The following is a 57,671-nucleotide window of genomic DNA, read 5'->3' on the forward strand; positions in this document are numbered from 1 at the left end:
AGTAATTTTTCGTGTTACAAGCATTTACCATCAGCAAATATAACTAACTTACCAGTAGCAAATATAGTCGCTCAACAAACTTTATCACTACCTTTGTATGGGGAATTAACGATTAGCGACATTGAAAAAATTTGCGATATTTTACTTGAAATTAGAGATATGTAGATTATGTCAGGAGTTACAGTTAACATTCCATCATATAATCATGAGCAAGAGGAAAAGATATGGAAAAATCTCAAGAATTGGTAGAACTAAATTACTTAAATGAGCAGTATATTACATCAGCTTATGAAGAAATTGCGTCTTGGCAAATTCTGCCAAAATTTTCAGTAATTACACCTGTATATAATAATGTAGAGGGACAATGGTTAGAGAAAGCTATTGAATCAGTTATTAATCAAATCTATTCAATTTGGGAACTATGTATTGCTGGCGATGCATCTACAGAACCGCAAATCCGCTCTATTTTGAATAACTATAGTCAACATGATTCACGTATTAAAGTTGTATTCCGCCCTGAAAATGGCAATATATCTGCTACTAATAACTCTGCTATAGAATTAGCTACTGGCGACTATATAGCTGTTCTTGATTATGATGATGAGTTAGCGATTGATGCTTTATTTGAAAACGCTAAACTAATTAACCAGTACCCAAACGCCGACTTTATTTATAGTGACGAAGATTTCATAGATACTGAAGGGAAGCGCCATAGTCCATTATTCAAACCTGATTGGTCCCCAGAGTATTTCTATTCCTATATGTATACCAGTCATTTGGGAGTTTATCGTACTAGCCTAATCCGTGAAATAGGTGGTTTTCGCAGTGAGTTTGATGGCTCCCAGGATTATGACTTGGTATTGCGAGTCATAGAAAAAACTAAAAATATTTACCATATTCCCAAAATTCTCTATCATAGCCGCAGCCAACTCTCCTCCGTTGCCTCTAACTCACAAGCAAATTATCGGGCAGATATTGCTGCTAGAAAAGCTCTTCAAGAAATGATAGATCGTAGTCCATATCCAGGACGTGTAGAACAAACATCAAGTCCAAATTATTATAGAGTCCGGCGTGATATCATTGGGCAACCGCTAGTTAGCATTATCATTCCCAGCGCAGGGAAAAAGATTGTTACTCCTACCGGGGAACAATGTTTATTAGAAAATTGTATCCGCAGTATTAAGCAACGGAGTACATATCCAAACTATGAGATTATATTGGTTGATGGATACGATATTCCAGAGTCAACTTTAAAAGCGATCGCCTCTCCTAATTTGCAACTAGTGCAATCCAGCGAACCGTTTAACTACTCGATGCGCATCAACATTGGTGTAGCTAAAGCCAGAGGGGAAATTCTGCTGCAACTCAATGATGATATACTGGTGCTGACTCCAAACTGGATGGAATCAATGCTAGAACTTGCACAACAGAAAGAAATCGGTGCAGTAGGTGCAAGACTATTATATCCAGATGGAAAAATACAGCATGTGGGAGTAATAATAACTGACGGTTGTCCTAATCATGCATTATGCGGTTTGGACATGAAACAACCTGATTATATTACTTCAAGTGTTGCCATCAAAAACTACTTAGCCGTGACTGGTGCTTGCTTAATGATGCGACACGAAGTGTTTGAACAGTTAGGAAGGCTTGACGAGGAGTTTCCTTTGAACTACAACGATGTGGATTTATGCTTAAAAGCCCATCAAGCAGGATATCGCAATGTCATAACACCATTTGCTCAACTCATTCACTTTGAATCAGCCACTCGCCAGAAAGTAGTAAAACCGGAAGAAATATTAAACTTTACTCAAAAGTGGAATAACTATTTGAGAACTTTGGGAGGAGAACCTTACTTTAAAGTCGTTAAAGTTCCCGCAAAAGTGAAATAACTATATCTGGTTTCTATGATACTAAGAGAAAATTATGCAAGGAACTAATAACTTACCAGATGGACCTAAAATACCTCCAATTCTGGGACGGATAAAATTTATACTTCAGCCACTGGAATACGTGGAAGGATTTGCCAAAGTTTACGGCGATTGCTTCACCGTGTGGCCGAGAAAAGATACTCCTCTTGTATACTTCAGTCAACCTCAAGCACTGCAGCAAATTTTTGCCGCTGATGTCCAGCATTTAGATGCAGGAAAGGAAAATTTTAAATTTTTGCTAGGACTCAACTCTCTGTTTGTGCTAAACGGAGAACCACACCAGCGTCAACGCCAACTCTTAACTCCTCCGTTTTATGGCGCAAATCTGCGGGCTTACAGTGAGACTATCCGTGAAATCACCCATCAGATCATTGAGACTTGGAAAATGGATCAGCCTTTGATGATCCGAACATCGATGAAAGAGATTTCTCTGCGCGTGATTATACGGGTTATTTTTGGTCTGGACGAAGGTCCTTCTTTACAAAAATTTCGCCAATTGCTGATTTCCCTGATGGAATTCGTCACTTCTCCTTTCATAGATGCCGTCAGATTTTTTGGCTTAAACAAAGATTTCGGACCTTGGAGTCCCTGGGGTTGGGTTTTGCGGCAAATACAAAAAATAGACGAGTTGATTTATGCTTTGATTCAAGAACGAAGAACCCAATCTAATTCAAGTCGGCAAGATATTCTGAGTTTGATGATGTCAGCGCGTGATGAAAATGGCGTTCCAATGACCGATCAAGAGTTACGTGATGAGTTAATGACGATGCTGGTTGCCGCACATGAAACTACAGCTTCAGCATTGGTATGGGCGTTGTATTCGCTAGACCTTTTTCCACAGGTACGCAACAAATTGCTTAGAGAATTGGAGCTTTTTGGTGACAACCCAGATCCAATGGCGATCACCAAACTACCCTATTTAACAGCTGTCTGCCAAGAAACCCTGCGGATTCATCCGATTGCGTTCAGTGCTTTGCCTCGCCGTGTGCTTACGCCTGTGGAAATTGTCGGGTATCAGCTACCAGTGGGAACAATTATAATGCCCAGTATCTACTTAGCTCACAATAGGGAAGAAGTTTACCCACAACCAAAACAATTCAGACCAGAACGCTTTTTAGCAAGGCAATTTTCCCCATACGAGTATTTACCTTTTGGTGGTGGAAATCGTCGTTGTATTGGGATGGCATTTGCCCTAAATGAAATGAAACTGGTATTAGCAACTATTCTTTCACGCTTTCAAGTAACTCTAGTCAACAAACTTCCCATGCGTCCCAAGCGCAGTTTTGTGACTTTTGTAGCACCAGGAGGAATGCAAATGATTGCATCCCCTTATGTAAAGCTGACAATCAATACTTAAATGTCCATCCTACCTTTGTACGGTGAATTAACAATTAGTTATGTAGAAAAAATTTGTAATATCTTACTTGAAATGTGTGAGGTTTAGATATGCCGAAAGTTACGGTTATGGTTCCATCTTACAATCATGAAAAATTTGTGGGTGAGGCAATTCAAAGTGTTTTAAATCAAACCTATCATGATTTTGAAATAGTTATTACAGATGACGGTTCTACGGATCAAAGCGTGAGCGTTATTAAAAGCTTTACAGATCCGAGAATTAAGCTGTTTTGTTTTGAGAAAAATCAAGGAGCTTGTGTTGCTGGACTCAAGTGTCGTAGCGAAGCCAAAGGTGAATTTATAGCATTGCTAAACTCAGATGATGTTTTTGCTCCTGACAAGCTGGAAAAGCAAGTTAGGTTTTTAGAGCAAAATCCAGAAATTGGTGCTGTTTTTAGTTATGCACAAATTATCGACGAAGAAGGTAGTGATTTCAATAATAAAAAACACTTGTATAAGCATATTTTTATCCAACCCAATAGAACAAGATTTGAGTGGCTCAATCATTTTTTTTTCAAGGGTAACTGTTTATGTGCTCCCACTTGTTTAATTCGTAAAGAATGTTACGACAAAATTGGTTCTTTTGATAGACGCTATGCTCAGTTACCGGATTATGACTACTGGATAAGACTTTGCATGAAGTACGAAATTCACGTCATACCAGAGAATTTGATTAAGTTTCGTATTCGTAATAATGAAGCAAATGCCAGTGGACAAAGACCAGAAGTGAAAGTTCGCGATCAGTTTGAGAAGACTCAAATTTTGAAAAATTACCTGAGGAGTGAGATTTGTGATGATTTACCAAAAATATTTCCTTTTAAATTCATGAGAAATAATAGAGAAATAGAATTCAAAAAGGAATATGTGCCTTTTCTGCTCGGTATGCTTGCACTTGCAGTTGAATCATCTCCTGCACACCAATACTTTGGTCTTAGTACAATCCATGAGACGCTTGGAGATACAAAGCTTGCTCAAAATATTAGAGATGAATTTTCTTTTGATTATAAAAAGTTTTTTGAATTAACAGGAAAAATCGATATTTTTAAGATTCTTTTGGCAGAAAAAGCCAATCACATGATTCAACAAGAAGCTCAGGTAAAATGAGAAAGGCACGAAAATAAATGACTCAAACTTTCCGGCATTTAAATAAGTATAATATTCCTGGTCTTCGCACTTTCGAGTACACTAAAATAGTAGGGATAGAAAACATTGAATTTGGTACAAATATCATCATTGATGATTTCGTATTTATCTATGCTAAAAAGAAGATCAAGATAGGCAGCTATGTTCATATTGCATCCTTCACTTCAATCACAGGAGGTGAAAGTTTCACTATCGGGGACTTCTCAGGTCTTTCTTCTGGAGTGAGAATTTTCACTGGCTCAGATGATTTTACAGGATGTCATCTTGGCAATCCAACAGTTGATGAAAAGTACAGAAATGTTCATCGAGCACCCGTACATATAGGTCGATATTGTGGCATCGGGGCAAATAGTGTTATTTTACCAGGTGTGACAGTGGGGGAAGGAGCCGTAGTCGCTGCTGGCTCAGTTGTTACCAAAAACTTAGAGCCGTGGGGAATATATGTTGGGAATCGTAAAATAGGAGAAAAAGATAAGGTAGCGATTCTCAATAACATTGAAAATTTTTTGTTAGAAACAGGCAAAAATTTAGAGAAATCTAACAATAAATAATCAAGAATAAACCTTTTGCTTAACCAATTTATGTGACTATTGCACCACCAGGAGGAATGCAAATGATTGCATCCCCTTGTGTGAAGCAGGCAATGAATATTTAAAATTCAACTGCCTGCTCTAGTATTTGACGGTATAAATTAACTAAATGCTCAATGGTTTTGGCATCAAACAATCTGTTTGTGTAACTTAGCCTCCCGTGTACTCTATCTTCTTCATCAAATATCGTCAATCTCAAGTCTTGCTCGGTTACCGTTGCACCACCACCAAAGTTGACAAGCTTAGTTTTCTCAATCGGAGGATACTTAACATTTCTTGGTATTGGTATGAAGTTGAAAAACACTTGAGCGTGGTCAATTGTCGGTATACCACTCTGAATGCCGGGTAAGTTTTGGTAATCATAGCTCTCAAAGTACATATCACCTACCCGGACTAATAACTCCCTAAACGAGGGATTCCCGGAAAGATTAGTCCGCAGTAACAATCTGTTAGCAAACACGCCAATCAAAAATTTAGTTTCATATGGGTTTCGATTCGCATTGAGAACAGCCACAACAATATCATCTTTACCTGTATAGGTGTGAAGTAATAGTTTAAAAGCCGTTAACATGATCGTGAAAAGGCTAACATTCTCCTTGCGCCCCATTTTTCTCAGAGAGTTGATGAGATTTGTAGGTAGCTCTATTGGATGAGCGATCGCAGGTAATAATTTCCCCAATTCTCTACTAGGTTCAAAAATTGGTTGAGCCGAAGCTAACTTTTTCTTCCAATAGGAATCATAGCTTTGCCTCACTTCACCAGACATATACTGTTGTTGCCAGTGTACAAAGTCCGCATACTGAAACGGTAATTCGGCAAGCCCAGAGGGTAGACCTTTGTCAAAGGTATTATAAAGTACTGACAACTCTCCCATAAATACACCCAAGGAAAAGCCATCAAAAATAATGTGGTTAATAAAGAAGTTGAGCAGATACTCCTGTTGACCTACTTGCAGCAATTGAGTTCTAATCAGGGAACCACAGTTTAGATCAAAAGGACGCAAACTTTCCTCTTCAAATAACTGAGCACACTTATGCGCTTTTTGTGTTCCCGAAAGCTCCCGTAGGTCAATAACTTGCACTGTTAATGTCAGCATCGAAGCAATAACTTGAACTGGTTTGCCATCCACAATTGGAAAATTTGTTCGTAAAATGTCGTGTCGCCGCACAATTTCATTCAGGCTTTGTTCTAGTGCAGCGACGTTAAGAAAACCTACAATGTAATAAGTGAATTTAATTGTTGTGGTGTAGGGGTGGTCGTTAAACCACGACCATTGCTGATTTGCTGAAAGCGGAAGATTCTCTGGCTGATAGTTCTTTCGTTGAAGCCCAGATATCTTTGCTCTAGTCTTTAATGGCTGCTGGGAATTGGCTAGAACCTCAATTGCTTGAGCTAAAAGGGCGATCGTCTGCTTCTCAAACAGCAACTTTAGCGGAATCTCTACACCTATGGCAAGGCTTGCTTGAGAAATCAATTGCATTCCTAAAAGTGAATGCCCTCCCAATTCAAAGAAATTGTCATGGATACCAATCTTTTCAACACCCAAAACTTGCGCCCAGATAGCAGCTAAGACCTCTTCAGTGGGGTTGCGGGGTTCGGTTAAACTGGAGGAGCGACAAACACTGGATGTATCCGGTGCGGGCAAAGCGCGACTGTCTACCTTGCCATTGGGTGTTAATGGTATGGTATCCATGAAGACAAAGGCTACAGGTATCATGTACTCAGGTAACTTCTGCTGCAAAAAGCTGCGCAGTTCACTCAAATTGGGGGGATTTTGCTTTGTCACCACTATATAAGCCACTAGCTGCTTGTCACCAATAACGTCTTCACGCGCTACAACCACAGTCTGGAGTACATCTGGATGTTGACTCAGTACAGCCTCTATCTCTCCCAACTCAATGCGGAAACCCCGCACCTTCACTTGGTGGTCGATACGACCAACAAACTCAATCTGTCCGTTACTCAGGTAACGGGCTAAATCCCCAGTTTTGTAAAGCCTTGCATCCGCTTCCTGACTATAGGGATGGGGAATAAATTTCTCGGCAGTCAGTTCGGGACGGTTGAGATAGCCCCAAGCCAAGCCAGCTCCACCAATGTATAGTTCCCCCACCACGCCAAAAGGAACAGGTTGAAGATGTTTATCCAAGATATAGGTTTGGACATTAGGAATTGCACAACCAATTGGTACTTCTCCCCAGACTGGTTCCGATAAGTCACACTTGGTTGCAACGATAGTAGTTTCCGTCGGACCATAAGTATTTACCAGTCGCACGCGAGGAGGTACATATTTGTGCCATGTTTCCAGTGGCATCTTGAGCGCTTTTTCTCCGCCAATTATCACTAAACGCAGTTGCTTTGGTAGTACGCAATTTTCCCTAGCTAAGGCAGAAGTGATTTGATGCCAGAATGCTGTGGGTAAGTTTAACACAGTTAGTTTAAGTTCGCAACATTTTTCTAAAAATGCGTGTATTGAACTTAACATGGCATCAGTACGCAGTACCAAGGTTCCACCTCGTACTAGACAGGGAAATATCTCTTCTGCTGCTGCATCGAAACTAATCGAGGCAAACTGTAATAGGCGATCGCTTGTGTTCAAGTTATATTCCGCCGCCGCCGCTTGAGTGTAGTTTGTCAAAGCACCGTGGGGAATCATCACCCCCTTAGGAACACCAGTAGATCCTGAGGTGTAAATTACATAAGCCAAGTTTTTGGCTGTCACATTAATGATAGGATTTTCCTGATTTTCTTGAGAGATTACCTCCCAGTCTGCATCTAGACAAACTATATTTGCCTTTTGGTTGGGAAGTCCAACCACCAAATTCTTTTGAGTTAACAGCACTGGCACTTGAGCATCTGACAACATGAAGCCTAAGCGCTCTTTAGGATAAGCTGGGTCTAATGGCACGTAAGCTCCACCCGCTTTCAAAATGCCCAATATTGCTACCACCATTTCCCAGGAGCGCTCCATGTAAATGCCAACCAGAACATCAGATGTTACGCCCTGTTTTTGTAAGTAATGCGCTAGACAATTCGCTCGTTGGTTCAGCTCCAGGTAGGTAAGCTGTTCATCTTGAAACACAACCGCAATCAAATCAGGTGTCCGCTCCGCCTGAGCCTCAAACAACTGATGGATGCAATCTTTGGGGTAATCTACCTTTTGGTTATTCCACTCCACTAGGATGAGGTGACGCTCTTCCTCAGATAGCAGGGGAAGGTAGGCAATGGGTTGGGTAATGTCAGTGACAATACCTTGCAAAAAAGTAGTAAAGGAGCGCAACATCACAGCAATGCTGTCACCATCTAATGCCTCGGTATCATATAGCCAACAGCATTCTTTTCCATCTTCCGGAATTACCAGGGTTAACTCATTTCCTCGGCTAGTTTTGTAGTCGTCTATACTTTCTACCCGTTCTATAATCACTGGAAACTTGTTCTCACTGACCAAATCCGCCACTGAAAGAAGAACTGGATACCTAGCTACGGTATCGCGTGCAAAAGTCAAGTGAAGTTTAGTTAACTTCACCTGCTCCCTCAAGACTGCAAAAACTTCTGCAAAACTTTGCTTCTCCCCTATCTCTACGCGAAAAGGTACATGCTCGGCAAAAAAGTTTTCCAGTCCTACCAATTCGTGTTGCAGCGAGACATCTTTAAATCCAATATCAAAACAGTAACTTCCGCTACTTCGGGCAAGATAAGCAGCAAAAGTAGCTAAGAGAAAATCGCTCAGCGAATATGCCCAATGGCGTTCCAAAAAGGTGAGCACCTCCTGCGATACAGGCAACTTGACCTGAGCGTACTGCTTTTGTTTCGAGTGGGATGCCTTCGACTGTGCATAGGGAATCGTGTAAGGCTCTAACATCGCCAGTTTCTTTACCCAGAAAGCCTCATGCTTAGCAATCAACGCATCAAAAGCCTCAATGCGCCTCGCGATATCTGGCTCAATGTCTTTAAACCGATACCCCACCTGTAGTCCAAACTTAGCGACCAAATCAGGAATCGATAGCGTCTGACCATCAATGGTCTGCACTTGGCGCAATGCAATCTCGTAAGAAGTTGTAGAAACCTTAAGCAAATTATCTTCAATCGCTGTTACTGTTCCAGTTGGTGACTTGGACAGGTCTTGAAGAACTTCGAGTTTAGAGACTACGATGAAGTCGCTTCCTATAGCTAACTTCGCCAGAGCAAGTGAATTGGGGTATGGTCCAAAGTCTAAAGCCCGAACCAAAGCATCTATCTCACGGGCACAACGGTTGAATGAGAACACCCCTCCTGTGAATGAGAACACTCCTCCTGTAGAAGGCCGCTGAGAGCGCGAAAAATAGGTTCGCTCTCCCAAGTTCTGCTTTCGAGCTATTGCTTGGTGGCAGCTAAGCTCATCAATTAGTTGAGCAAATGAATTGATGGCTGCTTCATAGCATTTCCCATTGAGTGTAAAAGCAGTTTCATCATCAGCAATGCCAAACACAGCTGATGCAAGGATATCGCCAGCGTCAACTAGACTACTCATTACGTGCCATGTAACACCATGGGTTTTCTGCTGATGCATCAAAGCCCAAGACGGAGAATGAATTCCCGCGTATTTTGGTAGGGGCGCATTATGGTAGTTAATAGCGTACAAGCTTGGTAACTCCAAAATTTCTTGAGGTAAAAGGTTAATGTTGACAATGCTGAACAGGTAATCAAAAGATTTCTGGCTCAAAAATGCGATGAGATTATCTGTTGGTTGGATGTGAGGTATGCCTTTTCCCTTCGCCCAATCACTTATTAATGTATCAGAGGAGATGATGCCGAAAATTTGATGACCCCTCTCTAACAGCATTTGAGCACATTGAATAACTAAAGTTCCACTTCCAATCACAAAGCAACTAAATTGTTGATGAATATGCAACTGATGCTGTTGTGCTACACTGAACACAGGCAAGTCACATATACATTGATTAGGGTTTGCAACAATGCCTTCCAGCAACGTCTGGAAATTTGCTACCATGCGCGTAATTGTGGCAGCATCAAACAAGTCGCAGTTATATATCAATTCACCAGTTAGTCCCGCCGCTGTTTCTTGCATTGACAAGGTTAAATCAAACTTGGCAGTGACATTCTCCAATTCTATAGGAGTCATCGTCAGACCGGGCAGTACCAATTTACCCATTGGAGCATTTTCCCAGGTGAACATTACAGAGAACAGAGGTGTATGGCTCCCTGAACGCTGTGGTTTTAGTTCTTCTACCAGTTTCTCAAAGGGCAGATCTTGGTGGGTATAGGCTTGCAGCGCCACCTCACGCACCCTTTGTAGTAATTCTCGAAAACTGGGATTGCCAGACAAATCAGTTCGCAGCACTAACGTATTCACAAAAAACCCAATCAAGCCTTCGATTTCGATTCGATTGCGGTTTGCGATCGCAGAACCCACGATCAAGTCTTCCTGTCCACTATAACGATACAGCAAGACCTTGAATGCTGCCAACAGCGTGATGAACAGGGTTACGCCTTCCTGTTGGGTGAGGGTTTTGATTTTCTTGCTGAGGTCGAGGGAGAATTTCAGGGTTTGCTTTGCACCCCGGTACGTTTGCACAGGTGGACGTAGACGGTCAGTAGGTAACTCCAATAAGGGTAACTCACCCCCGATCTGCTGTTTCCAGTAAGTCACAAGAGACTCTAGTACTTCTCCTTGCAGATACTGACGCTGCCAGACTGCAAAGTCTGCATACTGGATCGGTAATGGTGGGTAGGAAGTAATTCCTGATAAGAATGCTTGATAAAAATTTGACAACTCTTGAGTAAATACCCCCCTTGACCAGCCATCGAAAACAATGTGATGCCAAGTAAACAACAGCACATGAGACGCTTCACTAAGTCGTAAAAGAGTTACTCGTAGTAAAGGAGGTTTGGATAAATCAAAGGGTTTTTCTGCCTCTTGGGTAGCTAAGTCCTGTACAACCTTTGACTGTTCAGCTTCTGGAAAATTCTCTAGGTTGACTACTGGTAGGAAAATAGTGACTTCAGGATGAACTTTATGTACTGTATTACCATTTACCAATTCAAAGCTAGTACGTAAAACTTCGTGACGGAATACAATGTTCCTAATTGCCTGCTCTAAAGCGACTACATTTAAATTCCCCGTTATCTGCCATCCAAAGTTTATGTGATAATTATTACTATTATTATCCAGATGGTAAAGGAACCACAGCCGTTGTTGTGCAAAGGACAGGGGTAGGTCTTTGTCCCTGGGAACCGGACGGATACTCTCGAATTTAGAATAGGAGTTAAGATTAACCGAATTCAGAAAATTGATAATTTCTACTTTGCGCTCAGATAGCTGTGTACGTATCTCTGGTGTCAGTGTTCCCTTTGGGGCACTACAGCGCAAGCGACCTTGTTCAACCCATAACTTTATATCCAGATGAGAAAGGTCTAACAAAAATTCTTCTATGTTTTTCACAGTTCAATCTCCTCTGTGTCTTCTAATAAATTGCTCTTCGTTAGTTCCTGTAACTTTTTCACTGTGTAAAGAATCTTGTCGATGCTGGCAGCTAACTTAGCTACTGTAGGCTCTTTAAACAAACGATGCAAAGACAATTCCACTGAAAAAGTTTGTCGCAATCGAGAAATCACTTGGGTGGCAAGTAGCGAATGTCCGCCTAAGGTAAAGAAGTTGTCGTGGATTCCTACATTTTGTACACCGAGAACTGAAGCGAAGGTGTTGGCGATGATTTCTTCAGTTGGTGTACGTGGTGCAATGTATTCCTGTTCTCGGTCAACACGATCAGGTATTGGTAATGCAGAGCGGTCTATTTTGCCATTGGGTGTTAACGGTATGGTGTCTAAAGTGACAAAAGCAGCAGGCACCATGTATTCCGGTAACTGCTGCTTCAAAAAGCTGCGCAGTTCGCTCAAATTGGGGAGATTTTGCTGTGGTTTTACCACTATATAAGCCACCAGCCGCTTGTCACCAACAATGTCTTCACGGGCAATGACTACAGTTTGAAATACAACCGGGTGTTGGCTCAGTACTGCCTCTATCTCTCCTAACTCAATGCGGTATCCGCGAATCTTTACCTGATGGTCAATACGACCAAGGAATTCGATGTTACCATCCTGTAAGTAGCGAGCTAAATCTCCAGTTTTGTAAACTCGTGTCCCCTCTTGTTGACTAAAGGGGTTGGCAATGAATTTTTCACTAGTTAGTTCTGGGCGGTTGAGGTAGCCTCGCGCTAATCCTGCACCTCCAATGTGTAATTCTCCGGGTACGCCAATAGGTACTGGTTGTAAATTGTTATCTAAAATATACAACTCAGTGTTAGAAATGGGGCGACCAATAGGAATATAAGCTCCAGGGAAGCTTTGTTTTACTACTTTGTAACAACAGCACCCTGCTACAGTTTCTGTAGGACCATATTGGTTAATTAATTTAGTTACTGGTGCTTGTTTTCGCCAGAAAGAAATCAGTTTTTCTGATAAGGCTTCTCCACCAATAATAAATGCTTGAGTTTGAATGCTGACTAGTTCGTTAGTAAATAAATGGCTAAGGATTTCTAATTGAGTAGGGGTAAATTTTACCAGGCTAAACTTATTACCAGAACACAGTGCTGCTTTGAGTTCTTCCATTTCTCCTTCTTCTGGTAAAAGTACTACCTTACGTCCTACCAATAAAGGAGAAAATAAACTGAGAATAGTGGCATCGAAGGCAATTGAAGAATTGACTGTAGAACCATCTCCTGTGGCAACATTATAAGCTTTTGTACACCAACTTAAATAATTCACCATCCCACGATGTAGAATCATTGTTCCCTTAGGTTTTCCGGTAGAACCTGAAGTATAAATTACGTAAGCTAAATTGTCTGATTTGGTTTTGCTACAAGGGTTATCATCAGAGTAATCAGCAAAGTTTTGCCAATCTTCCTCTAGACAAATCGTTTGTATTTGGTGTGGTGATGACAGTTGTTTTAATAAGTGTTGTTGAGTGAGTAGTATTAGTAAATGTGAATCCGCCAACATATAACTCAACCGCTCTTGAGGATAAGTAGGGTCAAGGGGGACATAGGCACCACCCGCCTTGAGTATCCCCAAAAGTCCTACCACCATCTCTACAGAACGTTCGGTGCAAATACCCACCAGCACTTCTGGTCCCACTCCTAAGGAAAGCAGGTGATGTGCGAGTTGGTTAGCTCTAGTATTTAATTGATGGTAGGTCAACTGTTGTTCTTCAAACACTACCGCAACGGCATCTGGGGTAAGTTCTACCTGTTGTTCAAATAATTGATGAATACATTTATCAGTAGGGTATACCGCAGCAGTATCATTCCACTCAACCAATAACTGATGGCGTTCTGCTGCACTTAACAGGGGTAATTCACCCACTGTTGCTGCTGGATTTTCTACAATTGCTGACAACAAGTTCTGGAAATGACCACTCATCCGCTTGATGGTAACTGCATCAAATAAATCACTGTTGTACTCGAATTGACAAGCTAGCCCTACTGGTGTATGCAAGATATCCAGAGTTAAATCAAACTGTGCAATTTCCCTGTCAAACTTGAATTCCTCTATCTGGATACCAGAGAATTCCACAACTTCGTTCGGGAAATTTCTGAACTGGAACATTACTTGAAACACAGGAGTATGGTTCAAATGTCTTTCTGGTTGCAGTTCCTCTACCAGTTTCTCGAAAGGAATATCTTGGTGAGCATAAGCTTGCAGCGCTACCTCACGAACTTGAGCTAATAGTTCTCGAAAACTGAGTTTACCGTGAACGTGCGTGCGTAAAACAAGGGTGTTAATCAAAACTCCAATCAATTTCTCCGTCTCAATTCGATTTCGACCTGCAACAGGAGAGCCAACGAGAATGTCATCCTGACCTGTATAACGATGGAGCAATATTTTAAAAGCCGCTAACAGCGTCATAAATAGTGTTACCTCTTGCTGCTGGCTCAAAGCCTGGAGGGATTCACTTAAGTCTTTAGGTAACACCGAAACAAGTTTAGCACCATGAAATGTCTGAACTGCTCCTCTAGGTCGGTCTTTTGGCAGATCCAACACTGGTAGACTACCGCTTAGCTGTTTTTTCCAGTAAGCAAGCTGGGATTGTTGTATCTCTCCTTGTAACTGCTGGCGTTGCCAATGGGCAAAGTCAACATACTGAATCGGTAACTCTGGTAGGGGAGATGGCTTCCCCATAGAGAAAGCTTCGTAGATTTGTGCTAACTCCTGCAAAAGGACTCCCTGCGACCAGCCATCAAAGATGATATGGTGCATTGTCAGTAGCAAGATATGTTCTACTTCGCTCAACCGCAGAATAATAGCTTTGAGTAAGGGGGATTGAGATAAGTTGAAGCTTTGCTGAGCCTCCTGTAGAGCGATCCGCTTAGCTTCAGCTTCCCGCTCAGTGGCAGACAGAGAACTAAGGTCTAGTATTGGCAATGTCAAGGTCAATGTTGGGGCGATCGCTGCTACATGTTGCCCATTCACTACAGGAAAAGTTGTACGTAAGATTTCATGACGACGTACAATCTCATTTAGGCTTTGTTCTAGCACTGCTATGTTCAGGAAGCCTTTAAGACGAACATAAGTTGGACGATTGTAAGCAGGATTACCAGGTTCTAGTTGATCTAGAAAGTACATCCTAGCTTGAGAAAACGACAGTGGGGCAGAGTCACGGTTCTTTATCCGTCGAATGTCTAAAAGATCGGATATTTCTTCTGATTGAGTTTTTTCAACTAGAAGTGAGGTAATATTAATAGCTATGTTGGCTACAGTAGGCTGCTGAAAGAAAACCAGCAAAGACAAATCTACTTGCACCGCTTCACGTACACGGTTGAGGATCTGAGTTGCCAGAATCGAGTCTCCGCCCAACTGAAAGAAGTTATCGTGGATGCCCACTGGCTCAACTTGTAAAACAACCGACCAAATTTTTGCTAATTCTTCTTCTAACGGGGTGCGAGGAGGAGTAAATATTGGTCTTGGGGAAGTGGGATTGGATGCAGTTAAACCCAGCTTTTGAGCTAAACCAATCCGGTGTAGTTTGCCAGTCGCTCCGGTGGGAATTTCATCCAGAAACAAAACTACACGAGGAACTTTAAAGTCAGCTAGTCGCGCAGCAGCAAACTCTTTGATCTCCAGTTCTGTAGCAGATGCCCCCTGTCGCAAAACGACAGCGGCGGCGACATCTTCACCAAGAAGAGTGTGGGGAGCAGCAAAGGTGACGGCTTGAGCGATCGCCGGATGATCTAAAAGTACTTCATCCACTTCACGGGGCGAAATTTTCTCACCTCCGCGATTAATAATTTCCTTTATACGACCTTTGAGGAAAAGATAACCATCGGTATCCAAATACCCCAGATCCCCAGTACGGAACCAGCCCATAGTGAAGGCACTCTCGTTGGCGCTCGGATTATTTTCATACCCAAGGGTAACATTAGTACCAGTGATAACGACTTCTCCAATTTCACCTGCTGCAAGCAAGTTGCCCATCTCATCCATAATGCCTACTTCTGTACCTGCTGCTACTCCAACGGAACCAAGCTTGCGCTCTCCTGGAGGTAAAGGATTGCTAGTGATCTGATGGGAAGCTTCTGTCATCCCGTAAGCTTCAATCACCGGAGCATTAAACACCTGTGTTAATTCTGTCATCACCTGATGTGGCAAGGAAGCAGAGGAAGAACGGATAAACCTCACCGGGTACTGGCTAATGGTTTGACGGTGGGCATGGGCGCGTGCCAAAATCGCTTGATGCATTGTGGGAACAGCAGTGTACCAGGTTGGGCGAAACTCTTCTACCCATTCAAAGAATTTAGGTGCATAAAAGCCTGGGGTGCAAACCACACTTCCACCAGCTATTAAGGATGAAAGCAATGCACCAATCAGACCGTGAATATGAAACAATGGCATTATATTCAAGCAGCGATCGCCCTTGCTCAACGAGAGCGCAACCCGAATGTTATGAGCCGAAGTGCAAAGGTTTTCATGTGTCAAAGGCACGAGTTTAGGGCGGGATGTTGTACCTGAGGTATGCAGCACTAAAGCCACATCGTTTGCCTGGGCAAAACCACTGCTAATTGGATTGTTAACTTTACTCCCTGTGAGCGTGAATATTCCTGCCTCTGCCTCTAACTGAGGTGATATTTCTATGATGGGAATGCCTTTTGCTTGAGCTACGGCAATTGCTTGCGAGTTAATCCCAGATTGAACAATTAATGCCTTAGCGTTCAAGTCTTTGAGATAAAAGTCAAATTCATTGGCGCGATAAGCTGGATTGAGTGGCGCACAAGTAGCACCAGAGGCAACAGCTAAAAATGCCACAGCCATTTCTGGACTATTGGGGAGAGCGATCGCCACTCGGTCATGGCGACCTAAACCATTGCTGTGCAACTGGGCAACGACATCATTTACCTGATTTTGTAATCGGCGATAGGTAAGCGCTGCGCGTCCTGGTGCAGTAATCGCAATTGCATCGGGGTTTGTCTGTGCAAGGCGTTCTAGCCACTCATAAATACATGTGGGTTGATTACCTTGAGGGGGATACCATTTATAGCTGTTCAAAATTGTGTCTCTTCGTACTAATTAAAAGTTCTGTTGTCTGGCTGTTGATCCAAGACTAAGATAGGAGAATTTTTATTTATTCAGTTGTTCATGAATTGTCTATAACATCCGCGAATGCTTGCCAATCAATAGCTAAACTTTACAATCCGAGTACTTAGGTTAATCTTATTTTTACAAATACACATGTAATAATTACAGTTTGACAAATTTATTAATGTGTGTATACAGATTTGTTACGAGCTGTTCATTACTCGCTAATGGCTACGGTTCCGCTGCCACATCATCCAAAAGGAAGAATTATAGCTGCTTATTTAAAGAAATAACAAAGAAATTACGCTACGAAACGAGTTTTATATGAATTTTTGGTAAAAACGATAATGAGTAGTTGAGATTTTTGGGTAAGAACATATAGTGATAAATATTACTGAATTTTGCTAGTGCTTGAAAGTAAAAAAACATTAGCAAAGAAGAACTGATTCGGATTTAGTATCTACCACAAAAATTAAGTAGTCTGGGCGATGCTCTAAGTAGTGCGATCGCTATTTCACGCGGAGTAATACGCTGATATTTTTTTAAAAAAGCTTTGATGTGTTCAAATTATGCCACGAGTAACAGTTTGTATCCCATCTTATAATTTGGAAAAATTTATAGGAGAAGCAATTCAAAGTGTATTAAATCAAACGTACCAAGATTTTGAAATAATTATAGTAGATGATGCTTCCACTGATGCAAGTGTAAGTGTTATTAAAAGCTTTAAAGATCCAAGAATTAAGCTATTTTGCTTGGAAAAAAATCATGGAGCTTCTACTTATGGTAGTAACAAGTGTCGTAGCGAAGCACAAGGAGAGTTTCTAGCACAATTAGGTGCTGATGATGTCTTTGCTCCTGATAAACTGGAGAAGCAAGTAAGATTTTTAGACCAAAATCCAGAAGTTGGTGCTGTGTTTAGCTATGCACAAATTATCGATGAAAGTGGAAATGATTTAGCTGACGAAAATAACTTTTTTAAACATATTTACATCCAACCAAACAGGACAAGATTTGAGTGGCTCAACCATTTTTTTTTCAAAGGTAACTGTTTATGTTATTCGGGAAGCATGATCAGAAAAAAATGTTACGACCAAATTGGTAAATTTGATCCACGATATGCTCAATTACCAGATTATGAGTATTGGATAAGATTTTGTATGAAATACGAAATTCATATTATCCAAAAAAATCTAATTAAAAGACGTATTCGTAACAATGAAGCAAATATCAGTGGTAATAGACCAGAAACAAGAATCCGTTACAATTTTGAACTAGCTCAAATTCTGAAACATTATCTAAAAGATGAGATTTATGATAATTTTCCCCAAATTTTTCCCAATCCAGTTTACAAAGAAATTAAGTTTAAAAAAGAACTTTTTCTGTTTGTCATCGGTTCATTTGCGCTGATGAATTCAGGTTACGCACATAGGTATTTTGGTCTAACCACAATTTTTGAGGCAATGGAGGAGCAAAATATTGCTCAAATTCTGGAAGATGAATGTCATTTCTCTTACAAAGATTTGATTAAATTAACCGGTTTGAAAGATGTATTTAGTATCATTGCGCAAGAAAAGTTACAAGCTCAACTTCAAGCAATGGAGACAAACTTAGATAAGTAGAAACTATAGAAATCCGTTTTTTGCAAGTAGAAAGAGGTAAATTATGCTAGAAGGCGCAGTGAAAGCCCAAAAAACAGTTAAGGAAGATGGCACCCAAATCTTTTCTCTGCTTCATGGGGTTCAAATTAAAGAAATGAAAAATGTTGTAACTCGAAGTGGCGTTACAACAGAGGCATTTCGTATGGATTGGAACCTCATTGACTATCCGATCAATCAAATTATTCATGTGACACAACGTCCAGGAGCGATCAATGCATGGCATTATCATGCGAAGCAGACAGATCACATCTTTGTCACGGACGGAACAATTCGTGCAGTTTTGTTTGACGATCGCTCACAATCACCTACTCAAGGTCAAGTTAGTGTACTGCATTTAGGTCGCATGACTCCAACGCTATTGATTATCCCACCTGGTATTTGGCATGGTGTACAAAATTTAGAAAATTCGACCACCGGCTTTCTAAACTTTTTCGATCAAACTTACTGCTATGATGACCCGGATGGATGGACTCTCCCTTGGGATACTGATAAAATACCATATCAATTTGTTAAGTAGAGATATCCTTAGGCGCTTCTAGCAGTTGTCAATTACCTGACTAACGGTTTCGCTGCTACATCGCTCAAGCCAACGCTGTCAAGCAAATCCTTCCACTCAGCCACAAGTGTTCCATCTTGAGGATTTTTCTGCCGCAGTTGTGCAAGTGTTGTGATTGCATCATACCACAAGCCATTTTGGGCATAGATATCAACCTGCTGTTTTGGTTGTGCTGATTTTAGTTGTTGAGCGATCGCCTGACTTTGATTTACTCGTTGTATCATTCCTTCTACATAAATCAGCGAATCTGGTTTTTGCGGGTCACAATAAACATTAACAAACCAACGGTATGGTTTACCCACCTTCAAACCAGGAGCAGAAGCAGGCAGAGAAATACCGATTACACCAGGCGCATCAGGTAGAGCAATATTGGTTTGATAAATTGGATTTGCGTCCTCATCATCTTGCAACACAAACTCAGCAGTCGAAGCAGAACCCTTAATATAGGGTACATAAACCCATAAAGTTGGGCGTTCCACTGTCGTCAATCCCCAAACATTAACTACACCAGGACTTGGCTGAGTGAATGGTACTAAAGCCGTCATCATCGGTGCAGCTACTGGACACATACCCCGTTTTGCTCCGCCACGCAAGCGTCCTCCAGGTGGACGTCCTGGTGGTGGAGAAGGCATAACTAGCCGCACAGCTACTTTTGACCCCCCAAGCCCCCCTTGTGAAGGGGGGTTGAAGATTCGCGTCTGCTGTCGCGTTGAGATCCCCCCAAGCCCCCCTTGTAAAGGGGGGTTGAAGATTCGCGTCTGCCCCCCTTGTAAAGGGGGGTTGGGGGGATCAACCGACTGCGCCATTGACGAAGTAATCGTATTTAAGCAAACACTACTAAATAGTAATGCAAAAAATAGTCTATTATTATACCACATAATTATGACCTAAATATGTAATTGATTTGTAGAGACGTTCCGGCGGAACGTCTCTACGACAATTTTGAATTTTGCGTATAAACCACACTAGCAGTGCCAACCAACACCAACACAGAAGGCACAAACGGTACCCAAACACCCTGAATTAACAAACCAAAGCAAAATAAATACACAATACCTGAGGTACTACAGACAACTAATATCAATTTATTTACAGAACGCCACCGCCAAGCTAACACTACCCCAACCACAGCCCAACCCCAAAGCCAGGTAAACTCAACTAATGGAGACAAAGTACGCAAGAGCGATCGCCCATCCAATACAGCACTTAAAATCTGACTAATCATATGTGCCTGTACCATTACCCCAGGCAAATGCTTATCCAATTCAGTTCCATAGGGAGTTGCCCAAGAATCAGGATTATCCCCCCTAGCTGTAACACCAATCAAAACAATCTTATCTTTTACTGCACTGGGATTAAGCGGACTAGATAAAAGTTGCGTCAGCGTCACTTGTTCAGCAATAGTTTTTGCCGAACGGTAATTAACTAAAATTTGACCACCATTAGCATCAATACTTTGATATCCACCAGCACGCGATCCCAAACGGTGAAAAACAGTATTGCCAAATTGTAGATTACCATCTGTTGTATACTTTGGTTGAATTCCTTTCGCCGCCAAATAAAGTGATGCTAATTGCAAACTAAATGCGTTGGGGGCAGAACATAAAGATGTTGCTTCCTGGTTCATCCACAATAAATGCCGACGTACCACCCCATCAGGATCGTGAATAAAGTCGCTAAAACTCAAACGTTCCTGGGGAATTTCTGGTGGCGGCTTAGTCCCGTGAATATTTGTAACAGCATCACTTCCTTTACAAATACCAATTAAATTGTCAGCTTTTTGCAAACGAGAAATTAAATCTCGATCTTCCGCTGGAAAATCACGGTAAATATCCAAGCCGATCGCTCGCGGTTGGTACTGTTGCAATTTTGCCAAAAGTATGTTAAGAGATTTATCAGAAATGGAAGTCCCTTTCAAAAGTTCACCATTTTGTCTTTGGGTGGCAAGATCGGCATCATCAATCGTCACCACAACTAGACGTGGATCAGCACCTTCATCCATCACGATGGAACGCGATCGCATCATCGCGTCGAACACTTGCAACTCAGCGCCTTGCATTAACCCGACAAATCTTAACCCAAACACCAAGGCAGTTACTGCTAAAGTAGAAAACAATCCCTTAGCTAAATGGCGACGAGGCGATCGTTGTTGTTGAAGCGGTGGTGTTGGCGCTGACTGTATAACACCCGTAATTTCCTGCCAAGAAGGAGGTATCGCTGCGGGATTTTGGCAAATCACTGGTAGCCAAGTAGCACAAGGAAACCGATCCTCCAATCCTTGTAATCGTTCCCGTGCTTGTCGCACCACCTGATAAAAGCACTCACCACCAGCATACCCAGAAAGAAAATACTTCAAAAACTCTTGTGCTACCACATCTGGCACAGGTTCACGCATCACAATTATCTGCGGAATCTGCAAAGAAGCCAATTCTTGTGCCAACCCCAACCCATCACAAGAATTAAAAACTGCTAGCTGCAAACCACGTTCAACAGCTTTGCGCAAAGCATACCTTAACTCTTCAATAGTGAGACTATCATTTTTATTCAAAAATATCCGCCCAATTCCATCTTTACCACGACTCGAACTGTGTCCAGCAAAGAAAAGAATATCCCATTTTTGCCCCCAAAGCTTGTCAGTTAACTCTTGACGCCCAGGCTCTACCAGAAAACTAACATCAGCATTTGGTAACTGTTGTAGTAAAACTTGGTCTGCCTCAGTGTCAATCCCCTGACTATTGCCAATAATAGCTAAAATATTTACTTTATTATTACATGTTTTTACTGAATTTACTCGCTCATACACTGGTGAAGCTAGAGCAATTTCTGCGTGGGGGTATCGTTCCAGCAAATCCCAACAATGCCAAGGCAACCTCTGTAACTGACTATTTCTTGTTTGTAAAACTACCCGCACTTCATCCGTAGACTGCAATTTTTCCAGCCATTTTTCGCGCACAGGACGAAACTCTTCAGATTGCAGCCAAGTGTTAAAGCGTGCTCTCAAGATTTTAGCTGAATTATGACAATCTTGAGTTACCGACACATTAGTTTTCTGCACCTTATCAGAAGACAGGCGATAAAAGTTACCCAACTGTCGATAACTAGACTGCCAATGGCTATAGTAAAGTGGCATTTCACTAGCAGGTGGTAGCTTACCAGTAATTTCCGCAGAGGGTAGTTCACCTTCTTCACCTATCTGCAAAGCAACAGTAAATCCCACCTCAAAACTACCGTCGGCAAATTTCACAACCACTAACTTACTCATAATGAAAAGAAAGATGGGAATGGGTTTCTACGGATACTGTACAGACGTTGCGCCGGAACGTCTCTACTAAATTACAAATTGTTCTGTAACACCTGCATTATCTAGTGTTACCTTGACGCTAAACTTTTCTCCAGGTTCACCTCTAAACTGTAATTGAATGTAATTATCTGCGATTCTCGCTTGAGCTTCCAGAAACACTGCTTCAGACTCATCTAGTACAGTCAGTTGCACTCCAGTAGGTAAGTAAACTTGATTACCCGTAGGATGCAGTTGGAGACGAATACTAGTTTGCCCGTCAACTTCTGGATTAATCTCGACAATTAGTATGACGGGTTGATTGGCAATTTGGATTCCCAAATCAATCAACTTTGCCCTTCTATTCAGTGCTTCTTGTGGGTTAGAATCTACCTCATGAGCATCGCGAAAAGCATAGGCGGGTGTAAGTTGAGGTTCACTTAACAAAGATTCTAAAGTTTGCCAACCTGCCTCAAATATACCATTAACCCACTGGCTCAAATTCACCAATGTCTGAGCAGGAGTATGTTTTAGTTGCGCCAAATGAGCAAATAAATCTTCAAAGGGTTGGAGTTGACTTAAAGGTAATTCTTCCACTGCGACACTGCGCACAAATCCCAGCACTCTTGCTTCTTGGAGCGATTCATCTATTTGAACCACCACATAACCTACTCGTTCTTCCCAAGTTTCTGGGGGAATGTAGCAATTTGACGAGTGATTGCGCACAGGACGACACTCTAAACGACCAAATCCTGGTAACTCCAAATCAGCTACATCAGCACAAAGACGTATTACAGGGTTGTAAATATAACTTGTGTTTACAGATGTATTGATGCCCATCATCTGTAAATACTGGCTTAATACCAAGACAGAAAGCGTATTAAATAGAACCTGCTCAGCTTTTTCAGGCGTTGGTTGAACCTGAGCGAACGCCTGAGCATTTTCTCTATATGCTTGTGTAATCGGTAACTTCAAGCTTGTATCGTCTAATTCATAGTTTGTGCGCGTCATACATATTCCCCCAGCCAATCAAGAATCCTCATACACACTTATCACTCAAAATCGCACAAGTTACGCAAGAAAATTGACGCTCTACAGCCAATTTCCAATCAACACATAAGCAGACCAAAAGCCAGGTGCATTATAGTTAGGATGATTTAATAGTTTGATTTGAGCGCGGCGGAGAGCTTCGGCTTTAGTAACTTTACCGTCTTTTAGTTCTTTGTAAAAAGCACCAATAAATAATGCTGTTGATTCATCATCTATTTGCCATAGAGATGCCAGAGTACTGCGTGCGCCGGCTTTTACTGCTGCTCCTGCTAGCCCTAAGGCGGCACGATTATCCCCTGCTGCTGTCTGACATGCACTCAAAACTAACAACTCTACTGCTTCCGATCTTACTTCATCCCGATTTCTTAGTATTTCATCAAACTCTGTCACATTAATTGGACCATTGGCAGCCAAAATATAGGTATCTTGCGCACGGGAACTAAACTCACCGTGGGTTGCTATGTGCATGACGTTGAAAGGAACAGTATTAACTTTGCTTATTAGTGCATCTTTGGTAAACTGCTGATCGAGAAGACTAGTTGTGGATACTCCTGCTTGGGCAATTAAGTTCAATTCAGTTTTGATGGCAGGTAAAGGAGGGAATTTGGAATTGGGTGGGGGTTGAGTTAATCCTGCTGTGAGGGCATTTAAGCGTTGTCGCACTAATGGTTTGGGATTAAACAACTGCAAACCCACGCTCAACGATACAGCATATTTCTCTAACAAGTATTGCTTACCGTCGTAAAGAACTGAAGGTGGCAGATTGCGTAATACTCCATCTGGCACAAATACTAGAGTATTCACTCCACTTGCTTGTAATTCTGACTCAATGGGTTTAATTAACCAGTTGTAAACTTGCTGTGACTGTATCCTTGTGATGCGTTGCGCAGAAGGTTTAACTAAATTTTGTCGCAGCCCAGAAATTGTTTTTTCTACCTCTGTTTGACTAATGTTGGTACTGTAAAGTCGCAGGGGTTTGTTAGGAATTTTCACAATTACCTGAAGTTTTTCGGGTAATATAATTGGGTAGAGAATCGCTGCTGTAGGGTTATCTCGATCTACTACTTGATCGAGTACTACTTTTTGACCTTGTAGACAAGCTTCTCGGAAAAAGTTATCTAATTCGGCTAGTTGCAACGCTTCTATCCGTTCCCGTGCTTTTTCTAGAGTTTTAACATCTGGTTGTCCTTGTTGCGTCAGTAACAGTAATTCTACTGATTCGCGATAAACAGGTTCTACGCTGTCACGAAAGGTAAATTGCACATCTTGGTTAACTTTTACCAAATCACTACGTAGAGACTCCAGTGTTTGTACAGCACCATCGTATGCAGCAATCGCCTTGGGAAAATCTTTTTGTTTTTTCAGTAATCTGCCCAACTGCCATTGCCATCGATAGGTAATTTCTGGAGCATTACTTGCTTGTGCTAAGACTAAAGCTTGCTCTGTCAGCTTTTGTGCCTCCGACACCTGCCCATTTTGTTCATACAAGCCTCCCAAACTACCCAAAGCATATGCCTCTGCTCGCTTATCACCCAATTTCCGAGCTTGCTGTACAGCAGTTGCAAGTAATGAAGCAGGCTCCCCCACTCCCCGACTCCCTAATTTTTGCAGGCTCTGCGCAAAGTTAATTCGGGCGTAGACAGTGGCGCGACTAGGCGGGAGTTGCTCAAGTTGAGATTGAATTAATGGTATGAGAGCGAGTGAGTTTGCAAGTTGTTGATCTTCTACAAATAAACTGAGAAGATTGAGTTGTGCTTGAACTCTGATTAGAGACGACTGTGATACTTTAACCGTTTGTTGGTAAAAACCGATCGCTTGTTCTTTTTGTCTTTGAACACGAGCATTATTCCCTAAACTTACCAAAGTGTTGCTAATCTCTGTTGGTGATTTCAAACGTTGAGCAATTTCTAGACTTGTTTCTAGATATTTACGCGACTTAGATAAATCACCTACTAATTGAACAACATCTCCAAGCGCTCGCAAAGACGTTGCCTTTTCTATCGAATCCGGTTGTGATCGCAAATTCTGATATACTTCCTCAAGTTTAGCTTCTGCACGACGATAAAATCCTTGTACACGCAAAGCCTGTGCTTGATTAATCAAAGCTCTTACCACACCACTTGGATTTGCAGTCTGCTTATAAACATCCGCAGCCTGAACCCAAGTAGCCAAAGCTGACTCTGACTGCCCCATTGCTAATTGTAACCGCCCATAAATATCCAGCGTTTGCGCCAAAACCTGCGGATTTTCTCTCCCAACTCCCCGACTCCCCTCTTGCTGATATCCCAGCAAACTTAAACTTTGTGATATCGCCCCCTCAGCCTTGGACCACTCACCCAATTGCTGATAAACTAAAGAAAGATTACTCAGCGCTGCCGCCACCTTAACAGTATCCCCCTGCTGTCGATATTTCTCAACAACCTGCTGTAATACCTGCGCCGCCTCCCCAAACCTTCCTGTATCGTACAGCACTTTCGCATCTTCATTAACTCTGGATTCTATGTTTTGAATATTTGAAACGTTAATCTTAGACAAGTTTGCTAAAGCTGGGGAAACAATCATGCATATGAGAATAGTACTCAGCATCCGTGAGGAAAATCTCAAAATGGATTGGCAATAATTGAAAAGTACAAACCGTTTTCTTGCCATGAATCTTTTCTTCCTGAAATAGAAACTAACGGAATACCCCAATCTAAACGCGCAGTCAGACGCTCTTGAAGTTGCAAGCGTAACCCAAAACCCACAGATACCAAAGTATTAGGTTCACTTGCCAACGCATTTGTATTAGTTGCCCGAGAAGAACCCCAAGTAGTGCCAAAATCAACAAAGGGAGTCACTTGCAAAAGACTATTGTTTCGCGCAAACCGCACAATGGGAATACGCACTTCTGCTGATGCAAAAAAGCCGCTATCTGTCAACAGGGCATCTTGGCGGTAACCCCGGACACTTTCTATACCACCTAAGCTAAATTGTTCAAATGGAACGAGTTGTCGATCTGCTACCTGTATATCACCCCTTAACAGTAGCAGAGTATCGGGAGCTAACAGGCGTACCCATTGTGCTTGCCCTCGCCAAGCAAAAAAACGACTATCAGGTCCTGTTTCATTAATCGTAGAATCAAGGGCATCAAGTCCAAAACTAAATTGAGAACGAAGGGCAAACACCTCTCGACTACTGCGTTGTGTCCAATCTTGAAAAAAGCGCAAAGCTGTCACCCGTATTTCTCCCCGCTCATCCGCGCCCGGTGTATCACTAAAGGGAATCCTGGGAGTATCAAAAGGAGCAAAGCTAGCTTCGCTTTCGCGGCGACTAGCAGTTATACCTAAAGCAAATTCTTGCGTAGGTTTTTGGATGATCGGTTGACGTAGTGTTAATTCATAGTAGCGGGAATTGGACAAGATATCAAGGGGACTAAAGGGATATTCAATCACATCATTATCAGATCTGCCATAACTGAAAGATAAAGTACCATTGCGGGGATTGAAGGGTAAAGTATAATTGAAGTCAAGGGCGTTGCTGCCATCAGTATTAGTGTACAAAGCGCTTATACTATCCCCTAATCCCAAAAGATTAGCTTCGCTGACTTGTATTTGGCGGCGAAAACTACCAACAGCAGGAGAGCGCCCATTATCCAAAACTATCTGCGTGCGAAAAGTGTCGGCTTCTTTGACTTCCACTTCTAGTAAACTAGATCCAGGACTAGATCCTGCAGACAATTCTGCTCTAAGATTTTGAATCAAAGGATTGAGTTGTAGTTGTTGCAATCCGGATAGTAGACGTTCGCGATTAAGGGGTTTACGAGTGGCGATCGCCAAACGACTTCTCACATATCCTGATTTTAGCCTGCGAAGACCCCTAACTTTAATATCTTCGAGTTGACCCTCAACTACTTGAATCTCCACGACATCCCCTTGAAGCTTTTGTGGCGGGATGTATGCTCCAGAAGTAATGTACCCTTTATCTACATATAACTGTGTAATTTTCGAGCGTACTTGATAGAGTTCCGCAAGTGTAATGGGTTTGTTGATGTAATCTTTGGTAATTTGAGCAAAATCTTCAGCGGTAAATACCGTACTACCTTTAACTTCAAATCTCTTGACATTAATAGTTTGAGGAGTGTCACCGGGAGGGCTTGCCTCTGGTATACCCGGTGTGGTTGGAAGAAGATCTTCTAGTGGCGGTAAGCGCGATGGTGGTTCGGGTTCTGGTAATGGCTGAGTGAATGGTGGCTGATTATCTCGGAAAGTGGGATCGATGGGAGAGTTTGTTGGCGGTTGCTGATTTGGTGGCAATGTCGGGGTGTTAGGAGCTTGAGCAATTCTTGGCTCAAACTGCTGGAGTAAGGTATTTGATTCAAAAACAAACCCATCTTTATAATTGTCTACATCTACATCCTGAAGATTGAGAGTAGTCAAACTGGAGTTATAGTCGTTTTGAGTATTTTTTTGATAAAATTTTGTTATATTATTAACTTGTGCTTTCAGTGGTTTTACTTGAATAGTCAACGCTGTCAGCGCTAAACTCAAACAAAACCAATGTTTGTATATGCTTGTGTCATATAATTTATCACGCATGGCAACAGGGGTATGACAAAAAAAGGGGAAAAGGATGATACATAATACAAAGGCGATGAGAATTACATCAACCATTAGATTGACTATTCTATCCCTATGGTTGGATTTTAAGCTATGACCGATACACAAACATACCCTTAACCATGTTTCTTATCAAAATAAAAAACCCCCCTTTTTTAGGGAGGTATGGGGGGATAACATATGTGTAGGTAAAGAACTAACGCTTTTCAGTTCCCTGATTGCCAGCACCTTCTGTAAATTGATCGCTGCTGCCTGATTCTGGTACTGCAGTGGGCTTAGCATCGTTTTTAGCAGCAACACCAGTTTTGCGGGTTTCTTCGTCAACAGTAGTTTGGTAGCCACCAGAAGCGTTAGCGTTTACATCTTCGGGTTGTTGGTTTTGTGTTTCTTGTGCTTCAGACATAATTGCACTCCGATTACTTTGGTTATAAATCATAGTAAAAGGTAAGGGAATCCAATTTCTTCTGTCCAAGATGTAATTTTTCTTGATTACAACCTCTGCCTTTTGGATGAATTATACTGAGAGCATTTTGAACTTAGTACAAAAAGTCTAACACTCCACCTATTCCTAAACCTATTCCCGCTAACACAATTAAAACTGAAAGTGCTTGTGGTTTATTGAGAGAAGCTAGACGTAGCTCAATCTCAGCTAAAACTGTGGCTAGTAAGGGAATAAGAATAAACGTCAACAATAAAGACCAAGTAGCTACTACAGCAATAGATGCACACAAAAATAAGACTACAACTAAAGCTCTAGAGCCAAAATTAACCAAATACTCTACCCAAGAAATACTCTTACTTACTACGGCAAATACTGAGCCTACCACAATAGCTCCCACCCACCAAACAATATCATGGGCGGATAGATACCATCCCAACCATATGTAAGATAACGAATGTAACACCAGAGGTTGCACGGGAACCCTGTTGTAAAATTCAATATTCATAGCTAAGTTGCTCAGCTTGGTGGTATAAAAACGGAGAAACTGTTTAGCAATCAGTTATTCTATTGATATTAGATCAAAAATTTTGACCTCAATCTATATCAGAAGATATATTTTTAGTTGGTTTAAAAACCAAAAGATAAAAATCCGCCATCAACCGCAACACACTGCCCTGTAATATAAGAAGCTGTAGGCATACATAGAAAAGCTACAATCCCAGCTACTTCCTCTGGTTCACCAACTCGCCCCATAGGTGTACGTGATAAAACTGAGTTGAGAACATCTGGATTACTCAATACAGGTTCAGTTAATGGAGTGCGTATGTACCAGGGAGCAACTATATTTACCCGAATGCGCTCTGCTGCCCATTCTACAGCAAGATTTCGGGTTAATTGTACAAGCGCCGCCTTAGTCATTCCGTAGGGTGCGCCAGTACGAAGTGAAGTTAGCCCAGCCACAGAACCAAGATTGACAATGCTGCTGTTTTCTGAGGCTTTGAGTAGTGGGTAAGCTAGTCGGCACATTTCAAACACTGAAGTTAAATTGGTTTCAAAAATAGACGTATATTCGTCTTCTGTATATTCAAGTGCTTTTTTGCGAATATTAATACCAACATTGTTGACAAGAATATCCAATTGGGACCAAACTTCATTTACATGCGCAAAAATTGCCCGACGACCATCAGATGTAGCAACATCGGCAGCAATTCCATGCGCCTTGTATCCCAGCTTATGCCAATTCTCTAACTGCTGCTCGACTGTTTGTGTATTCCGCGCTACAATCATTACTTCTGCATCTAAAGACAGGAATTCTCTGGCGATCGCCAATCCAATCCCCTTAGTTGCTCCGGTAATTAAAGCTTTTTTTCCAGTAAGTTTCCAGCGATTATTGCTCATAGCGTTTAAGTTAAAAGATAAATCATGTATGTACATAGAACCACAGATGCACACAGATAAACACAGATGAAGATTTATCGGTGTTTATCTGTGGGTTTACTCTTTTAGTTTAGAGAGCTAGGAAAATATATGGGTATTGCGTAGCTCTATGATTGAGCGTTGCGCAAATCGGTTGCAGTTATACCCTCTAAAGCTAAACCATAGCCAATTCCTTCATTAACTAAGCGTTTGATTCTTTGAGTCAAAGCAACACGGGTATAGCGTAATGTTAGAGTCGGTTGTTTTGCCAGTTGTCTTGCCAGTTCCCGCGCTCGCTCCATCAGCTGATCTTGGGGCAGAACTTCATTGACGACGCCCAATTCAAGAGCTTGTTGAGCAGTTAGCTTCTCTTGAGTGAGCAGGAAGTAGCGTCCACGAGAAGGACCTAAGACTAAGGGCCAGAGTACATGTACTCCATCACCTGGTACAATCCCTGCATTTAGGTGTGGCATATCTTGAAACACGGCTTTCTCAGAAGCAATAATGATGTCAGTGGTCAGGATATACTCGGTATGCAGAAGTGCTGGTCCATTGACGGCTGTGATCATAGGAACTTCAATATCAAGCAGATTTTGCAGAACTTTCTTGCCTTCCCAGTAAGTTTTGTCCCACTCACGGGGATTGGTGACATCGCCCAAGCTCTGGAAATCGATCTCAGCGATCCATGAATCACCAGTACCAGTAAGGATAACAACTCGGTTATCTCGATCTCGGCTGATGTCATAGAAAGCATCGACGAAATCCTGATGAGTTTTGCCTGTAAAAACGAGTGAACTATTATTGGTGTGCATCCTCACTTCAAGAATTCCGTTTTCATCACGAGTGAAGTTTAGATTTTCGTACTTTGTAAAATAAGCTGGTTGATTTGTCGTTACCATTTTTTTATCCTCAGATACCTATAAATTCATCGTCACTTATTTCTAAAAGTTTGAGAAGACGGCAAACAAGAATATAATTTATTCCAAATTGGAATTAAACTAACAACCTATGGATCGCATTTCTGCCATGAAAAGTTTTGTGCGGACTGTTGAAACTGGCAGTTTTTCTGCCGTAGCAAGAGAACTGGAAACAACACAACCAACTATTAGTAAGCAAATTGCCGCCTTGGAGGAATATTTAGATGTGCAACTACTGACGCGCTCAACCAGAACCCTAAGTTTAACTGATGCAGGAGAACGGTTTTACGAACACTGTCAACGAATTTTAGAAGCTGTGGCAGAAGCAGAGGCAAGTGTCGGACGACGACAAAAGCCATCGGGTTTACTGCGAGTGAATTGTCCGGTTTCTTTTGGTCAGCTACAGATCGTACCGCGTATGAAGGCATTTCTAGACCGCTATCCAGAAATTAAACTGGATCTGATGATGACTGACAGGTTTGTTGATTTGGTAGAAGAAGGAGTGGATTTAGCGATCAGAATTGGCAATTCGCAAGATAGTTCTTTAATTACAAGTCTAATTGGCACTACTCGGCGCGTAACCGTTGGATCTGTGTCCTATTTTGAGAAATTCGGGGAACCTCAAACGCCGAATGACCTAATTAATCACAACTGCATCGTTTATACTCGACTATCAACAGGTAATGAATGGCACTTTCAGAGTACGCAAGGAGTTGTGAAGGTGAATGTGACAGGAAATTTTCAAGCTAACAATTCTGCTGCTGTACGTGAGGCAGTTTTATCAGGTCTTGGTATTGCTGTTTCACCAATTTGGTTATTTAGCGATGTAGTAACTAGTGGAGCAATTAAGATTGTTTTGAAAGATTATCAACCTACACCTTTGTCACTTAGCGCAGTTTATAGAAGAAGCCGCTTTCAACCAGCAAAAGTTCGCTGCTTCATTGATTTTCTCGTCGATGAATTCCAGATTGACGCTTGGGTATCTGATTATGGTCAAGAACCTGAACATACATGAGCGCGGTAAGAAAAATAGCTAATTTACCTGAGCATTTTTTAAATAATGTTAGTATCCTAGAAAATAAGGAATCTAATGGTAGTTTATGTACTTGCCGATTTCGTCTGTGATCGCCAGATTGAGTGAGTTGCACCTGCGTACTCATCCTAAAGGTAAGCAGTCAATCTGGCTCAAAATATTATTGAGGTCTTTGAGCATAGGGCTATTACTGCCTACCTTTGCCTTGCGTCCTGTGCTAAGTGCAGAGCGACTCAACCTCTCCTACGGTCTTGTACAGCGTTCTATACCTATCAATTCACTCGAAACTTATGCCAGAACAGGTAAAATAGACGATGAATTGGCAACATATGCTCAGTATGCAGGTGAACAACAACTAACTCAACTTAGACAACTTTTAGTAACTCCCATTCCCCTCAATGCTGTACAAATTTCACAGTTTCTCTACACACCAATTGGGAAGAGATTGTTAGAAAATTTAGGCGAAATTGTTCAGCAAGAAACTCGCATGAGCGGTTTTTATGCTATCAGAGCCGCCTTAATTCTTGCATCTGTAAATTCAAAAGAAGGCTTCACATTATTAAATGTACTACGTAAATTTCCCTCAAATGCAATTACGATTGATTTAGCCCGTAGTTTAGAACTTGTCAACCAATTTAGAAATTTTGTAAACCAGACTCAAGCAGCAGTCAATTTAATCAACTCAGAATCTAATCAAGAGGCAATTACTCCTCAAACTTTAACTAGTACTTTAATACCAAACTTACAACAAAGAGGACGTTTCGGTTGGCAAAAGCAAACTATTACCCTGTTTGACATTTCCCGCCAACGTAAATTTACCGCTGATATTTACCTACCAAATACCCAAAGTCCTCGCCCAGTAATTGTCATTTCTCATGGACTCGGTTCTGACAGAACTAGTTTTGCTTACCTAGCAAATCACCTCGCTTCTTACGGTTTTGTTGTTGCTGTGCCTGAACATCCAGGTAGCAATACACAACAGCTACAAGCATTATTGTCTGGTAGGGCGGATGAAGTAACTAACCCAAGAGAATTTATTGATAGACCTTTAGATGTAAAGTATTTATTGGATGAACTTACTCGTTTATCTAGTTCTAATCCGGCATATAAAGGGCGTTTCAATTTTCAGCAAGTAGGCGTAGTCGGGCAATCATTTGGTGGTTACACTGCTTTAGCACTAGCAGGGGCAACAATTAATTTTCCACAACTTAAAAAAACGTGCCAATCAACACAAGATACACTTAACATTTCTCTATTACTTCAATGTTTGGCTGCGGAATTACCTACATCCGCTGGTAACTTATCAGACTCACGAGTGAAGGCGGTAATTGCAATTAACCCTGTTACTAGCAGTGTTTTGGGACAAGCAAATCTCAGTCAAATCAAAATACCGATAATGATTATATCAGGTAGTGCTGATACTATTGCTCCCGCTTTACCAGAACAAATTCAACCTTTCACCTGGTTAACAACGTCAAATAAATATCTAGCATTAATTAATGGCGGTACTCACTTCTCAGTTATTGGGGAATCCCAGGAGCCTGGTGCTGTACCCGTTCCCGAACAAGTAATTGGTCCCAATCCTGCTGTAGCACGTCGTTATGTTAACATTTTAAGTTTAGCCTTTTTCCAAAGCTACGTAGCTTTAGATCAACGTTATCTTAGCTATTTAAGTCCAAGTTATTCTCAAGCTATTAGTCAAGAACCACTGCCTTTAAGTTTAGTGCGTAGATGCGCAGCAGCTTGTCGTTAGACATCGCTGTCGCTAAAAACTTCTGACGAGACTAAAACCCCTAACACCGTAGTTAAGTTAAAGCTGCAATCTTACTGATTGTGGTTGTGCAACTTGTACTAAGCCGATCGCAATTTGAATCAAAGGCCAACCGATCAAACAAATTAACGCTGCCTTCTGAGTGCTAATATCTAATCCTTGTCTAACAGCCACTATTACTGCTAGCAAACTCCATACTGCCAATATTAACTCAATTGGTCTTCCTAATAAAGGAATTAATGTTAAAAAATTTAACACTTGGGGTGCATAAGCAAAACCAATTGGACTGAGCAAATCACTGTACGTTGGATCGATGGGCTTTAACCATTGCCCAATCTTCCAAATTGTGAAAGTCCAGAAATAGTAGCCAATGACTAAGGCTAAAGCATCCAGTAAAACTCCTACTAACAGTATCCAAGGTGACGCACGATTAATCAACAAAATAACCGCGCTTCCTAAAGCATGAGAAACTGCTGCCAAAATTACAATAGTTAGGGCTAGCAAATGAGTTTGTTGTGTATTTTGCGCATTTTCATACAGACTTGAATTCAGAGCTAATGCATACTTAAGCGTTTTAAACAACCCCTGTTTTAACTGATTTTCATTTACACTCATTTCTTCTTCAAGTTGAAAATAAAGTAAAAATTTAATAAAATCAAGTTTTGTTCACAAAAACCTTTCTTCCAGATTACTTTATTTTACTCAAACAATTTCCATTTCTTAAATGTTTACTTTTATTAGACGGATCTTACAACAGTTAACAGGTGAAACTATCCGGCTACTCATCTTTGCTGGAGTATTACTACTAATTTGGGGTACTCTTGCTCCGGTGGGAACATTGATCTGGTGGTTTAATCAAGGTGCGCAAACTTTAGGGTTAGACAGAAATCAAATAGAAAATCCAGTTAAAAATAGTATAAACAATGATTCCCAAAACAAAATTAACTGTTATATCATCTTCTTACCAGGAGTGGGAGATTTTTCTGCTAACGAGCTGACTCCTGGTGAAGAAATTTTCTTGAAACGGCTGGTGCAACTTCATCCCAACTGCGTAGCCGTTAGTGATGTCTTTCCTTATTCAGTAGCTAACGAAAGCTTGGGGGGAGAACGTTTGTTAGCGCCTGTGTGGCGGGCTATGAAGAAAGCAAAAAATCGGTGGGATAGTGCAGATGTATTAATCAAAATTCGCAATCTTTGGCGGTTTGCTATTTCTGCAGATAATCGCTACGGACCAATTTATAATCAAGGAATCGCCACAGCAATTATTGAGCGGATGAAAGCTGCCCATCCTATTCCTCAATCTGGCAAACCCGTCAAATTGATTCTCATTGGTACAAGTGGAGGAGCGCAAGTAGCACTTGGTGCAGTTTCCTACTTAGATAAATGGCTCAACGCTGAACTAATTGTAGTTTCTGTGGGTGGTAGCTTTGATGGCGAAACTGGTTTTGATGAGGTCGAGCATGTGTATCATCTGCGGGGGCGTCGAGATTGGGTTGAGGATATTACAGGTATTGTCTTCGCTTCTCGTTGGTATGGAACGGTTGCTTCCCCTTTTAACCAAGCCCGTCTACAAGGGAAGTATACCATTGTTAACACCGGACCTCATACCCATGATGGATTAGAAGGCTATTTTGGTACGGCGTTTGTGGGCGGAAGCAATACTACTTACGTTGAGTTAATGCTACAAAAAGTCAATGAATTGCCGATTTGGGCGGAGTAGTTGCGATCGCACGCTTATTTGTCTTCAAGGCTACTCAATAACCTTAATTCGTTCTGTTCTATGCTCGAACCATATAGTTCAACGAATCTTCTAAAAAGCCACATTGATTCGTGATTTGAAACCCTATTTAAGCTGACTAAACGGTCTATATTTCTTTGGGCAAGTGTACGTAAATAGGGCAAATCTTCATAGAGTGTCAGACAAGAGGCAAGATGCAAAATGATTTGCAGAACTGGTTTGGGCCACTTCAAGTCACTGTAAATATCTATAAAGAATTTGTGCGCCTGCGTGTTTAAAGGTAGAACATTGAATACTACAATGATTTTTTTCTCATTATAAACTGGAATACTAAGTTCAACAGTAAAAGGAGTAAGCAATCTTAATTCCACTTCAACTATTGGTTGTCTCCAAATTCTCAGAACATTGGCAGATACAGCTAAGATTGTTTGAAATTTTAGCATTCCACCATTGACTGTAGCCTGAAAATGACTAACGTCAATAACTTTTAAGTTATTAAGGCTAAAACTGTGAATTGTTTCCAAATGTTTTAAGTTTAATAAATGATAGATTTGGCAGAGATAGGGAAAAGGCAGAATGTATGCCTGAGAAATCATATGTTGCTCTTGCAACTCAAACATTCTCGTCGCTGTAGGTAGATATGCTTCAGGACAATAAGAATTTAAATAAGTGTGATAGTGGAGACTGCCTGCATTATCATTCTTCAAACTTTCGTCAGGCTTCAAAAACAGCCAAGTCACAAAGAAGAAAGAGGCTGTAAATAAGTGTAGAAGCTCTATGGGAGATAAATAGCCATCTGCAAATGCTGCAACACCTCTATCAGTAATTGCGAAAAGCCAGGATGGAATACCCAATATCCATATACTGTTTTTGAGGTTCTCTAATAAAAGAGAAATTTCTATAGTTTGGTTGTTTTCAATCAATTCACAGTTATTGTTTAGCAAAATGTCACTAGGCATAGCAGTTCAACTTAAAGTTTTTGTCACCAAGTTTGACTTTTTTTATAGAGAAAACAATAATTTTTGTTTCTTTTACTATCTTGTCTCTAAAAATGTGTTAATTACCCCTTTCTTTAGATTTATTTGGCTATTTTAAAAATCCAACCAAAGTTAGAATTCAGATAAATCTTTTTTCGTGTTGATGAATACAAATCCTCAACCGTCTAAATTGATTGCGGTGGTTGAACCCACGAATAAATGTGTTGGGCTATACATGAGTTGATTCACTTGAATCGTTCTTTAGGTTGCTTGCAGTTTAAGACTTTCGGCGGGTAATTGTTATGTCGAGGGTGACTACTATTAAACTATGAGAGCAATGTTTAGATTTGCTATTGAGTATTGACGTACTCACTTCCCAAGCTAGAGTCAAATCCCGCTAATTTCATGTTTCAAATACTGTATTCCCTGGTTCAGGCTGTACAGCCTGTTATAGTCCCCATATGCTTTGTAACTGCTTGGGCACTAGTTATTCTTGTGTTGCGGTCTACCTGGATGACTGCTCGCTATGGAATTGCCACTGTGAAGCGTTTGCATCAAATCAAGTGTGCCGATTGTCAATTCTTTACAGGCGACTATCATCTCAAGTGTACGGTACACCCTAGTTTTGCTCTAACTGAAGAAGCGATCAATTGCTCTGATTTTTACCCCCACTATAGACCTAATTTAATTCGTAATCACTAGGAGAAAATCTCAATGTCTATAGTAGAGACGCGAAATTTCGCGTCTCTACAAAAATTTCGTTACTAAAATCGTTACGACCGTGTTGATCCCAGTCAAGTTTATTTATCATAGTCAATAGTTAAGCTCCTCACACCAAAATAAAACCGTGGAAATTTAGGTTTCACGGTTTTTCATATGTTTACTGCTAAAAAATATCTTTGCGCTTTTGCAACCACAAGGTAAGAGCCAAATAAATCACTGTGTGTAAACACAATATAGCCCAATTCAAACTCAGATTTTCCCAGGTTGCATTGTAAACTTAAACTAATGCCTATAGGCGCTGTTAAAAGTGCTAAAGCAAGGTTGACCGAGAAAAACAACGCGATCGCATAACCTAATATTAGCTGTTGCGTGAGTCACCAAAATCACCGTCCGCCCCTGCTCCGCCAATTTCCGCAACAGTTGCATCATCTTTTTATCCAACCCAGGATCGAGTCCAGATGTTGGTTCATCTAAGAAAAACAACTTTGGATCAAAAAGCAACTCCACTCCAATACTTACCCGCTTCCGCTGTCCCCCACTGAGTTCGCACACCCTCGCATTCTGGCGGTGAGACATTTCCACTTGTTGTAAAGTTTTTTCCACCACATTGGCTACATCAATATCCGGTAATCTTGTCCTTCTTTGGGTAACACCGCTTGGCAACGCCCCACCACTTGCCAATCTTCTGGAATTACTAGATCCGCAGTTATCGGATCGCGCCCTATTAAGTGCTGTTGCTTGTTCAGTTCTAACTGTAAAATTTGTTCCTGATTTTTTAACTCTAAGTATTGGTTTGTACTTAGAAAAGTTTTGTGTTGTTTTTTGAATGTCATTGAATTACCAGATGGGATATTTACGTGATTGTCTGTCGTGTTAACTATCTAAAGTATCAATAGTGTGAAACTTTTACGAAAATTTGATGAAAGACCACAAAAAAATATTATAAGTAAATACACTAAAACTATTGTAACTTTTATTGTGATATTTTTTGATAAACTATAGCTGATATTATGATGACACCGACACTGTTGAACAATCGCTACCAGGTGATTCGGGTATTGGGTTCTGGCGGGTTTGGTGAAACATTCCTAGCAGAAGATACCCAGATGCCATCGGGACGCCGATGTGTAATTAAGCAACTCAAGCCAGTGGCTGATAATCCCCTAGTTCACCAACTGGTGCAAGAACGCTTTCAACGAGAAGCGGCAATTTTAGAAGAACTGGGTGATGGTAGTAATCAGATTCCCCGGTTATATGCTTACTTTGTAGAGAACGGGCAATTTTACTTGGTGCAAGAGTATATCGAGGGACAAACCCTGACGCAAAAGCTGCAACAGCCGGGGAAATTAAGCGAGAGTTCAGTTAAAGAAATTTTGATTAATATTTTGCCAGTTCTCGATTACGTCCACAGTAAGAGGATTGTGCATCGGGATATTAAACCAGATAACATCCTCATTCGCTATGCCGATCGCAAACCAGTTTTAATCGACTTTGGCGCAGTCAAGGAAACGATGGGAACGGTAGTAACAGCTTCGGGAAATTCGAGCCAGTCAATTGTAATTGGCACACCAGGATTTATGCCCAGTGAGCAAACTGCTGGACGCCCTTTATATAGCAGTGATTTGTATAGTTTGGGGTTAACCGCAATTTATTTACTTACAGGTAAGATTCCCCAAGAATTAGCGTGCGATCCCGCTACTGGTGAGATTTTGTGGCGACAATATGCGTTGAATGTGACTCCTAGTTTTGCCGCTGTTTTGGATAAAGCGATTCAATCTCATGCACGCGATCGCTTCTCCAGCGCCGAAGAAATGCGGCAAGCTTTACGTACTGGCGCAATTGCACCTACTATTCTCTCGGCACAAGAAGCATCCTCACAGACTAAAACAGTTCTATCTTCATATCCGTCTAAGCCAATTCCTAACTCTGATAGCTTAACCGATTTGCAAAAAATCCTGATATTAGGGGTTTTTATTAGTGTCAGTGTAGTAATTGGTTTTTTCTTGACAAGAAGTCCTCAGATGGTGGTGTCTGAATCGAAAAATACTCAACAGCCTTCATCTACACAACCTTCTGCTTCTCCACTACCAGTTCCAGTAGCTACCCCTACTCAATTACCTGTAACTCCACCAAATCAAACTCGTTCCGTTGGTTGGATCAGGATTGGTGCTGTAAACAAGACTGTAGGAACAGCCTTGCCAGGAGAACAACTGATTAAAACAATTCAACCTGTCACTATTGATCCAAGAGTTGTTCCTCGAATTGGTAATAAAGTAACTGTTATCAACGGAGTTAATTTGCGGATAAGCCAGCCTCAAAAACCTAGCTATCAGCTAGCAGATTCAATAGGTGTTGCTGTGCCAGGACAGGAAATGGTTATTCTGAAATTAGATAGCTTTGCCGACCCTACTTCACCTTTTCCGTACATCGTAGTTTGGGCAGAAGTGGGTTTATTAAATTAAATTTTTGAACAATAGTATAAGTCTCATATTATTAAGAATTACAAAGATTTTTTGGCGAGTCTTGAGCAGAAAAAGATATTAACTTGGCTTCTAAATCAAGTTGGACTTCCGGTTCGCGACAAGAAGCAGCATATATATCAACGCCAGATGGTAAAACAGCATACATTCTTGTTGTCTTTGCTGAAGATCGCGCCTACGCCTACGACTGGGAAATATTTCCCCAAATCTCTCGCCTTGTTTTCAACCGCATGACAAATCGTGAATAAACGACTTGGTTAAAGATAGTACTATTTCTAGTACAATACTATAGTAGTAATGAATGATTTGTCACAATCCTCTGTTCCTTTTCTTTGCGTTCTCTGCGTAGGAGTGCGGTTCATTTAAAAAATTATTCTCACATGGATCAAGTAACATTACCAGAGGTTCTAACCCTCGAAGAAGCCTCAGCATACTTACGGCTACCTGTTGAAACAGTGCTTCGTCAAGCCGCACAGGGAAATATTCCGGCTCGTAGAATTGAGGACAACTGGAGGTTTTTAAAAGTTGCAATTGATGATTGGTTAAGCTCTCAAAGCGGTAGAACTATTCTTATAAAGCAGGCAGGTTCCCTAGCAGATGATGATTCTCTTTCAGGATTGAGAGCAACAATCTACCAAGCAAGGGGACGGTCGGAAGTTGATGAGGAGTCCGACACTTGATGCATTTGCTTGATACTAACACGCTCACCCTTCGTAAGCATTGCGATCGCCCTACTTTGCCTAGTATAGAACAATAAAAGGAAAAATAGCACTTGTTAGCTATGGTAACTACAGCATCACCCGCAGAATACCGGACTTTGCTGCTAAACATCAGTAGGTAAAAAAGTTAGGAGAGAGTCAATAAAAGCTATGGCAGAAACAAAATACTATCAACAAGATATAGACTGGCATCAATTAATTGACCAAGAAAAAGCTATGCACGCAACTCGTCAAAACTTCCTAAATTGCCAATCTAGAGTAGATTTGATTAGAAAAGCCTTACAAAATCCAGGGGAAAGAGTGACGGCACTGCAAATTCTGAATTATCTAACTTTAAAAGAACGTCAGAGTTTATTTGATGAGTTAATCAAGTTAGCCTCTGTCGGTAATTCAGATATTGAGTTAGTCCGCTCAGCTATTCTTTCATTTGATAAAATATGGCTTTTAGATAATATTGAAAATCACACAGAATCTCTATTAGAAAATGGTACAGATGAAGAATATAGACGATTATTAGAACTTTATATTCAAATTGATGATGGACTGACCCAAAGGCTTGTTATGAAGGCATTACAACAGTCAGACATCCAGATTCAAGAAGCGGGTGAAGATTTTGAGAATTATCTCAAAACTAACCAGTAAAGTTTGAGATGAATTGAGTGTCTCGTCTAGTGTACAACCGCATGACAAATCGTTAATAAAAGACTTAGTTGGAGATGGTACTATTGACTACGTCTAATTTGTCAATTCCTGAATCAACTGTGCAGGAGTAATTATTCGAGGAGAAGTAACTGTAAAGTCTTGGGCATTACGGGTGACAATAGCATCCAATTGATTAACTATGGTAGTGCTGTACTGAATCGCATCTTCAAAGTCTTTGAAATTGGCATTTAAAGCCATTGTTATTGCTGCTTGATCCACGGTGGCAACTTGACAGAAGGTAGATATTCTTCTCAAAAAATCAAGAGTTGAATCTCGTCCTTTGACTTTACGGATAATGTAGTAAATATCACTAAAAGTGGAAGCTGAAATGTACCCTTCGATTTGTTTGAGGTAAACAAACGATAAAACTTGCACACTTTCTTGATAAAAAGGATGTCGCTCAATAGCAACATCCACAATTACGTTTGTGTCTAGTAAAACTTTCACAGATTATGTTTCTCCTTCAAATATTCCCATTTAGCTTGATCTGGGTCAAAATCAGGAGGAACAGGCTCTGTATTTTCCAACCATTCTTTCAAGATTGGAATTGAGCATTCTACTTGCCTTTTAGGTGTCGCCGTTGTTGACGAGGTTTCTGGTACTGTAGTATTAGCATTTGTCTCAACTACCTGCCAAACAACCATCTCCACATCTCCAGGTGGCATGTTAACTGGTTCTGTAATTACCAATTTACCTGCTGAATCAATTTTTCCCTTCAGTTTGTAAGCTTGCATGTGGATTTTTCCTATAACCCTGCTTTTATAGCAATAGTAAGTCAAAGTTGACGAGCATGGCGTAGACACAATGCAGCGCACGTTTAATACAATCAATAGTATATTACAGCGACCGCTGACCAGTTGCCGACAAAATAAACAAGGTAAAATATTTAACGACTACCCCTATGCTAACTGCCGCTAATTGGTGTAAATGCTGCTCAACAACCGCTATCGCATAATTCGGACTTTAGGAAGCGGTGGATTTGGTGAAACTTTCTTGGCGGAAGATACCCAAATGCCTTCTCTGCGTCGTTGTGTGATTAAACAACTCAAACCGATTCACAATAATCCTCAAATTTATCAATTGGTGCAACAGCGGTTTGGGCGGGAAGCAGCAATTTTGGAAGAATTGGGTGGAAGTAGTGACCAAATTCCGGCTTTGTATGCTTATTTTCAATTAGATGGACAATTCTACTTAGTTCAAGAGTGGATTGAAGGCGAGACGCTCACGGCCAAAGTCAGGCAGCAAGGAGTATTGAGTGAAAGTAACCTTCGGGAAATACTTGCAAGTTTATTACCAGTATTGGAGTACGTACACAGCAAAGGCATTGTTCACCGAGATATCAAGCCAGATAACATTATTTTACGCAACCCCCCCGTGGGGGGTAAACCCGTGCTGATTGATTTTGGTGCAGTGCGGGAAACGATGGGAACGGTAATGAATTCCCAAGGCAGTCCGACAAGCTCAATTATCATTGGTACGCCTGGTTATATGCCCAGTGAACAAGCTATGGGTAAACCAGTTTATGCTAGTGATTTATATAGTTTAGGAATCACGGCAATTTATCTGCTCACTGGGAAACAACCACAACAATTAGCGACAGACGCACAAACAGGAGAATTTATTTGGCATGATACTGTGAATGTTAGCCCCACATTGGCGGCGATGATCGATAAAGCCATTGCCTACCATCCACGCGATCGCTACAAGAGCGCACAAGCAATGCTGATGGCTTTGCAAAGTGAAGCAAATACGATTCCACCTACACAACCACCTCCTCAAACCGTGAGTTTTGATACATTACCCCCAGCCGAAGATAATCGTCGTAATCGTGTCCTAATGGGAAGTGCTATCGCCGGAGGCTTAATCGGTGCATCTGTAATTATTGGTTTTGTGTTAACGTCTTCTCAACAGTCAAAAGAACAGCCAGTGGTAATACAGACAACTTCATCAAACAATTATTCTTGGCTTTCGCAAAGAACTGTAACAGATGCTGACTTAGAAGGTAAAGACGGTTTCGAGTTAGATGTTATGCGTAATTCTATTTTCGCCCGTCACGGTCGCCGTTTTGATAATCCTGGGTTACAAGAATATTTTAATAAACAGTCGTGGTATCGTCCAATATATTCATCAAGGGAATTTCCCAATAACTTACTGTCAGAATTAGAAATGCAAAATGTTCAATATATTTTGAACTATCAAGACCGTCACAATCGGAGATTTTTTAAGAAATAACCATAGTTATAGCAGTTCTCAATTTGGAATGCAATACGGGGCGGGCTGCTGCCTCGTGCTGGATTGCACGCTCTGAGGCAGAGCCTCAAAGAATGCATTACCATGCAGAGCATGGTAACGAGGAAAAAACAAAGCCTTCTTTTGCGAATTTATTAACTTGTTGCAACTGAGAGTTCTTCTGTAAGTGCCGCCAGGTTGGCTAAGGAGTCGGCAACTGCTTGAGATTGTTCAGAGGTTTGATGAGAAATATTGGCAAATAATATAATAGATTGGCTTGCATTTGTTGAAAGCTGGGCTTCTTGAGAAGCAACAGAGGCAATCTCCTCCAGCAGTGAAGTAATTTGGGGATCGCTGGCGGCAATTTGATGAAGTTTTTGCTCTTGTTCTTGTGCCAATTGACAGACTACGATCGCATGTTCTTTCCCCGACTCGATTGCAGCAGCCATCTCACGAGTTTCTGAGACAATGGACGCAACAAGGGTTTTAATTTCTCCTATGTCCGCCTCCAACTTCCGCGCCGAGGAAAGTATGTTTTCTGCTTCAAAAGCGTTCATTGTCTGAAGCTTCATTTGCGCCGCAACATTACTAATGAGGTATACCATTGTGGAAAGCTTTTGGCAAGGCTGTTCTAGACGCTTAACCTTAACACCAACTTCTACAACTGTTTCTTGGAAAGCACAAATGCCTTCTACAATCCGGTTCATGTCCTGATGTCCGGCACGTACCGTTTGACTAACATGCTGCTGATAAAGTTCAACTTGTTGGGCAATGGCTTGCATGGACTGTGCCAAATCAGCTACTGATAGAATTTGGTTGTAAGTAGCTGTAACGGACTCCATCTGGTTGAAAAGACCGTTTGAAAGAGCCTCGACAGATGTTTGGCTATCTTTGATTTGTTGACTTAGCTTGCCTTCAACAACTTCAACTGCGTGGAATGCTTGGTCTACTTGTTTGAGCAGTCTAGCATGATCGAGGGCATACCCCACTTGCATGGCGATCTGTGTAATTAAATCAATTTCAAACTGCTGCCAATGACGGGGTGCAGAACAGTGATGTCCAATTAATAAACCAAATAAGTGACCATCTTTGAGAATCGGCGCAACTAAATTGGCTTTGACAGCAAACGGTTCGAGTTGACCGAGGTAGCAATCGGAAAGACCTGCTTCATAAATGTTATCAATTGCCACAACCCGTCCCGCCTGATACTTGGACACATACCCCTCGGCAAAACAGGGGTCTTTGATTTGCGCTCGCAATGCCTTGGGAAAACCAGGCACAACCGATTCCGCAATTACAGTGCCATACCAGTCCTTGTCAAAGCCATATACCAGTACGCGATCCGTTCTGATAGCTTTGCGCATTTCTTCTACTGTGGTGTTGAGAACATCTTCTTCGTTCAGCGATTTGCGAATGCGGCGGGTAATGTCAATAAATACCTGAGCTTGATCGGCTTTAGCGCCCACTGTTTCCAAAAGCCTAGCATAGTCAAGACTAAATCCCACTTGAGCAGCCAACTGGGCGAATAAATCAATTTCCACCTGCTCCCAAAAGCGGGGTTCTGAACACTGATGGGCAATCAATAAACCGAATAGCTGGTTATCTGTGACAATGGGTGCAACTAGATTAGCCTTGACCGCAAATCGCTGCAACAACCCAATGTAACAGTCACTCAAACCTGCTTGATAAATATTGTCAATAGCTTGGACGTGACCATTGCGATACTGTTCTACATAGCTGCTGAAACAGGGGTCTTCAATGGTAGCCCACAACATTTTCGGCAAGCCTGGTGCTACCGATTCTTCGACAACGGTTCCATCCGAGTTGCTGTCGAAACGAAAGATCACTACGCGATCCGTTCTGAAAGCTGTGCGGATTTCTTCAACAGTAGTTTTAAACACCTCTTCAGAAGAAAGCGATTCCCTCAGCCTGTTGACAATATTTGTAAATACCTGAAATGGTTCGGCTTCAGCTTCTTGTTTCGATAGCACCTCTGGAAGCTGTTTTTCTATCAGCTTGATATTTGCTTCTAAGGTAACCAGTTCGTCTTTGTTGCTGATGCTCCCGCCAGTACTCACTTGATCGAGGCGCAATCTATTCACCACAGTAGTAGAAGTGGCGGCAGCATTTAAGACTGGACGAAGGGTGCGATTGGTAAATATTGCGGCGAGCGCACCGGAAACCACTGCCGTCACCCCTGTGCCAATTAATAAAAGTGGCAATTGTTGCCTCTGTGCCGCTTCTATTTGTTCTAAACCTTTGACACCAGAATTCTTAGCTTGAGTAATCTGTTTACCGATCAACTGCCCACTCAAGTAGGTAAATGTCCCGACGGCTAGTATCGGCAGCATACAAAAGGCTAGAGCCGCTGCCCGTACTTTGCTCATCCTACTCCATTCCTGCTCCACAGTTGCTAACTCCCTGTTTTGAATATCTCACTAGAAGCTTGTAATTGCCTTGCCAATTCTTGTGTTTCTTGTAGAGAGCTAAACACAATGCGAGACGAATCGGCAGTTTCTTCTAAGGTGAGGGCAATCTGTTTCAGACTCGCGGCGACTGAAACAGAAGTTTGCGATTGTAATACTGTTGCAGTAGAAATCAATTGCACCAACTGATCTATCTGTTGAGATACCTCTAAAATCTGCCCTAAACTAAGCTTGGCATCATTAACCAAATGAGCTTTTTCCAGCACTTGCGTTGTTCCCAGAGATATTGCTTTGACTACTTCGCTTGTTTCCAATTGGGTATTCTCCAGAATTTGTTGAATTTCTTTAGTCGCTTCTGCCGATTGGATAGACAATTGACCGATTTGTTCCGCCACTATAGCAAAGCTTCGACCTTCATTACCCATCCACGCCGCTTCAGTACTAGCGTTGATAGCTAACACGTTAGTTTGTATGGCGATTTGGTTAATTAATGATACAACGAAGGAAATTTTTTGCGAAGACTCACCCATATGCTTCACTTTGAAAGCTGTTTGCCCCACTGTCTGTTGCCAATTCAAGATACTGTTGACAGTGCCATCGATTGCTGCTAATGCCGCCTCTGCTGTATCAGAAGTAGTGCCAGCCACTTGCGCAGTTTGACGGGCGCTTTCTGCTACTGCTTGAATCGAAACGTTCATTTTACTTAACTCTTCAAGGGTATGGGTAATCTCTTCAACTAGGAGGAGCAATTGCTCAGCTATTTGCTGGATCTGCGTAGAGTTCTCCACAGTATAAGCATTTACTTGATGAGTAGCTTGTTTTACTTGAATAACAATTTTCTCCAGGCTTTCGATGATGGCATTAAAAAAATCAGCCACTACTCCGATTTCACCAGTTGTAACTTCAGCCCGAACAGTTAAATCGCCTTTATCTGCCTCTTTTAAATCTCCAAGAAGTTGTAGTAGCTGGGTGTAAAAAGTTTCTTTACTACGCCTTAATTCTTCTCTTTCCCGCTTGTCTTCTGTAATATCAATTAGTACAAAAATATAATTTATTACTCTTCCCACAGCGTCTCGTAATGGAGAAACCGTTAGGTAACACCAGAACGGGGTTCCGTCCTTGCGGTAATTCTCGATCGCCACTTGGCATTCACAAGAATTGCCCATGGCGTTGTGTATTTGTTGCACAGTAAATTGGTCTGTGTCTTTACCTAGTAGAAATTGGTAGTTGCCCCCAAGCGCCTCTTGGGCTGAATAGCCTGTGATTTTTTCAAATGCCGGATTACAAAAGATGATAGGATTGTTAGGCTGATGTGCATCAGTAATGAAGATAGCGTGATTAACTGCGGCAATGGCGCGATCGCTTAGTTGCCGCTCGTGCCGTCCAAGCTTTGCTTCATCTAATAGACTCGCTTGTTCTAGAGCGATGCCAACTTGAATTGCTAATTTTCTGACTAAATCAATTTCAGGTTTGAGCCAAGAGCGAGGTTGAGAACACTGGTGGGCACACAATAAGCCCAAAATCTCATGATTATGGTTGAGAATTGGTGCAACCAAATTGGCTTTGATTTGAAAGTCTTTTAAAATATCCTTGGGAAAATCTGTAGAACCGACTTTGTCAACGTTGCTGGTAGCTTGGACTTGACCTATTGTGTACATTTCGATGTAATCTGACCGCATGGGGTCATTAACTGTTTCCCCTAAGATTGTCGTCCAACCTGGAGATACCGATTCCGCGATGATAGTACCACAACCATTACTGTTGAAGCGGTAAATAATCACACGATCTGTTGTCAATGCAATACGAACTTCATCGACGGTTGTATTGAGGATATCGTCCCAGTGGAGCGACTGCCGTATCCGCAGGGTAATTTCCGTAAATAGCTTTTCGGCTTTGGCTTGAGCTTCAACCTCCTCTAAGAGTTTTGCCTCTCTTGTCAAACGCCTTTCCACAAACGAAGTCATCAGCGCGAAACCCAGGATGACTATGGTAGCGGTGCCAATCGCAACTGCTAGAGTTGTTAGTGAACCGTTAATTGTTTCGGACGCAACTGCTGTTGGGTTGGTTGGGGTGAAGATAGCACCCTTCATCGCCGTGTAGTGCATCCCAACAATCGCTACCCCCATGACAAGAGCACCACCAATTTTAGTCCACTCAAGAGTTGTACTAGTCTGCTGGCGTAGTTGGAACGCAATCCATAATCCCAAAATCGATCCGCCGATGGCGATCGCTACTGATAGTGCCAACAGCACCGGGTTATACTGGATGGTGGCTTCCATCCGGATCGCGTATATTCCCATGTAGTGCATGGACGCGATTCCAATCCCCATTAATACACCACCACTCAGCAATTCCTTCATGCTCAAGGAAGAGCGACTAGCCAAAAAAAGTCCACCAAAAGAGGCGACAATCGCAGGTAGCATTGAGAGCAGTACAGTCAACATATCATAGCTGATGGCGATCGGCAGACCCAACGCTAGCATGGCGACAAAGTTCATCGACCAAATACCCATTCCCATGACTATTGCGCCGCCAATCAACCAAGCAAGTCTAGCCCTTGCCTCTAAAGCATTGAGCCGCCCAGATAGATCGAGAGCGGTGTAGGAGGCAAGGACTGCGATCGCGAGTGAAAGCGCTACAAGGCGCGAATCGTATGTACTACTTAAAGCCACATCTGCCAGGAGCATCTGGTTAACCTCAAGCTAACTATTTGTATAATTATTTACTTACTATTTTTTTTACTAATTGATCTTACGGAATTAAAGTTTGATTTACACTTAAACAGGGAGTAATTTATATTTGCTGGTAGTGGAGTAACAACCTTTATATTTCTGCTGCACCGTGATTACTGTAGCTTACAACCAAATTTTGTTTTTTTGACCTAAAAGAGTTTCCAGATCATCAAATACACCTTTCAATTTTACTATATTTATCTGTATTAAGTAAGCAACAACCAATTTGTTTTACCTAGTTATTTAGCATATGTGATGCATTTTTTTAAGTCATTATCTGTTACCATTGGCGTACAACTCTAGACACATATATTTTAAATCATCTCAGTATCCTTGCGGTATATAGAGTTTGTACATAAACTGTAGCAATAACTATAAATGTTCTTAGATTTACCAAAGCTTTTATCCGTATATTAAATAATACACAATGTAGAATTTGCATGATTTTCAATCTTTTTTGAGAATTTCTTTATACAATGTTCAAAATCAATTAGAATGAAAATAAATTTATGAATTACGAATTACGAATTATTTGGTTAATGGTTAAATGAAACCAACATTGTTGAACGATCGCTATCGCATTATCGACGTACTTAGCTCTGGGGGCTTTTGCAAAACATTCTTAGCAGAAGATACCCAAATGCCTTCTGTTCGTCGTTGTGTGATCAAACAACTAAAACCGATTACCAACAACCCAGAGGTAACCCGGGTAGTGCAAAGGCGATTTCAACGGGAAGCGGCCATCTTAGAAGAATTGGGAGGAGCCAGTAATCAAATTCCTGCTCTATACGCCTACTTTCAACAGGCAGATCAATTCTATCTAGTACAAGAATGGATTCCCGGACAAACCCTCAACCAAATAATACAACAAAATGGGTGTATGAGCGAAAGTGAGGTACACTCAATTTTAATCAGTTTGTTAAACTTACTGGAATATTTGCACGGTAAAGGCATTATCCACCGCGATATAAAGCCAAACAATATTATTCTGCGCAACCCCCCCGTGGGGGGGTTGCCTGTTTTAATTGATTTTGGTGCGGTGCGAGAAACGATGGCAACAGTGGTAAATAATGGAATTGTTACCAGTTCAATTATCATTGGTACACCAGGGTTCATGCCTAATGAACAAGTAGCAGGGCGTCCTGTTTTTGCCAGCGATTTGTATAGTTTGGGGCTAACAGCTATTTATTTATTAACGGGAAAATTACCGCAAGAATTGGCGACAGACTCATATACTGGAGAGATTATTTGGGAGCGCGATACTATCAGCCCAAATATGTTCGCTGTTTTACATAAAGCAACTCGGTTGAATATCAGTGAACGCTACAAGAGCGCAAAAGCAATGCAGGATGCTTTGCAGCGGATTACAAATTTGATTCCCGCCTCCACACCTACCTTTATCCATCCGCAAACTCAGATTCCGGCAATTGAGTCAGCCGCTCAGAGCAGAAAACAAAACGGTATTTTTCTAGGTGGTAGTTTAATCGCAGGTGGATTAGTTGGTGCATCGATAATTATTAGTCTTTTACTCACAAAATCTCCTCAACCTATAACATATAAAAATTCATCTTCGCTACTTTCACCACAATCACAATCCCCACCATCTGAAACCACTCGTCCTCAAATAGTGCCAAATGAACTAGCAATTACAAACAGTGCTAATCTGCCTAGTTCTTTTCATTTCATAGCAGATTCTACCGAATCTAATTTGCAATCTGCTGTCCAGCAAATTAAAAGATTACAGGCAGTGGGTTATCGTCAACCAGGAGTGTTTTGGATACCAGATTATCCAAATCTTTCCTCTGAGCAGTTATTTGTAGTATATGTAGCTACCTTTAGCGATCGCAACAGTTGCATTGACTTCCTCAAAACTTATGGACAAGTCAATTCCAGCGCATATTGTGCCTTTGCTAGTAAAGATCCAAATGCACCGCCTGATCGCTTTTATTTTAAACAAGTTTCCACTATATCTAAACTTTCCGGAGCAAGCCCAATAATATTGAAAACACCGTCATTAGCGCAATATTTCCGAAAGGTTTACAGCTTCAGCAACTAACACGGGTTTGTTACCATAGTTAATTTTCAGTTGATTTTTTACTCTTGTATTCCAAGTTATGTTATAGTTGCGTTCAATGTCTCCAACAATAAACGGACGGACTACACCCCTAACCTCTACAATCTCACCCTGCTTGATTACTGTTTTTGGTGCTACATTTAATAAAACTAATAAATCGTTTGTACCAAACCACTGACCATTATCTAATGTGAACAAAACTGGACTTTGGATATTTTCCACTTTACCCCTAACCGCAAGCTTAGTACCATAGTATTGTTCGGGGTTACTGGTGATTTGATTAGTTGTGGGTGATAACAGTATGGATTTAGCAATAATTGCAGGTTGGTTAATGAAATTTTTATATTCTTGTTCGGGCAAGCGTAGATTGAAATCCCGCTCAAGGCTAGAAATTACTAAATTACGAATTAAACCTGTAACTTGAACTTCTACAGATTTATTTACAGGCAAATCGAAAGGTTTTGCCGAAGCGTTCACAACGACAATGGGTACGCTAAAGAATTGGCGATCGCTCACCGTAAACGAGCTCGAACCTACCTTTTGCTGTATTTTACCTCTGATCGTTACGGTTTTACCACTTAGTTCCTGTGTTTTTTGTGCTACTTCAGATGTAGTTTCAATATCAGGTGAGATCACTTCCTGATTGTTGTAGCAATTTTTCAGTAGCGCCAACGCCAGTGCTAAAGCAATGAGGACTTTCAGGTTCCAAAACCTCTGAATTAAACCGCTGTTATCTGTTTTTCTGATCCCCATTGTGCCAAACCTCTTCTAGCAAGGGCGAAAGTTATTTATTTAAGTTACCCACCCACTTGGACAAATTAAGCATAACTATCCGCCTCAATAAACCAAAGGAACCAGTAACACCAAAGCAAGTGGAGTTGTTGGAAGAATTTGTCGAGCGAGAAATGGGACAACCTTTCACCTTGATTTTTGAAGTCGGTGAGATTCAAGAAGTGCGAAGAGAACCACGAAATCAGTAGGGGCAGACTGTTGGCCCTTACCAGGCAGGGAGAAATAGTTACTTACTATATGCAAATATAGCAATCCTATATAAATTGTGAACAAATCGTTTGTTCCGTTAACTGTTAACAGTTGACAGTTAACGGTCAACTATTAACTATTATATGTAACTTACTTTCTTTTGGTAGATGACAAACAGGAAGAAAAATATAAATACTACAATGTAGATACATCATCATAGCTGATGTTATCTTACTAAAATTTAAAATGAAAACCAGCCGAAACAAGAGTCATTCTTCTATTTTTAATTTTTTTCAGTTAAAACAACATCCGCTCATACTCAAGATAGATGCAGTGGTAAAAAGTCATGTAGTAAGGAAGGTAACAGGTAAAAAGCCAGCAACTTACCTGTTATTACCACTAATTGGTACAGGAATAGCATTTCTGAGTGGATGCTCAACAAATTTATCCAGAAACGTTCCATCGCTAGAAAGTACTTCGCAAGCAGTTCAACAGCAAACAGAAGTAGCACAGACGAGCGATCGCCCTCTGACACCAACGGCTGAGGATACCAACTTTGTAGTTGCAGTGGTCAACAAGGTAGAATCAGCAGTAGTACAAATCAATACTGAGCGAACTGTGAGAACCCAAGCGCCACCAGAGATATATAGCGATTCGTTTGGGAGACGGTTTTTTGGAGAGCCTTCCCCTCAACAGCGAGTGGCAAGGGGTGTGGGATCTGGTTTTGTCATTAATAACAACGGTCAAATCATCACAAATGCTCACGTTGTTAACAACGCCGATGTAGTGACAGTTACTTTCTCTAATGGTCGCACTCTTGAAGGTAAAGTGTTAGGAGAAGATACCATCAACGATGTTGCCGTTGTGCAAGTTCCAGCCAAAAATCTGCCGACGGTGGAACTAGCTAACTCTCAAGTGCAACCAGGGCAGTGGGCGATCGCCATTGGTAATCCTTTAGGTTTGCAAGAAACGGTAACAGTAGGAGTTGTTAGTGCTACAGATAGATCCATTAGCCAATTTGGTGTTTCCGAAAGTCGTGTCGGTTTGATTCAAACTGATGCGGCAATTAACCCAGGCAACTCCGGTGGACCACTACTAAATGCACGCGGTCAAGTAATTGGCGTGAACACTGCTATTATTAGTGGTGCGCAAGGAATAGGCTTTGCCATCCCTATTGATGCAGCACAGCGAATTGCTCAACAAATAATTACTAAGGGCAGAGTAGAACACCCTTACCTGGGAGTGCAAATGTTGCCCCTTACACCCGAAATTCGGCAAAGATTGAGTAACAATCCTAACATTCGCTTGCAAGCAGACAGAGGTGTTCTCATTGTTCGTGTTGTTTCCGGTTCTCCAGCCCAAAGAGCGGGACTCAGACCTGGAGATGTCATTCAAGCCATTAACAATCAATCTGTGACTACTGCTGAAGCTGTGCAACAGTTGGTTGAGAAAAGCGGTGTAGGTACAAATATGCAAATTACAGTACAGCGTGATGGTTCAACAGTGAAGTTATCTGTCAAACCAGAAGCTTTGCCTGAGAAAAATCGCCAGCCTTCCTAGCTGAATTTTTCTGCTGGGCGTGATCGCCTGCTCCAAGAAAAACTTAGCATCATCAACTTGGTGAGAATCCAAGCAAGCGTGAATAATCTTACACCACTCTAACAGTTGTTGTAGCTTGTTAGAGTTGTCATTTGATATGAAACTGTACTTTGTTTCATTGGAGACAGTTTTTAGACTATTCATTTGCTGTTTACTCCCTGTTTTCTTCCTATCTACTTGTCTCCATGTAAAACAAATTTTGTAACTTATTCACTTCCACCTTCAGATAGATGTGTATATTTACTTAATTCTTTTTTAACATTTTTTACTCTGTACAGACGCTCCGGCGGAACGTCTCGACGACTGACGACTACTGTACAGACGCTCCGGCGGAGCGTCTCGACGACTGACGACTACTTACTAATTAGTTGTTTGTCTTTGTTCCCGAAGTTCGCGTAACTGTCTTAATAGTTTTTGCTTACCAGAAGGAGACGAAGGTTGATTGCTATTAACTTCAGACTCTGAAGATGGTTTTTCAGTAGGTTGTTCTGGTTGAAGTGCTGCCGCCGATTGATTTTTCCGCTCACGCAATTGAGCTAATGGTTGGTTAGTAGCTTCTACTTGGGGAGTGGGATCAGTTGGGCGTACCTGTAACTGAGTTGAAGGTTTGCTGATTGTTTCTACTTGGGGAGTAGGTTCCAAGCGACGTACTCGCAACTGAGTTGAAGGTTTGCTGCTTGTTTCTACTTGGGGTGTGGGATCAGTTGGGCGTACCTGCAACTGAGTTGAAGGTTTGCTGCTTGTTTCTACTTGGGGTGTGGGTTGCAATTCTCGACGCACCCGCAACTGAGTTGAGGGTTTGCTAATTGGTTCCACGCTGGAACGATTTGCAGTTTGCTGTACCGATGTTGGTGTTATGTTACGTGATGATGTGCGCAACTTCTCTGTGAGATTTGTTGGCGCTGCTTCCAATTCTTGTGGATTAACTGGAGTTGAAGGTAAGCGCGGAATCACAATGCTACGTTGTGAAGTATTAGAGCGGCGGGGAGTCTTTTCTGTACGAGATGAACCAGAAGGTTGAATCACAACAGGAGTATCCGTGTTATTTGACCTAAAAGATAAGCTAAATGGATAATACTTGGGTTTACCTGTTGCTTGGACGGGATTTTTTTGGAAATATTCTCGGAAGTATTCTCTTGCTGCTGCTTTTTGATCGGAAGAGACACTGTTATTTAAAAAGTCGATTGATTCAACTTTTCCTTCACTATCTACGATCAAACTACCTTGAACGTTTCCTGGCTGTCCTACTTTAGAATTAACAGTTTCAGAAATGGGTAGTTTAGTTTCGATGTTGGGGTATTGACGCTTAACTTCATTGTAACGTTCGCCGAAGGTAGTATTTTTTGCTACTACCTGTTGTGTTGCGGTTGATGGCAATTCAGGTGTAACTGATGATGATCCCTGTGATGGTGTGATGCCTGCTTCTGCTAGCGCTAAAGTATCTCCTGCTTGTGGAGTTTCCCCAACTGGAGCTACTAGTTGTTGGTTTTGAGGAGGAATAACTGTTGTGTCATTATTTGTTGCATTCGTTCCCACATCAGATGGGGGAGCCGCAGCAATTGGCATAGGAGATGGAGTGTTAGGCAAATCCGTTGGCATTTTAGCTGCTTCCAATTCAGGTAGATTAGAAGGTGGCAGCGGCTTTGATGCTCCTAATTTTACTTCTCTCTGTATTGGAGACAATTTGTAAGGTGATAATGAGTTGGAACCTGCCAATTTTACTGGGTTGTTATTGATACTAGGAATTGTGCCAACAGTTTTTGGTTTGCTCAAAGCAATTGGGTTGGTTGTACTTATAGAAGGTTTAATCGGCAGAATTTGCAAAGATTGTCCCTTGGGTAAGGAGGCAACTGATAAGTTGCTTGGTGACTTGGGTATGGGCGGGAGTGTCGCTTGGGACAACGCTGGTGGCAGGGGCGGTACAGGCGCCATCTGAGCATTTAAGCTCGGCATCGGTACCTGGGGTTGCAGAGAAATTTGGGGTTGTTGAGGGGGAACTGGAAGTTTTGCAGGTATTTGGGGTGTTGGTTGTGGTAGTCGGTTTTGAAGTGATTGATTTAGTTCTAGGAGTCCAACTGTTTTTGGAGCTATGGATTGTTGTTTTGGTTTGGAGGATTCCATTGGCATGAGCGGCAGGAAGAACGCGATCGCTCCATGGATACCTACAGAGGCAATAGCTGCTATTCCAGTTGGCTGGCTTAAGAAATCTGGTATGTTTTTCAGCAGGGAGACGTAAGACATAGCGGTTCTCGTTCACTCGGCAATTAATTGGCAATTTTATCTTTTACAAATAATAAAAGATGCGTCCCTCTAAGAATAATAGCTTCCTATGCAGTATATTGATACAGGAAGAACAAAAGTTTTTTAATTTGTTAGTTTTTTAAATTAGGACGCTCTCTTTGACCGAAATGTTGCTTTTTCCAGGGTTTTTCTGCAAATAATAAGTAAAAATGCTTTATTTTCAATGTTCTTCGTTAATATAAGTGACATCTTCAACTCTAGGTTCAGAATACTAAACTTGTTCATTACTGAGGTATCAGTTATTTGCTGCAATTTTTCTTGATTAATCAGTAAAGTAAATCTCAGACATCAATGGCAATTCTATTTGAGTTATGAACCGCCAAGTCGCCAAGAACGCCAAGAAAAGAAAGACTTGTATTTAGATTATTTAGGACTCCTATACCATTCAAAATTCAACTTGTTCCGCATGTTCCGCTCAAGATTTTGTTAATAATCGCTACTCCACTGGATTCTACACAAAAGTCTTCTACGTTTGTGTTGCCACGAGAACAATTTTGGGCTAGCTGTGGGATGTTTTTTAGGGCAAAGGTGAATCATCGATGTGCCAGAACCCCGGTTTCTTCAAGAAACCGGGGTTCTTTTCGCTTATCCGAGTATTATTGCTTCCCTTTCTTAATATTTCTTCGCTAAAATGTAATAAAAGTAAATAATATACATACCAAAGGAGAACCAGAGTTATGCAAAACTCTCAATTCGAGACGGTTTTGCGGCGCATAACGACAATATTATCCGTAGTAATTATCACGCTCACCCTAATCGGTGCGACTACGGGAATTTTGTTGTCTTTTTACTATGAACCAGCATCAGGTGCAGCTTTTCGTTCGTTGGAGATGATTACAAAAGAAGTTTCCTACGGCTGGTTATTCCGCAAAGCCCATCAGATTGCCGGACATGGGGTGATTGTGATCGCCGTTGCTAACATCGTGGTGATGTTTTTAGGCAGACAATTCAACCAAAATTGGTTAACTGCTTGGATTGGGGGAATTTTGTTTACCCTCAGTGCAATTGGACTAGCTTGGACGGCAATGATTCTGGGTTGGGATCAAGAAGGATACTGGCGTTTTAGTATCGAACTAGGAACCATCGAAGCTATACCTTTGATTGGTTCTCAGTTACGAGATATCTTGATTGGCGGTGGAGGTATTAGCACAATAACTGTCCAACACCTTTACACCTTGCACAGCTACATTATCTCAGTGGCGGCAATAATTCTCGCCGCAGTGCATTTAGTAGGTGTACTAGGACAAGAAAAACAAATGCATACAGAAGTTAGTCAGTTAAAACCACAACAAAATGCTCAAAGTGAGTTAATTCCAGATATTGGGGCATCAGCAGTAGAAAGTTGAGGCACTTTTGCTAATGAAGCTTCTTCGACTTCTGGTAACCTTTCTATAGATAAGTGAGTTGACTGAGTTCCACCGGATAAGCGTTTGAGAAGACTCGTTCTTGGGTCGTGCAGAAGGTAGATAATGCGATCGCCAACTTCCCACTCTTGGTTTGCGGGCATTACCTGAAGACGATCTTCTCTTTCTACCAGTAAAGGCACTAACTCACCAGATTGAATTAACGCTTGTATATGATCCTGTTGACGAGTAAAGTCAGATTCATTCAGAGTAGTTGTTCCCAACTTCACTCGTCCATCACTAAGATACTCATTCCAAGTCTTGATCGAAAAGTCAGCAGAGAAAGCTTGACTTACTTTATTCTCAGCTGAGTTATTCGCTTTTTCGTCACGCGGGAAAATAGCCAAGACACGAGGTGGATGAAACTCTTCTGCTGCTCTTTGAGCCAAAACAAAATTCACCTCACCATTATTAGTCATAGCCAAAAATGTTCCCATTGAAGCAAGACCGGCTTGTTCCAAAACATTCGTATCCAATGCGCTGCTAGCAATTACTTTGAGATTTTGTGCTTGGGCTTGTTCGCTATGTTCCGGATCGGTGTCAATCATTACCACATTTTCTCCCCGTTCTTGAAATAAACGGGCAATTAACAGACTTAAAGGATTACAACCAACAATTACTGCCCCAGTTGCATCTAGTGAAGTGATTTGTAACAAATTGGCAACCCAGCCTGCAGTTAGTCCTTGACAAACAACTGTCATGATAATTGTCAAGAAAACTAAAGCTTTAATTGCTTCTCCACCGTTGATGCCGTGCTGTGTCAGTGAAATCGCAAATAAAGAAGCAACAGAGGCACAAACAATACCGCGAGGAGCAACCCAGCTTAAAAATAGTTTTTGTCGCCAATTGAGACTACTATTCCAAGTACAGCAGAGGATATTAATCGGACGAACGCCGAACATCAGTACCAAAACTGTAAATAAACTACCCCAACCCAAAGCAAAGACACTCTTCATCGAAAGGTCAGCGGCAAGCAAGATAAATAATACAGAGACACTAAGGATCGTCAATTGACCTTTAAAACGTCGCAATAGACGTGCTTCTGGTACTGAAGAGTTAGCAAAAACCATGCCAGAGATTACTGTTGTCATAATTCCTGACTCAGTGCGGATCGCCTGCGCCAGAGTAAATATACTCCACAGCACCGCTAGCACTACCAAATTTTTTAGCTCTAGGGAGAGGAAGTTTGCTCGTTTAAAAATCAAACTCATCACATAACCGCCCCCAGCACCAATTGCTCCACCAATG

General features: G+C 41.5%; 40 protein-coding genes and 3 pseudogenes (2 of these 43 running past the window's edge). 20 read left to right on the top strand and 23 right to left on the bottom strand.

The genetic code is table 11. The features are described from left to right. The 5 genes and pseudogenes from ICL16_RS05295 to ICL16_RS05315 all read left to right on the top strand — a co-directional run. Positions 1-165, top strand: partial view of a DegT/DnrJ/EryC1/StrS family aminotransferase gene (locus tag ICL16_RS05295; protein ID WP_190825833.1) — the 3' end only. 975 nt of this gene lie to the left of the window's left edge; 165 of the gene's 1,140 nt are visible here — the last part of the coding sequence; its start codon lies beyond the left edge, outside the window; it ends in the stop codon at positions 163-165. A gap of 59 nt (positions 166-224) precedes the next feature. Next, complete coding sequence (locus tag ICL16_RS05300) at positions 225-1,892, top strand: glycosyltransferase family 2 protein (RefSeq protein ID WP_190825834.1); 1,668 nt, start codon at positions 225-227, stop codon at positions 1,890-1,892. A 34-nt stretch (positions 1,893-1,926) separates the two neighbouring features. Beyond that, positions 1,927-3,288 (top strand): cytochrome P450, encoded by a 1,362-nt coding sequence (locus tag ICL16_RS05305; RefSeq protein ID WP_190825835.1) that lies wholly within the window; start codon positions 1,927-1,929, stop codon positions 3,286-3,288. An 89-nt stretch (positions 3,289-3,377) separates the two neighbouring features. Further along, positions 3,378-4,007 (top strand): annotated as a pseudogene (locus tag ICL16_RS47995) (glycosyltransferase family 2 protein); the annotation flags it as partial. A gap of 440 nt (positions 4,008-4,447) precedes the next feature. After that, on the top strand, positions 4,448-5,020 hold the full coding sequence (locus tag ICL16_RS05315) for an acyltransferase (RefSeq protein WP_190825837.1): 573 nt from the start codon (positions 4,448-4,450) through the stop codon (positions 5,018-5,020). A gap of 100 nt (positions 5,021-5,120) precedes the next feature. On the opposite strand, the gene ICL16_RS05320 is transcribed toward ICL16_RS05315, so the two are convergent. Together ICL16_RS05320 and ICL16_RS05325 are read right to left on the bottom strand one after the other, a co-directional pair. Beyond that, positions 5,121-11,498, bottom strand: coding sequence for a non-ribosomal peptide synthetase (locus tag ICL16_RS05320; protein ID WP_190825838.1), 6,378 nt, complete (start codon positions 11,496-11,498; stop codon positions 5,121-5,123). Then, positions 11,495-16,594 (bottom strand): non-ribosomal peptide synthetase, encoded by a 5,100-nt coding sequence (locus tag ICL16_RS05325; RefSeq protein WP_190825839.1) that lies wholly within the window; start codon positions 16,592-16,594, stop codon positions 11,495-11,497. Before ICL16_RS05325 ends, ICL16_RS05320 begins: the two co-directional genes overlap by 4 nt. A 599-nt stretch (positions 16,595-17,193) precedes the next feature. Here ICL16_RS05325 and ICL16_RS05330 point away from each other — a divergent pair. Next, positions 17,194-18,243 (top strand): glycosyltransferase, encoded by a 1,050-nt coding sequence (locus ICL16_RS05330; protein WP_190825840.1) that lies wholly within the window; start codon positions 17,194-17,196, stop codon positions 18,241-18,243. 43 nt (positions 18,244-18,286) lie between these two features. Beyond that, complete coding sequence (locus tag ICL16_RS05335; RefSeq protein ID WP_190825841.1) at positions 18,287-18,799, top strand: cupin domain-containing protein; 513 nt, start codon at positions 18,287-18,289, stop codon at positions 18,797-18,799. Positions 18,800-18,831: 32 nt separating this feature from the next. Here ICL16_RS05335 and ICL16_RS05340 read toward each other — a convergent pair whose 3' ends face one another. The 9 genes from ICL16_RS05340 to ICL16_RS05380 form a co-directional block, all read right to left on the bottom strand. Next, positions 18,832-19,644, bottom strand: coding sequence for a DUF928 domain-containing protein (locus ICL16_RS05340; RefSeq protein WP_238360609.1), 813 nt, complete (start codon positions 19,642-19,644; stop codon positions 18,832-18,834). 125 nt (positions 19,645-19,769) lie between these two features. Next, complete coding sequence (locus ICL16_RS05345; RefSeq protein ID WP_190825842.1) at positions 19,770-22,100, bottom strand: CHASE2 domain-containing protein; 2,331 nt, start codon at positions 22,098-22,100, stop codon at positions 19,770-19,772. Between the two features lie 66 nt (positions 22,101-22,166). Then, positions 22,167-23,126, bottom strand: coding sequence for a DUF1822 family protein (locus ICL16_RS05350; RefSeq protein WP_190825843.1), 960 nt, complete (start codon positions 23,124-23,126; stop codon positions 22,167-22,169). An 81-nt stretch (positions 23,127-23,207) separates the two neighbouring features. After that, complete coding sequence (locus ICL16_RS05355) at positions 23,208-25,727, bottom strand: CHAT domain-containing protein (RefSeq protein ID WP_238360610.1); 2,520 nt, start codon at positions 25,725-25,727, stop codon at positions 23,208-23,210. Between the two features lie 38 nt (positions 25,728-25,765). Next, positions 25,766-27,739, bottom strand: coding sequence for a ShlB/FhaC/HecB family hemolysin secretion/activation protein (locus tag ICL16_RS05360; protein WP_190825845.1), 1,974 nt, complete (start codon positions 27,737-27,739; stop codon positions 25,766-25,768). A gap of 217 nt (positions 27,740-27,956) precedes the next feature. Further along, complete coding sequence (locus tag ICL16_RS05365) at positions 27,957-28,163, bottom strand: hypothetical protein (protein WP_190825846.1); 207 nt, start codon at positions 28,161-28,163, stop codon at positions 27,957-27,959. A gap of 133 nt (positions 28,164-28,296) precedes the next feature. Continuing rightward, the gene (locus ICL16_RS05370) at positions 28,297-28,707 is read right to left on the bottom strand and encodes a hypothetical protein (protein WP_190825847.1); all 411 of its coding nucleotides are present in this window, start codon (positions 28,705-28,707) and stop codon (positions 28,297-28,299) included. 122 nt (positions 28,708-28,829) lie between these two features. Next, positions 28,830-29,600, bottom strand: a complete 771-nt coding sequence (locus ICL16_RS05375; protein WP_190825848.1) for an SDR family oxidoreductase — start codon at positions 29,598-29,600, stop codon at positions 28,830-28,832. A 146-nt stretch (positions 29,601-29,746) separates the two neighbouring features. Next, positions 29,747-30,517 (bottom strand): enoyl-CoA hydratase/isomerase family protein, encoded by a 771-nt coding sequence (locus ICL16_RS05380; protein WP_190825849.1) that lies wholly within the window; start codon positions 30,515-30,517, stop codon positions 29,747-29,749. Positions 30,518-30,626: 109 nt separating this feature from the next. Here ICL16_RS05380 and ICL16_RS05385 point away from each other — a divergent pair, with 109 nt between their 5' ends. Both ICL16_RS05385 and ICL16_RS05390 read left to right on the top strand, forming a co-directional pair. Next, on the top strand, positions 30,627-31,550 hold the full coding sequence (locus tag ICL16_RS05385) for a LysR family transcriptional regulator (protein WP_190825850.1): 924 nt from the start codon (positions 30,627-30,629) through the stop codon (positions 31,548-31,550). 85 nt (positions 31,551-31,635) lie between these two features. Then, positions 31,636-33,321, top strand: a complete 1,686-nt coding sequence (locus ICL16_RS05390; protein ID WP_190825851.1) for an alpha/beta hydrolase — start codon at positions 31,636-31,638, stop codon at positions 33,319-33,321. A 57-nt stretch (positions 33,322-33,378) separates the two neighbouring features. Here ICL16_RS05390 and ICL16_RS05395 read toward each other — a convergent pair whose 3' ends face one another. After that, positions 33,379-33,954, bottom strand: a complete 576-nt coding sequence (locus ICL16_RS05395) for a YIP1 family protein (RefSeq protein WP_190825852.1) — start codon at positions 33,952-33,954, stop codon at positions 33,379-33,381. Between the two features lie 109 nt (positions 33,955-34,063). On the opposite strand from ICL16_RS05395, the gene ICL16_RS05400 reads away from it, so the two are divergent. Continuing rightward, positions 34,064-35,059, top strand: coding sequence for a hypothetical protein (locus ICL16_RS05400; protein WP_190825853.1), 996 nt, complete (start codon positions 34,064-34,066; stop codon positions 35,057-35,059). 14 nt (positions 35,060-35,073) lie between these two features. Here ICL16_RS05400 and ICL16_RS05405 read toward each other — a convergent pair whose 3' ends face one another. Beyond that, positions 35,074-36,036, bottom strand: a complete 963-nt coding sequence (locus ICL16_RS05405) for a hypothetical protein (protein WP_190825854.1) — start codon at positions 36,034-36,036, stop codon at positions 35,074-35,076. 531 nt (positions 36,037-36,567) lie between these two features. Here ICL16_RS05405 and ICL16_RS47140 point away from each other — a divergent pair. Next, positions 36,568-36,756 (top strand): hypothetical protein, encoded by a 189-nt coding sequence (locus ICL16_RS47140; protein WP_337906916.1) that lies wholly within the window; start codon positions 36,568-36,570, stop codon positions 36,754-36,756. A gap of 342 nt (positions 36,757-37,098) precedes the next feature. On the opposite strand, the pseudogene ICL16_RS47610 reads toward ICL16_RS47140, so the two are convergent. After that, positions 37,099-37,404: pseudogene (locus tag ICL16_RS47610) on the bottom strand (ATP-binding cassette domain-containing protein); the annotation flags it as partial. Then, positions 37,389-37,610 (bottom strand): hypothetical protein, encoded by a 222-nt coding sequence (locus ICL16_RS47615; protein ID WP_190825856.1) that lies wholly within the window; start codon positions 37,608-37,610, stop codon positions 37,389-37,391. The pseudogene ICL16_RS47610 and the gene ICL16_RS47615, both read right to left, overlap by 16 nt. A 177-nt stretch (positions 37,611-37,787) precedes the next feature. On the opposite strand from ICL16_RS47615, the gene ICL16_RS05425 reads away from it, so the two are divergent. The 4 genes from ICL16_RS05425 to ICL16_RS05440 all read left to right on the top strand — a co-directional run bounded on the left by ICL16_RS05425 (position 37,788) and on the right by ICL16_RS05440 (position 40,618). Beyond that, positions 37,788-39,239, top strand: a complete 1,452-nt coding sequence (locus ICL16_RS05425; RefSeq protein WP_190825857.1) for a serine/threonine-protein kinase — start codon at positions 37,788-37,790, stop codon at positions 39,237-39,239. 83 nt (positions 39,240-39,322) lie between these two features. Further along, complete coding sequence (locus ICL16_RS05430; RefSeq protein ID WP_190825897.1) at positions 39,323-39,505, top strand: hypothetical protein; 183 nt, start codon at positions 39,323-39,325, stop codon at positions 39,503-39,505. 132 nt (positions 39,506-39,637) lie between these two features. Further along, on the top strand, positions 39,638-39,937 hold the full coding sequence (locus tag ICL16_RS05435) for a helix-turn-helix domain-containing protein (protein ID WP_190825858.1): 300 nt from the start codon (positions 39,638-39,640) through the stop codon (positions 39,935-39,937). Between the two features lie 189 nt (positions 39,938-40,126). Beyond that, a complete protein-coding gene (locus ICL16_RS05440; protein ID WP_190825859.1) occupies positions 40,127-40,618 on the top strand; it encodes a hypothetical protein in 492 nt (163 codons plus the stop codon). Between the two features lie 93 nt (positions 40,619-40,711). Here ICL16_RS05440 and ICL16_RS05445 read toward each other — a convergent pair whose 3' ends face one another. After that, positions 40,712-41,125, bottom strand: coding sequence for a PIN domain-containing protein (locus tag ICL16_RS05445; protein WP_190825860.1), 414 nt, complete (start codon positions 41,123-41,125; stop codon positions 40,712-40,714). Then, complete coding sequence (locus ICL16_RS05450) at positions 41,122-41,412, bottom strand: hypothetical protein (protein WP_190825861.1); 291 nt, start codon at positions 41,410-41,412, stop codon at positions 41,122-41,124. Before ICL16_RS05450 ends, ICL16_RS05445 begins: the two co-directional genes overlap by 4 nt. Before the next feature lie 193 nt (positions 41,413-41,605). On the opposite strand from ICL16_RS05450, the gene ICL16_RS05455 reads away from it, so the two are divergent. After that, positions 41,606-42,910, top strand: a complete 1,305-nt coding sequence (locus ICL16_RS05455; protein WP_190825862.1) for a protein kinase domain-containing protein — start codon at positions 41,606-41,608, stop codon at positions 42,908-42,910. A gap of 152 nt (positions 42,911-43,062) precedes the next feature. Here the strand turns inward: ICL16_RS05455 and ICL16_RS05460 are convergent, their stop codons facing one another. Further along, entirely contained in the window at positions 43,063-45,294 is a 2,232-nt protein-coding gene (locus ICL16_RS05460) for a methyl-accepting chemotaxis protein (protein ID WP_190825863.1), read from the bottom strand. Between the two features lie 26 nt (positions 45,295-45,320). Continuing rightward, positions 45,321-48,020: an MHYT domain-containing protein gene (locus ICL16_RS05465; RefSeq protein ID WP_190825864.1), complete on the bottom strand. Its 2,700-nt coding sequence runs from the start codon at positions 48,018-48,020 to the stop codon at positions 45,321-45,323. Between the two features lie 592 nt (positions 48,021-48,612). Here ICL16_RS05465 and ICL16_RS05470 point away from each other — a divergent pair. Continuing rightward, on the top strand, positions 48,613-50,121 hold the full coding sequence (locus tag ICL16_RS05470; RefSeq protein ID WP_190825865.1) for a serine/threonine-protein kinase: 1,509 nt from the start codon (positions 48,613-48,615) through the stop codon (positions 50,119-50,121). Here ICL16_RS05470 and ICL16_RS05475 read toward each other — a convergent pair. Beyond that, positions 50,080-50,892 carry a hypothetical protein gene (locus ICL16_RS05475; protein WP_190825866.1) on the bottom strand — a complete coding sequence of 271 codons (813 nt, stop codon included), beginning with the start codon at positions 50,890-50,892 and terminating at the stop codon, positions 50,080-50,082. The two genes, ICL16_RS05470 and ICL16_RS05475, sit on opposite strands and share 42 nt — an antisense overlap. 77 nt (positions 50,893-50,969) lie before the next feature. On the opposite strand from ICL16_RS05475, the pseudogene ICL16_RS05480 reads away from it, so the two are divergent. Then, a pseudogene (locus ICL16_RS05480) lies at positions 50,970-51,119 on the top strand (TIGR00341 family protein); the annotation flags it as partial. Positions 51,120-51,366: 247 nt separating this feature from the next. Then, on the top strand, positions 51,367-52,680 hold the full coding sequence (locus ICL16_RS05485) for an HhoA/HhoB/HtrA family serine endopeptidase (RefSeq protein WP_190825867.1): 1,314 nt from the start codon (positions 51,367-51,369) through the stop codon (positions 52,678-52,680). Here the strand turns inward: ICL16_RS05485 and ICL16_RS05490 are convergent. Together ICL16_RS05490 and ICL16_RS05495 are read right to left on the bottom strand one after the other, a co-directional pair. Beyond that, positions 52,630-52,863, bottom strand: a complete 234-nt coding sequence (locus tag ICL16_RS05490; RefSeq protein ID WP_202895422.1) for a hypothetical protein — start codon at positions 52,861-52,863, stop codon at positions 52,630-52,632. The two genes, ICL16_RS05485 and ICL16_RS05490, sit on opposite strands and share 51 nt — an antisense overlap. A 216-nt stretch (positions 52,864-53,079) precedes the next feature. Beyond that, the gene (locus ICL16_RS05495) at positions 53,080-54,960 is read right to left on the bottom strand and encodes a hypothetical protein (protein ID WP_190825868.1); all 1,881 of its coding nucleotides are present in this window, start codon (positions 54,958-54,960) and stop codon (positions 53,080-53,082) included. 737 nt (positions 54,961-55,697) lie between these two features. Between ICL16_RS05495 and ICL16_RS05500 the strand changes: the two genes are divergently transcribed. Next, a complete protein-coding gene (locus ICL16_RS05500) occupies positions 55,698-56,366 on the top strand; it encodes a cytochrome b N-terminal domain-containing protein (RefSeq protein WP_190825869.1) in 669 nt (222 codons plus the stop codon). Here ICL16_RS05500 and ICL16_RS05505 read toward each other — a convergent pair. Beyond that, positions 56,318-57,671, bottom strand: partial view of a cation:proton antiporter gene (locus tag ICL16_RS05505; protein ID WP_190825870.1) — the 3' portion only. 581 nt of this gene lie beyond the right edge of the window; the window shows 1,354 of its 1,935 coding nt (coding positions 582-1,935); the start codon falls outside the window, past its right edge; it ends in the stop codon at positions 56,318-56,320. The genes ICL16_RS05500 and ICL16_RS05505 overlap by 49 nt on opposite strands.

This window comes from Iningainema tapete BLCC-T55, from assembly GCF_014698965.1.
GTDB lineage: Bacteria > Cyanobacteriota > Cyanobacteriia > Cyanobacteriales > Nostocaceae > Iningainema > Iningainema tapete.

Coding starts and splice junctions, on each gene's coding strand:
- ICL16_RS05300 (WP_190825834.1), top strand. CDS start 225: ATGGAAAAATCTCAAGAATTGGTAGAACTAAATTACTTAAATGAGCAG.
- ICL16_RS05305 (WP_190825835.1), top strand. CDS start 1,927: ATGCAAGGAACTAATAACTTACCAGATGGACCTAAAATACCTCCAATT.
- ICL16_RS05315 (WP_190825837.1), top strand. CDS start 4,448: ATGACTCAAACTTTCCGGCATTTAAATAAGTATAATATTCCTGGTCTT.
- ICL16_RS05330 (WP_190825840.1), top strand. CDS start 17,194: ATGCCACGAGTAACAGTTTGTATCCCATCTTATAATTTGGAAAAATTT.
- ICL16_RS05335 (WP_190825841.1), top strand. CDS start 18,287: ATGCTAGAAGGCGCAGTGAAAGCCCAAAAAACAGTTAAGGAAGATGGC.
- ICL16_RS05340 (WP_238360609.1), bottom strand. CDS start 19,644: ATGGCGCAGTCGGTTGATCCCCCCAACCCCCCTTTACAAGGGGGGCAG.
- ICL16_RS05345 (WP_190825842.1), bottom strand. CDS start 22,100: ATGAGTAAGTTAGTGGTTGTGAAATTTGCCGACGGTAGTTTTGAGGTG.
- ICL16_RS05350 (WP_190825843.1), bottom strand. CDS start 23,126: ATGACGCGCACAAACTATGAATTAGACGATACAAGCTTGAAGTTACCG.
- ICL16_RS05355 (WP_238360610.1), bottom strand. CDS start 25,727: ATGATTGTTTCCCCAGCTTTAGCAAACTTGTCTAAGATTAACGTTTCA.
- ICL16_RS05360 (WP_190825845.1), bottom strand. CDS start 27,739: ATGCGTGATAAATTATATGACACAAGCATATACAAACATTGGTTTTGT.
- ICL16_RS05365 (WP_190825846.1), bottom strand. CDS start 28,163: ATGTCTGAAGCACAAGAAACACAAAACCAACAACCCGAAGATGTAAAC.
- ICL16_RS05370 (WP_190825847.1), bottom strand. CDS start 28,707: ATGAATATTGAATTTTACAACAGGGTTCCCGTGCAACCTCTGGTGTTA.
- ICL16_RS05375 (WP_190825848.1), bottom strand. CDS start 29,600: ATGAGCAATAATCGCTGGAAACTTACTGGAAAAAAAGCTTTAATTACC.
- ICL16_RS05380 (WP_190825849.1), bottom strand. CDS start 30,517: ATGGTAACGACAAATCAACCAGCTTATTTTACAAAGTACGAAAATCTA.
- ICL16_RS05385 (WP_190825850.1), top strand. CDS start 30,627: ATGGATCGCATTTCTGCCATGAAAAGTTTTGTGCGGACTGTTGAAACT.
- ICL16_RS05390 (WP_190825851.1), top strand. CDS start 31,636: ATGTACTTGCCGATTTCGTCTGTGATCGCCAGATTGAGTGAGTTGCAC.
- ICL16_RS05395 (WP_190825852.1), bottom strand. CDS start 33,954: ATGAGTGTAAATGAAAATCAGTTAAAACAGGGGTTGTTTAAAACGCTT.
- ICL16_RS05400 (WP_190825853.1), top strand. CDS start 34,064: ATGTTTACTTTTATTAGACGGATCTTACAACAGTTAACAGGTGAAACT.
- ICL16_RS05405 (WP_190825854.1), bottom strand. CDS start 36,036: ATGCCTAGTGACATTTTGCTAAACAATAACTGTGAATTGATTGAAAAC.
- ICL16_RS47140 (WP_337906916.1), top strand. CDS start 36,568: ATGACTGCTCGCTATGGAATTGCCACTGTGAAGCGTTTGCATCAAATC.
- ICL16_RS47615 (WP_190825856.1), bottom strand. CDS start 37,610: ATGACATTCAAAAAACAACACAAAACTTTTCTAAGTACAAACCAATAC.
- ICL16_RS05425 (WP_190825857.1), top strand. CDS start 37,788: ATGATGACACCGACACTGTTGAACAATCGCTACCAGGTGATTCGGGTA.
- ICL16_RS05435 (WP_190825858.1), top strand. CDS start 39,638: ATGGATCAAGTAACATTACCAGAGGTTCTAACCCTCGAAGAAGCCTCA.
- ICL16_RS05440 (WP_190825859.1), top strand. CDS start 40,127: ATGGCAGAAACAAAATACTATCAACAAGATATAGACTGGCATCAATTA.
- ICL16_RS05450 (WP_190825861.1), bottom strand. CDS start 41,412: ATGCAAGCTTACAAACTGAAGGGAAAAATTGATTCAGCAGGTAAATTG.
- ICL16_RS05455 (WP_190825862.1), top strand. CDS start 41,606: ATGCTGCTCAACAACCGCTATCGCATAATTCGGACTTTAGGAAGCGGT.
- ICL16_RS05460 (WP_190825863.1), bottom strand. CDS start 45,294: ATGAGCAAAGTACGGGCAGCGGCTCTAGCCTTTTGTATGCTGCCGATA.
- ICL16_RS05465 (WP_190825864.1), bottom strand. CDS start 48,020: ATGCTCCTGGCAGATGTGGCTTTAAGTAGTACATACGATTCGCGCCTT.
- ICL16_RS05470 (WP_190825865.1), top strand. CDS start 48,613: ATGAAACCAACATTGTTGAACGATCGCTATCGCATTATCGACGTACTT.
- ICL16_RS05475 (WP_190825866.1), bottom strand. CDS start 50,892: ATGGGGATCAGAAAAACAGATAACAGCGGTTTAATTCAGAGGTTTTGG.
- ICL16_RS05485 (WP_190825867.1), top strand. CDS start 51,367: ATGAAAACCAGCCGAAACAAGAGTCATTCTTCTATTTTTAATTTTTTT.
- ICL16_RS05490 (WP_202895422.1), bottom strand. CDS start 52,863: ATGAATAGTCTAAAAACTGTCTCCAATGAAACAAAGTACAGTTTCATA.
- ICL16_RS05495 (WP_190825868.1), bottom strand. CDS start 54,960: ATGTCTTACGTCTCCCTGCTGAAAAACATACCAGATTTCTTAAGCCAG.
- ICL16_RS05500 (WP_190825869.1), top strand. CDS start 55,698: ATGCAAAACTCTCAATTCGAGACGGTTTTGCGGCGCATAACGACAATA.